The sequence below is a fragment of the Streptomyces sp. NPDC032822 genome, assembly GCF_055578825.1.
The window spans coordinates 1-57188 of sequence record NZ_JBVIOL010000029.1 but is presented as its reverse complement, the minus strand read 5'-3'; the positions used below and the strand labels follow the sequence as shown (position 1 = coordinate 57188).

At 71.1% G+C, this 57188-nt stretch carries 48 protein-coding genes and 1 pseudogene (1 of these 49 running past the window's edge); 29 read left to right on the top strand and 20 right to left on the bottom strand.

The window, feature by feature from the left end:
- Positions 1 to 288, top strand: the 3' portion of a protein-coding gene (locus ACZ5VD_RS41010) for a helix-turn-helix domain-containing protein (protein WP_217237494.1). The gene continues 93 nt to the left of window position 1, outside the view; 288 of the gene's 381 nt are visible here — the last part of the coding sequence; the start codon falls outside the window, past its left edge; the stop codon is at positions 286 to 288.
- Between the two features lie 397 nt (positions 289 to 685).
- The gene (locus ACZ5VD_RS41005; protein WP_468554406.1) at positions 686 to 964 is read left to right on the top strand and encodes a hypothetical protein; all 279 of its coding nucleotides are present in this window, start codon (positions 686 to 688) and stop codon (positions 962 to 964) included.
- Here ACZ5VD_RS41005 and ACZ5VD_RS41000 read toward each other — a convergent pair.
- The 3 genes from ACZ5VD_RS41000 to ACZ5VD_RS40990 all read right to left on the bottom strand — a co-directional run bounded on the left by ACZ5VD_RS41000 (position 912) and on the right by ACZ5VD_RS40990 (position 7590).
- A complete protein-coding gene (locus ACZ5VD_RS41000) occupies positions 912 to 1703 on the bottom strand; it encodes an SDR family NAD(P)-dependent oxidoreductase (protein WP_468685546.1) in 792 nt (263 codons plus the stop codon). The genes ACZ5VD_RS41005 and ACZ5VD_RS41000 overlap by 53 nt on opposite strands.
- A gap of 88 nt (positions 1704 to 1791) precedes the next feature.
- Entirely contained in the window at positions 1792 to 2616 is an 825-nt protein-coding gene (locus ACZ5VD_RS40995) for an Fpg/Nei family DNA glycosylase (RefSeq protein ID WP_468554404.1), read from the bottom strand.
- 129 nt (positions 2617 to 2745) lie between these two features.
- A complete protein-coding gene (locus ACZ5VD_RS40990) occupies positions 2746 to 7590 on the bottom strand; it encodes an ATP-dependent helicase (RefSeq protein ID WP_468685544.1) in 4845 nt (1614 codons plus the stop codon).
- A gap of 258 nt (positions 7591 to 7848) precedes the next feature.
- On the opposite strand from ACZ5VD_RS40990, the gene ACZ5VD_RS40985 reads away from it, so the two are divergent.
- Genes ACZ5VD_RS40985 through ACZ5VD_RS40975 form a run of 3 tightly spaced genes read left to right on the top strand, consistent with a single transcriptional unit; the run spans position 7849 to position 9751 of the window.
- Entirely contained in the window at positions 7849 to 8727 is an 879-nt protein-coding gene (locus tag ACZ5VD_RS40985; RefSeq protein ID WP_468554417.1) for an AraC family transcriptional regulator, read from the top strand.
- The gene (locus tag ACZ5VD_RS40980) at positions 8712 to 9446 is read left to right on the top strand and encodes an AzlC family ABC transporter permease (protein ID WP_468685543.1); all 735 of its coding nucleotides are present in this window, start codon (positions 8712 to 8714) and stop codon (positions 9444 to 9446) included. Before ACZ5VD_RS40985 ends, ACZ5VD_RS40980 begins: the two co-directional genes overlap by 16 nt.
- Positions 9443 to 9751: an AzlD domain-containing protein gene (locus ACZ5VD_RS40975; protein ID WP_468554401.1), complete on the top strand. Its 309-nt coding sequence runs from the start codon at positions 9443 to 9445 to the stop codon at positions 9749 to 9751. The genes ACZ5VD_RS40980 and ACZ5VD_RS40975 overlap by 4 nt, the downstream gene beginning before the upstream one ends.
- Positions 9752 to 9767: 16 nt before the next feature.
- On the opposite strand, the gene ACZ5VD_RS40970 is transcribed toward ACZ5VD_RS40975, so the two are convergent.
- A complete protein-coding gene (locus ACZ5VD_RS40970) occupies positions 9768 to 10712 on the bottom strand; it encodes a hypothetical protein (protein ID WP_468685541.1) in 945 nt (314 codons plus the stop codon).
- An 80-nt stretch (positions 10713 to 10792) separates the two neighbouring features.
- Between ACZ5VD_RS40970 and ACZ5VD_RS40965 the strand changes: the two genes are divergently transcribed.
- The 6 genes from ACZ5VD_RS40965 (at position 10793) to ACZ5VD_RS40940 (ending at position 18577) form a co-directional block, all read left to right on the top strand.
- Positions 10793 to 10987: a DUF3046 domain-containing protein gene (locus ACZ5VD_RS40965; protein ID WP_468554399.1), complete on the top strand. Its 195-nt coding sequence runs from the start codon at positions 10793 to 10795 to the stop codon at positions 10985 to 10987.
- Between the two features lie 60 nt (positions 10988 to 11047).
- A complete protein-coding gene (locus tag ACZ5VD_RS40960; protein WP_468685540.1) occupies positions 11048 to 12301 on the top strand; it encodes an AI-2E family transporter in 1254 nt (417 codons plus the stop codon).
- A gap of 371 nt (positions 12302 to 12672) precedes the next feature.
- Positions 12673 to 13800 (top strand): recombinase RecA, encoded by a 1128-nt coding sequence (gene recA, locus ACZ5VD_RS40955; RefSeq protein ID WP_468554397.1) that lies wholly within the window; start codon positions 12673 to 12675, stop codon positions 13798 to 13800.
- Positions 13801 to 13803: 3 nt separating this feature from the next.
- Entirely contained in the window at positions 13804 to 14694 is an 891-nt protein-coding gene (gene recX / locus ACZ5VD_RS40950; RefSeq protein WP_468554396.1) for a recombination regulator RecX, read from the top strand.
- Between the two features lie 428 nt (positions 14695 to 15122).
- On the top strand, positions 15123 to 15899 hold the full coding sequence (locus ACZ5VD_RS40945) for a winged helix-turn-helix domain-containing protein (RefSeq protein WP_468685539.1): 777 nt from the start codon (positions 15123 to 15125) through the stop codon (positions 15897 to 15899).
- Positions 15896 to 18577 carry an FtsX-like permease family protein gene (locus ACZ5VD_RS40940; RefSeq protein ID WP_468685537.1) on the top strand — a complete coding sequence of 894 codons (2682 nt, stop codon included), beginning with the start codon at positions 15896 to 15898 and terminating at the stop codon, positions 18575 to 18577. The genes ACZ5VD_RS40945 and ACZ5VD_RS40940 overlap by 4 nt, the downstream gene beginning before the upstream one ends.
- 324 nt (positions 18578 to 18901) lie before the next feature.
- Here ACZ5VD_RS40940 and ACZ5VD_RS40935 read toward each other — a convergent pair whose 3' ends face one another.
- The 8 genes from ACZ5VD_RS40935 to ACZ5VD_RS40900 form a co-directional block, all read right to left on the bottom strand.
- Positions 18902 to 19318 carry a rhodanese-like domain-containing protein gene (locus ACZ5VD_RS40935; RefSeq protein WP_468554416.1) on the bottom strand — a complete coding sequence of 139 codons (417 nt, stop codon included), beginning with the start codon at positions 19316 to 19318 and terminating at the stop codon, positions 18902 to 18904.
- 140 nt (positions 19319 to 19458) lie between these two features.
- Complete coding sequence (locus tag ACZ5VD_RS40930) at positions 19459 to 19995, bottom strand: cupin domain-containing protein (RefSeq protein WP_468685536.1); 537 nt, start codon at positions 19993 to 19995, stop codon at positions 19459 to 19461.
- An 81-nt stretch (positions 19996 to 20076) separates the two neighbouring features.
- Positions 20077 to 20148 carry a putative leader peptide gene (locus ACZ5VD_RS40925; protein ID WP_309544753.1) on the bottom strand — a complete coding sequence of 24 codons (72 nt, stop codon included), beginning with the start codon at positions 20146 to 20148 and terminating at the stop codon, positions 20077 to 20079.
- Between the two features lie 167 nt (positions 20149 to 20315).
- The gene (locus ACZ5VD_RS40920) at positions 20316 to 21944 is read right to left on the bottom strand and encodes an FAD-dependent monooxygenase (RefSeq protein WP_468685534.1); all 1629 of its coding nucleotides are present in this window, start codon (positions 21942 to 21944) and stop codon (positions 20316 to 20318) included.
- 177 nt (positions 21945 to 22121) lie between these two features.
- The gene (locus ACZ5VD_RS40915) at positions 22122 to 23039 is read right to left on the bottom strand and encodes an amino acid ABC transporter permease (protein ID WP_468554391.1); all 918 of its coding nucleotides are present in this window, start codon (positions 23037 to 23039) and stop codon (positions 22122 to 22124) included.
- Complete coding sequence (locus ACZ5VD_RS40910; protein ID WP_468554390.1) at positions 23036 to 23704, bottom strand: amino acid ABC transporter permease; 669 nt, start codon at positions 23702 to 23704, stop codon at positions 23036 to 23038. Before ACZ5VD_RS40910 ends, ACZ5VD_RS40915 begins: the two co-directional genes overlap by 4 nt.
- 75 nt (positions 23705 to 23779) lie before the next feature.
- Positions 23780 to 24625, bottom strand: a complete 846-nt coding sequence (locus ACZ5VD_RS40905) for a glutamate ABC transporter substrate-binding protein (RefSeq protein ID WP_468554389.1) — start codon at positions 24623 to 24625, stop codon at positions 23780 to 23782.
- 80 nt (positions 24626 to 24705) lie between these two features.
- The gene (locus tag ACZ5VD_RS40900) at positions 24706 to 25482 is read right to left on the bottom strand and encodes an amino acid ABC transporter ATP-binding protein (protein WP_468554388.1); all 777 of its coding nucleotides are present in this window, start codon (positions 25480 to 25482) and stop codon (positions 24706 to 24708) included.
- Positions 25483 to 25770: 288 nt separating this feature from the next.
- On the opposite strand from ACZ5VD_RS40900, the gene ACZ5VD_RS40895 reads away from it, so the two are divergent.
- Entirely contained in the window at positions 25771 to 26457 is a 687-nt protein-coding gene (locus tag ACZ5VD_RS40895; RefSeq protein WP_468554387.1) for a response regulator transcription factor, read from the top strand.
- Between the two features lie 9 nt (positions 26458 to 26466).
- The gene (locus ACZ5VD_RS40890; RefSeq protein ID WP_468554386.1) at positions 26467 to 27852 is read left to right on the top strand and encodes a sensor histidine kinase; all 1386 of its coding nucleotides are present in this window, start codon (positions 26467 to 26469) and stop codon (positions 27850 to 27852) included.
- Between the two features lie 163 nt (positions 27853 to 28015).
- Here ACZ5VD_RS40890 and ACZ5VD_RS40885 read toward each other — a convergent pair whose 3' ends face one another.
- Complete coding sequence (locus tag ACZ5VD_RS40885; RefSeq protein WP_468554385.1) at positions 28016 to 29005, bottom strand: TAXI family TRAP transporter solute-binding subunit; 990 nt, start codon at positions 29003 to 29005, stop codon at positions 28016 to 28018.
- A 187-nt stretch (positions 29006 to 29192) separates the two neighbouring features.
- Between ACZ5VD_RS40885 and ACZ5VD_RS40880 the strand changes: the two genes are divergently transcribed.
- Complete coding sequence (locus ACZ5VD_RS40880; protein WP_468554384.1) at positions 29193 to 29609, top strand: pyrophosphohydrolase domain-containing protein; 417 nt, start codon at positions 29193 to 29195, stop codon at positions 29607 to 29609.
- Between the two features lie 121 nt (positions 29610 to 29730).
- On the opposite strand, the gene ACZ5VD_RS40875 is transcribed toward ACZ5VD_RS40880, so the two are convergent.
- Positions 29731 to 30996: a cation:proton antiporter gene (locus tag ACZ5VD_RS40875; protein ID WP_468554383.1), complete on the bottom strand. Its 1266-nt coding sequence runs from the start codon at positions 30994 to 30996 to the stop codon at positions 29731 to 29733.
- Positions 30997 to 31000: 4 nt separating this feature from the next.
- The gene (locus ACZ5VD_RS40870) at positions 31001 to 31486 is read right to left on the bottom strand and encodes a cation:proton antiporter regulatory subunit (protein ID WP_468554382.1); all 486 of its coding nucleotides are present in this window, start codon (positions 31484 to 31486) and stop codon (positions 31001 to 31003) included.
- A gap of 290 nt (positions 31487 to 31776) precedes the next feature.
- On the opposite strand from ACZ5VD_RS40870, the gene ACZ5VD_RS40865 reads away from it, so the two are divergent.
- Positions 31777 to 32760 (top strand): sensor histidine kinase, encoded by a 984-nt coding sequence (locus ACZ5VD_RS40865; RefSeq protein ID WP_468554381.1) that lies wholly within the window; start codon positions 31777 to 31779, stop codon positions 32758 to 32760.
- Positions 32757 to 33428, top strand: a complete 672-nt coding sequence (locus tag ACZ5VD_RS40860; protein WP_468554380.1) for a response regulator — start codon at positions 32757 to 32759, stop codon at positions 33426 to 33428. The genes ACZ5VD_RS40865 and ACZ5VD_RS40860 overlap by 4 nt, the downstream gene beginning before the upstream one ends.
- An 80-nt stretch (positions 33429 to 33508) precedes the next feature.
- On the opposite strand, the pseudogene ACZ5VD_RS40855 reads toward ACZ5VD_RS40860, so the two are convergent.
- Positions 33509 to 34188 (bottom strand): annotated as a pseudogene (locus ACZ5VD_RS40855) (ATP-binding protein); the annotation flags it as partial.
- A 10-nt stretch (positions 34189 to 34198) separates the two neighbouring features.
- Between ACZ5VD_RS40855 and ACZ5VD_RS40850 the strand changes: the two are divergent.
- The 3 genes from ACZ5VD_RS40850 to ACZ5VD_RS40840 all read left to right on the top strand — a co-directional run bounded on the left by ACZ5VD_RS40850 (position 34199) and on the right by ACZ5VD_RS40840 (position 37280).
- Positions 34199 to 34777 carry an LLM class flavin-dependent oxidoreductase gene (locus ACZ5VD_RS40850; RefSeq protein ID WP_468685533.1) on the top strand — a complete coding sequence of 193 codons (579 nt, stop codon included), beginning with the start codon at positions 34199 to 34201 and terminating at the stop codon, positions 34775 to 34777.
- A gap of 68 nt (positions 34778 to 34845) precedes the next feature.
- The gene (gene miaB / locus ACZ5VD_RS40845; protein ID WP_468554379.1) at positions 34846 to 36360 is read left to right on the top strand and encodes a tRNA (N6-isopentenyl adenosine(37)-C2)-methylthiotransferase MiaB; all 1515 of its coding nucleotides are present in this window, start codon (positions 34846 to 34848) and stop codon (positions 36358 to 36360) included.
- Positions 36361 to 36566: 206 nt separating this feature from the next.
- The gene (locus tag ACZ5VD_RS40840; RefSeq protein ID WP_468685531.1) at positions 36567 to 37280 is read left to right on the top strand and encodes a class III extradiol dioxygenase subunit B-like domain-containing protein; all 714 of its coding nucleotides are present in this window, start codon (positions 36567 to 36569) and stop codon (positions 37278 to 37280) included.
- Positions 37281 to 37400: 120 nt separating this feature from the next.
- Here ACZ5VD_RS40840 and ACZ5VD_RS40835 read toward each other — a convergent pair whose 3' ends face one another.
- Positions 37401 to 37682 (bottom strand): antitoxin, encoded by a 282-nt coding sequence (locus ACZ5VD_RS40835; protein ID WP_468685530.1) that lies wholly within the window; start codon positions 37680 to 37682, stop codon positions 37401 to 37403.
- A 24-nt stretch (positions 37683 to 37706) separates the two neighbouring features.
- Positions 37707 to 38033 (bottom strand): hypothetical protein, encoded by a 327-nt coding sequence (locus tag ACZ5VD_RS40830; RefSeq protein WP_468685529.1) that lies wholly within the window; start codon positions 38031 to 38033, stop codon positions 37707 to 37709.
- A 183-nt stretch (positions 38034 to 38216) separates the two neighbouring features.
- Between ACZ5VD_RS40830 and miaA the strand changes: the two genes are divergently transcribed.
- From miaA to hflX, 6 genes are all read left to right on the top strand, one after another.
- On the top strand, positions 38217 to 39155 hold the full coding sequence (gene miaA / locus ACZ5VD_RS40825) for a tRNA (adenosine(37)-N6)-dimethylallyltransferase MiaA (RefSeq protein ID WP_468685527.1): 939 nt from the start codon (positions 38217 to 38219) through the stop codon (positions 39153 to 39155).
- 108 nt (positions 39156 to 39263) lie between these two features.
- The gene (locus ACZ5VD_RS40820) at positions 39264 to 39767 is read left to right on the top strand and encodes a hypothetical protein (RefSeq protein WP_468554415.1); all 504 of its coding nucleotides are present in this window, start codon (positions 39264 to 39266) and stop codon (positions 39765 to 39767) included.
- 131 nt (positions 39768 to 39898) lie between these two features.
- On the top strand, positions 39899 to 40768 hold the full coding sequence (gene dapF / locus ACZ5VD_RS40815) for a diaminopimelate epimerase (RefSeq protein ID WP_468554374.1): 870 nt from the start codon (positions 39899 to 39901) through the stop codon (positions 40766 to 40768).
- A 210-nt stretch (positions 40769 to 40978) separates the two neighbouring features.
- Positions 40979 to 43198, top strand: a complete 2220-nt coding sequence (locus ACZ5VD_RS40810) for a RelA/SpoT family protein (RefSeq protein ID WP_468685526.1) — start codon at positions 40979 to 40981, stop codon at positions 43196 to 43198.
- Positions 43199 to 43373: 175 nt separating this feature from the next.
- Complete coding sequence (locus ACZ5VD_RS40805; protein ID WP_468554372.1) at positions 43374 to 44918, top strand: M1 family metallopeptidase; 1545 nt, start codon at positions 43374 to 43376, stop codon at positions 44916 to 44918.
- 169 nt (positions 44919 to 45087) lie between these two features.
- Positions 45088 to 46581, top strand: coding sequence for a GTPase HflX (gene hflX / locus ACZ5VD_RS40800; RefSeq protein WP_468685524.1), 1494 nt, complete (start codon positions 45088 to 45090; stop codon positions 46579 to 46581).
- Between the two features lie 153 nt (positions 46582 to 46734).
- On the opposite strand, the gene ACZ5VD_RS40795 is transcribed toward hflX, so the two are convergent.
- Both ACZ5VD_RS40795 and ACZ5VD_RS40790 read right to left on the bottom strand, forming a co-directional pair.
- Positions 46735 to 47937: a trypsin-like serine peptidase gene (locus ACZ5VD_RS40795; RefSeq protein ID WP_468685523.1), complete on the bottom strand. Its 1203-nt coding sequence runs from the start codon at positions 47935 to 47937 to the stop codon at positions 46735 to 46737.
- 208 nt (positions 47938 to 48145) lie between these two features.
- A complete protein-coding gene (locus ACZ5VD_RS40790; RefSeq protein WP_468685521.1) occupies positions 48146 to 49369 on the bottom strand; it encodes a trypsin-like serine peptidase in 1224 nt (407 codons plus the stop codon).
- A 697-nt stretch (positions 49370 to 50066) separates the two neighbouring features.
- Here ACZ5VD_RS40790 and ACZ5VD_RS40785 point away from each other — a divergent pair.
- The 4 genes from ACZ5VD_RS40785 to ACZ5VD_RS40770 all read left to right on the top strand — a co-directional run bounded on the left by ACZ5VD_RS40785 (position 50067) and on the right by ACZ5VD_RS40770 (position 57017).
- A complete protein-coding gene (locus ACZ5VD_RS40785; protein ID WP_468685550.1) occupies positions 50067 to 51542 on the top strand; it encodes an aminotransferase class III-fold pyridoxal phosphate-dependent enzyme in 1476 nt (491 codons plus the stop codon).
- A gap of 170 nt (positions 51543 to 51712) precedes the next feature.
- Complete coding sequence (locus tag ACZ5VD_RS40780) at positions 51713 to 53704, top strand: IucA/IucC family protein (RefSeq protein WP_468685520.1); 1992 nt, start codon at positions 51713 to 51715, stop codon at positions 53702 to 53704.
- 164 nt (positions 53705 to 53868) lie between these two features.
- Positions 53869 to 54657, top strand: a complete 789-nt coding sequence (locus ACZ5VD_RS40775) for a GNAT family N-acetyltransferase (RefSeq protein ID WP_468685518.1) — start codon at positions 53869 to 53871, stop codon at positions 54655 to 54657.
- Between the two features lie 362 nt (positions 54658 to 55019).
- Positions 55020 to 57017, top strand: coding sequence for an ATP-dependent DNA helicase (locus tag ACZ5VD_RS40770; RefSeq protein ID WP_468685517.1), 1998 nt, complete (start codon positions 55020 to 55022; stop codon positions 57015 to 57017).
- Positions 57018 to 57188: the final 171 nt, after the last annotated feature.

Genomic DNA, 57188 nt, shown 5'->3' with positions numbered 1-57188 from the left:
GTCTCACTCGGCTATCTCTCCGAGGTGGAGCGGGGGCAGAAGGAGGCATCCTCCGAACTGCTGTCCGCCATCTGCGACGCGTTGGACGTACGGATGTCCGAGCTCATGCGGGAAGTGAGTGACGAACTCGCCCTCGCCGAGCTGGCCCAGTCCGCTGCGGCCACCCCCAGTGAGCCTGTACCGACGCCGGTTCGCCCGATGCTGGGTTCCGTCTCGGTGGCCGGTGTGCCACCGGAACGGGTGACGATCAAGGCGCCCGCCGAAGCGGTGAACGTCGTCGCCGCGTGAGACTCACGCGCGTGTGCCCGCGCTGACGTGCGCTGATCGCGTGCGGATGATGCTGCGGACGTACTGAAGACATGTGCAAGGCCCCGGCCGGGGCTGCTCCGGGGAGACCCGGAGGAGAGCGGTCGGGGTTTTTTTCGCGTGGTGCGGGGGCAGCGGTTTCTGCTCTGTGGTCCGTGGCCTGGTCGAATGCGGGGTTTGTGAGGTGCTTCGCGGGTTCGGGCGTCCGCGGTCCGTTTGCCGGTGTGATCGGTGGCGGTCATGGTGGAGCTGGGTTGTGCCACGTCTGAAGCGAGTGACGGGCGGTGCACCTGTGTGCCGCCGATGCGCCCTTCCTGTGGGTGAGGCGGCGACCTAGCGTCGGGGCGATCGGCGCTGATCGGGGCTGGAGGTGACGTCCATGGCGGGGCCGATAGTGCGCTGGGGGGCGGGTCTCGGTCTGGGGGCACTGTGGTGGTGGGCCGTGCTGCGGCTCGCGCTGGCACCGGGCGCTGGGGTGCTGGAAGGGGCCGTCGCGGCCGGGGGATGGGGGCTGAGCCTGCTTCCCGTGCACTGTGTGCCCAAGGGGCGGGCGGCGGGAGCCGTGGCCTCGGGGCGGTGGGTGGCGGCCTGGCGGACGGCACGGACTACCACGGCATCGCCACCCCACCGTTCGGACGCAGGATCTGGCCCGTTGTGAAGGACGAGGCGTCCGAGGCCAGGTAGAGGACGGCCTGTGCGACGTCCTCCGGTTCGCCCACCCGGCCCAGGGGGGACATCCGGGCCATCCGTGATTCCGTGTGTGCCTGTGCCTGTGCCTGTGCCTGTGCGTTGGCGGTGGTGGCGGCGGTGTGGTCGGTCATGGGGGTGCGGATCCAGCCCGGCGCGACCGCGTTGACCCGGATGCCGTGGCGGCCCACCTCGGTCGCCAGCGTCTTCGTCAGCTGGACGACGGCCGCCTTGGACGCGCCGTAGCAGAGCAGGCCCGGGCCGCCGGTGTCCACGGCGCCCGAGGCCATCGTGACGATGCTGCCGGGCGTGTGACGGGCGAGCATCAGGCGGGCGGCCTCCTGGCAGGCGTACAGCACTCCCTTGAAGTTGACGCTCAGTACCCGGTCGAGGTCCTCGTCCCGGGTCTCCAGGACCGGGCTGCTGTGCATGATGCCGGCGACGGCGGCCATCACGTCCAGGCGCTCGCAGGAAGCGACGGCCTCGTGGACCTGTCGGCGATCGGTGACGTCGAGGGTGTGGGTGTGGGCGGTACCGCCGGTGTCCTTGATGGCTCTCGCGGTCTCGTCCAGGCCGGGGGCGTCGAGATCGGCGCAGTGCACGACGGCGCCGACCGAGGCGAGCAGGACGGCCGAGGCGCGGCCGATGCCGCTGGCGGCGCCGGTGACGAACGCGGTCCGGCCGGTGAGGTCGTACGCCTTGAGGGGCATGAAGGGACGGTACGAGGGTTTCTGACGGCCCGTCAATTAGTTGTGCGCCGCTGTGTTCCGCCGTCTTCCACCGTGTTCTGTCGTGTGCTCAGCGCTGTCTTCCGCGGAGCGGGGTGGGGCGCGGCGTCGGGCCCTGTTGGCAGGTCGGGCACCAGTACGTGGGGCGTTCGCGGGAGCCGTCGCCCTGGTCGGCCATGCGGACGGCGGTGTGGCAGCGGAGGCAGGGGCGGGCCGCCCGGCCGTACACGAAGAGCTCCTGGCCTCGGCGGCCCGTCGTGGTGCGGACCGGGCGGTCGCGGTTGGCCTCCAGGAGCTTCTTCGCCAGCGCGGGCAGATGAGCGGCGCGGTCGGCGGGGAGGGCACCTGCGGGCAGCCAGGGAGTGACGCCGAGGAGGAAGCAGAGTTCGCTCTTGTAGACGTTGCCGATTCCGGCGAGGTTGCGCTGGTCGAGCAGGGCCTCGCCGAGTTGGCGGGCGGGGGTGGCGAGGAGGTTGGCCAGGGCCTGGTCCGGGTTCCAGTCCGGGCCCAGGAGGTCGGGGCCGAGGTGGCCGACGGCGCGGTGTTCGTCGGCGGTGCGCAGCAGTTCGAGTACGGGGAGGCGGTAGCCGACGGCTGTGCGGTCGGGGGTGCCGAGGACCACCCGGATCTGGTGGGCCGGGCCGCCGGTCCAGCGCTGGTGGGGTGCGTACACCTTCCAGGCGCCGTCCATGCGCAGGTGCGAGTGGAGGGTGAGGCCGCCCTCGATGTGGGCGAGGAGGTGTTTTCCGCGCGGGGTGACGTCCAGGACGGTACGGCCTGTGAGGTCGGCTGTGGCGTACTTCGGCACCCGGAGGTCGCTGCGGGTCAGCACCTGGCCTGCGAGGGCGGTGTGCAGCCGCTTCGCGGCCTGCCAGACGGTGTCACCTTCGGGCATGGGTCAAGGGTGGCATGGGGTGTGGACGGGGTGGCGTGGAGTGGGGTGATGTGACCTGGGTTTGGGCTGTCTGGGCTGAGACGGATGTGTGGGCTGTGTGGGCTGGGACCGCTGTGTGGGGTGTCGGGGTCATGCTCGGAGGCGCAGGCCGCGCGGGGTGGCGATGAAACCTGCTCCTTCCAGGAGGGTGCCGAAGGGGGACGTCAGGGCCGAGACGCCGTTGACGCGCTCCACGGTGACCGTGCCGAGGGAGCCGGCTTTGGCGGCCGTGGCCAGAGCCTGGGCCGCCGCTTGCAGGCGGGGGTCGTCGGTAGTCGTGTCGGACGGGTCGGAGTGCCAGGCCAGCAGTGTCTTGCCGCCCCGCTCCATGTACAGCGTCAGCTCGCCGTCTACGAGAACCACCAGGGAACCGGCCTTCCGGCCCGGCTTGTGACCGGCGTCGGTCGGAGGGTCCGGCCAGGGGAGGGCCGCGCCGTAGGCGTTCGCGGGGTCGGCGGCGGCGAGGACGACTGCTCGGGAGTCCGGGGCCGGCCGGCTGCGGTGGGGAGAGGCGGGGGACGCGTAGGGGCCGTAGGCGGGAGCGGTGCCGGGGTCGGTCGGTGGGATGTCGCGGGGGGAGGTCCATTCGCTCCGCATGGTGGGGGTGGGGGTGGGGGCGGGGAAGGGGGGCCAGTCGGTGTCGAAGCCGTCGTGCGTGCCGTTGCCCTGAGTCGGGGCCGGGGGTGTCTCGTTCCGGTCGCGGGCGGTGGCCACCGCGCGGAGGCGGTCGACCGCCCCGTCCATGGCGAACTGTGCGGCGCCGAGACCCTCCACCACATAGCCCCGTCGTGCCTGGCCGCTGTCCTCGAAGGCGGACAGGATGCGGTACACCGCCGAGAAGCCGCCCTCGACACCCTCCGCGGAGACGGCTCCCCTGGTCACCACGCCGTGTCGGTCGAGCAGGACGCGGGCCAGGGCGTGGGCGCGCACGGTGGGGTCCGTCTCGCGCCCCGGGAGCAGGGACCAGCGGCCGGCGACGGTCGGCGGGCCGGTGCGGGACGCGGGCCGGGCGGCGGCCGTGAGTGAGCCGTAGCGCCCGCGCGGGACGGTGCGCTTGGCGCGGTGGGCCGTGGAACCGGCCGTGCGGCCCGAGCCGAGGAGGGAGCGCATCGGGGTGAGCGTGTCGTTGGTGAGCCGTCCGGACCAGGCCAGGTCCCATACGGTGTCGGCCAGTTGGGGGTCGGTGGCCTCGGGGTGGGTGGTGGCGCGGACCTGGTCGGCGATCTGGCGGAAGAACAGGCCGTAGCCCCCGGAGAGGGCGTCCAGGACGGACTGGTGGAGCGCCGTCAGCTCCAGGGGGTGGGGCGGCGGGAGGAGCAGGGGAGCCGCGTCCGCCAGATACAGGGAGACCCAGCCGTCCTTGCCGGGGAGCGCTCCGGCGCCGGACCAGACGATCTCTCCCGCCGCGGTGAGTTCGTCCAGCATGGCGGGGGTGTAGTGCGCGACGCGGGACGGCAGGACGAGCTTCTCCAGAGCGGACGCCGGCACGGAGGCGCCCTGCAACTGTTCGACGGCACGCACCAGTCCGTCGATGCCCCGCAGGCCGTGCCCCTTGCCGATGTGCTGCCACTGGGGGAGGAACTGGGCGAGTGCGGGCGGCGGCACCGGTTCCAACTCGTGGCGCAGCGCGGCCAGGGAACGGCGGCGCAGGCGGCGCAGGACGGTCGCGTCACACCACTCCTGGCCGATCCCGGCCGGATGGAACTCGCCCTGTACGACCCGGCCCGTCGCCGCGAGCCGCTGGAGGGCGCCCTCGGTGACCGCCGCTCCCAGACCGAACCGGGCCGCCGCGGTGGCCGATGTGAACGGGCCGTGGGTGCGGGCGTAGCGGGCGAGCAGGTCGCCGAGCGGGTCCTTGACGGGTTCTGTGAACGCTTCCGGGACGCCCACCGGCAGTGCCGTGCCGAGCGCGTCGCGCAGGCGGCCCGCGTCCTCGATCGCCGCCCAGTGATCGGCGCCGGCGACCCGGACCCGGATGGCACGGCGGGCGCCGGCGAGTTCCCGCGCCCACTCCGGTTCGGCACCCCGCTCGGCCAACTCGGCCTCCGTGAGCGGGCCGAGCATGCGCAGCAGGTCGGCGATGCCCTCGGCGTCCTTGACGCGGCGGTCCTCGGTGCGCCACTGGAGTTCCTGCTCCAGTTCGGTCAGCACCTCGGCGTCGAGCAGTTCGCGCAGTTCCGCCTGGCCGAGGAGCTCGGCCAGCAGCCGCGAGTCCAGGGAGAGGGCGGCGGCGCGGCGCTCGGCGAGCGGTGAGTCTCCCTCGTACAGGAACTGGGCGACGTACCCGAAGAGGAGGGAGCGGGCGAAGGGGGAGGGCTCGGGGGTGGTGACCTCGACGAGCCGCACCTTGCGGGACTCCAGGTCACCCATCAGCTCTACCAGGCCGGGAACGTCGAAGACGTCCTGGAGGCATTCGCGGATCGCCTCCAGGACGATCGGGAACGAGCCGAACTCGCTCGCGACCTGGAGCAGTTGGGCCGCGCGCTGGCGTTGCTGCCACAGCGGGGTGCGCTTGCCGGGGCTGCGGCGGGGCAGCAGCAGCGCGCGGGCGGCGCACTCCCGGAAGCGGGAGGCGAACAGGGCGGAGCCGCCCACCTGGTCGGTGACCATCTGGTCGACCTCGCCCTTGTCGAAGACGACGTCCGCCGCGCCGACCGGTGCCTGGGCCGCGTCATACTCCGTGCCGATCCCGGTCGGCTCCTGGTCCAGCAGGTCCAGGCCCATGAGGTCGGCGTCGGGCAGGCGCAGGACGATGCCGTCGTCGGCGTGCATGACCTGGGCGTCCATGCCGTACCGCTCGGAGAGCTTGGCGCCCAGCGCCAGGGCCCACGGGGCGTGCACCTGGGCGCCGAAGGGGGAGTGCACGACGACCCGCCAGTCGCCCAGTTCGTCGCGGAAGCGTTCCACGACGATCGTGCGGTCGTCCGGGATGTGGCCGCAGGCCTCGCGCTGCTCGTCGAGGTAGGACAGGACGTTCGCCGCGGCCCAGCTGTCCAGGCCCGCGGCGAGGAGGCGGAGCCGGGCGTCCTCCTTGGGCAGCGAGCCGACCTCGCGGAGGAACGCCCCCACCGCGCGGCCCAGTTCGAGCGGGCGGCCCAGCTGGTCGCCCTTCCAGAAGGGGAGCCGGCCCGGGACGCCCGGTGCGGGGGAGACCAGGACGCGGTCGCGGGTGATGTCCTCGATGCGCCAGGAGCTGGTGCCGAGCGTGAAGACGTCGCCCACACGGGACTCGTAGACCATCTCCTCGTCCAACTCGCCGACCCGCCCGCCGCCCTTCTTGGGGTCGGATCCGGCGAGGAAGACCCCGAAGAGGCCGCGGTCGGGGATCGTCCCGCCGGAGGTGACGGCGAGGCGCTGGGCGCCGGGGCGGCCGGTGATCGTGCCGGCGACCCTGTCCCAGACCACGCGCGGACGCAGTTCCGCGAAGGCGTCGGACGGGTAGCGGCCGGCGAGCATGTCGAGGACGGCCGTGAACGCCGACTCCGGGAGCGACGCGAAGGGCGCGGCCCGGCGGACCGTGGCGAGCAGGTCGTCGAGCTGCCAGGTGTCCATCGAGGTCATCGCGACGATCTGCTGGGCAAGGACGTCCAGAGGGTTGGCGGGGACCCTGAGGGACTCGATGGAGCCGGTGCGCATGCGCTCGGTGACGACGGCCGCCTGCACCAGGTCGCCGCGGTACTTCGGGAAGACGACGCCGGTGGAGACCGCGCCGACCTGGTGGCCCGCACGGCCGACCCGCTGGAGGCCGGAGGCCACGGACGGGGGCGACTCGACCTGGATGACGAGATCGACCGCGCCCATGTCGATGCCCAGTTCCAGGCTGGACGTCGCCACCACGGCGGGCAGGCGGCCGGCCTTGAGGTCCTCCTCGACCAAGGCGCGCTGTTCCTTGGAGACCGAACCGTGGTGGGCCCGGGCGATGACGGGCGGGGCGCCCTGGGCGGCTCCCGAACCGCCCATCAGTTCCGCCGGGGAGTGGTGCTCGTCGAGGGGTTCGCCGGTGGCCCGCTCATAGGCGATCTCGTTGAGCCTGTTGCAGAGACGTTCCGCGAGGCGGCGGGAGTTGGCGAACACGATCGTCGAGCGGTGGGCCTGGACGAGGTCGGTGATGCGCTCCTCGACATGCGGCCAGATCGACGGGCGCTCCGCGGTCTCGCCGCCGTCGGCGACCGGGGAGCCACCCAGCTCGCCCAGGTCCTCGACCGGGACGACGACCGAGAGGTCGAACTCCTTGCCGGACTTCGGCTGGACGATCTCCACCTTGCGGTGCGGGGAGAGGTAGCGGGCGACCTCGTCGACCGGGCGGACCGTGGCCGAGAGGCCGATGCGGCGGGCCGGCTTCGGCAGGAGTTCGTCCAGACGCTCCAGGGAGAGGGCCAGATGGGCTCCACGCTTGGTGCCGGCGACCGCGTGTACCTCGTCCAGGATCACCGTCTCGATGCCGGTCAGCGCGTCGCGTGTGGCCGACGTCAGCATCAGGAACAGGGACTCCGGGGTGGTGATCAGGATGTCCGGGGGGCGGGTGGACAGGGCGCGGCGCTCGGCGGGGGGCGTGTCTCCGGAGCGGATGCCGACCCTGACCTCCGGCTCGGGCAGGCCGAGGCGGACGGACTCCTGGCGGATGCCGGTCAGGGGGCTGCGGAGGTTGCGCTCCACATCCACGGCGAGGGCCTTGAGCGGTGAGACGTACAGGACGCGACAGCGCTTCCTGGGGTCGGCGGGCGGGGGTGTGGAGGCCAGCTGGTCCAGGGCGGCCAGGAAGGCGGCCAGGGTCTTGCCGGAGCCGGTGGGGGCCACTACCAGGACGTCCGAGCCCTCTGCGATCGCCTGCCACGCGCCTGCCTGGGCGGCGGTGGGCGCGTCGAAGGCGCCCGCGAACCAGCCGCGGGTCGCGGGGGAGAAGGCTTTGAGTGCCTGGCTTGCGGAGCTGACCATGCATCCATCCTGCACCCGCGTACTGACAATGGGGTTGACCTGCGGGAACGTGCGGGTGCGGGTGCGGGTTGGGTGGGGACGGGTCGGGGGTGTCCGTCCTCGGAACGGCGCGGAGGCTGTTTCTCGATGAGGTGCCGGCGTTGGCCGCGCCGTCCGCTGCGGGCGGACACCCCCGCCCTGTCCCCTTGGCGCCGTGATCGGCTTTGCGGGGGAGGGGGGTAGCGGTCCTTGGTTGTTGTGGTGTCGGAAGATGAGGGCATGGCGCATTCGGGTGAGCGGGCTCGGCACTGGCGGTATGCCGCGTTGCCGGGGGTCGATCTGCTGCGGGCCCGGTACATCCGGAAGACGTTCGTGCGGCATACGCATGAGAACTTCGTCATCGCCGCCATCGCTGACGGGGTCGAGGTCTTTCATTGCCGGGGCGCCGATCAGTACGTCGGGGCGGGGGCGCTGGCCCTGGTCAATCCGGATACGGCCCATACGGGGCGGGCCGGTGTTCCCGACGGGTGGCGGTACGGGGCCGTGTACCCGTCGCCGGAGGTGGTGGCGGAGATCGCCGCTGAGACCACCTTGATCCGGGGGACGCCCGGGTTCGTCCGGCCGGCGCTGGAGGATCCGTACGCGGTGCTGTTGGTGCATCAGGTGCTGCGCGCCGCGGAGGAGGGGAACGCGCTGGCCGCCGACACTTTGCTGCGGGTCGCTGTCACGCGGTTGCTGCGGTTGAACGGTGGGGCGCTGCCGCGGCGGGACGTGCGGACCGCGGGGGCTCGGGTCGCGGCACGCGCGCGTGCCGTGCTGGAGGAGCGGATGGTCGAGCCGCCGACGCTGGAGCGACTGGCCGGTGACCTGGGGACCGGTCCGTTCGCCTTGTTGCGGGCGTTTCGGGACGAGTACGGGATGCCGCCGCACGCCTGGCTCACCGATGCGCGGGTCCGTCGGGCGCGGCGGCTGCTGGACGGTGGTACGACTCCGGCCGAGGCGGCCGTCGCGGTCGGGTTCACGGACCAGCCGCATCTGAATCGGCACTTCACCCGGATCGTGGGCGTGCCGCCGGGGGCGTACCGGCGCGAGCGCAAGAATGTACAAGACACGCAGGGGTCACCGCTTCTACCGTCCGACGTGTGGCAGAGCGGATAGATCTTGTGGAGACAGATGGTGGTGGAGCCAGGTCCGACTCCGCCGTGGTGCGCGACGCGCTCGGGGTCGGGGTCGCTGTCGGGCTGTCCGGGTTCGCCTTCGGGGTGACCTCGGCGGGGAGCGGGCTCACTCTGTGGCAGACCTGTGCGCTCAGTCTCCTGGTGTTCACAGGGGCGTCGCAGTTCGCGTTGGTCGGAGCGCTCGCGGCGGGCGGGAACCCGTTGACCGCGGCGGCCGGAGCCTTCTTCCTGGGCGTGCGCAACGCCTTCTACGGGTTGCGGCTGTCGCAGTTGCTGGCCCTCCCGCGCGCGGTGCGACCGTTCGCCGCTCAGTGGGTCATCGACGAGACGACGGCGGTGGCCCTGGCACAGCCGACGCGGCGCGGTGTACGGATCGGGTTCGCCGTGACGGGGCTCAGTCTGTACGTGCTGTGGAACCTCACCACGCTGCTCGGCGCGCTGGGGGCCGAGGCCATCGGGGACACCGCCGCCTGGGGGCTGGACGCCGCCGGGCCCGCCGTCTTCCTGGCGCTGCTCGCGCCCATGCTGAAGACCGCCGTCGAGCGGACGGTCGCCGGTGTCGCGGTCCTTCTGGGGCTCGGTCTGCTGCCGGTGCTGCCCGCCGGAGTGCCGGTTCTGGTGGCCGCGCTCGCGGCGCCGGTCGTGTTGTGGGCGGACGGTCGTCGCAGGGGTGACGACGGGCGAGGGGGAGACCGTTGAACACCTGGATCGCGATCGGTGCGACCGCTCTGGGGTGCTACGCCGTCAAGCTCGGCGGGCTCCTCGTGCCCGCCGGTGCTCTTGAGCGGCCTGTGGTCAGGCGGCTCGCCGCGCTGTTGCCGGTGGCTCTGCTGGCCGCGCTCACGGCTCAGCAGACCTTCGCCGACGGGCAGGCCCTGGTGCTGGACGCGAGGGCTGTGGGGCTCGCCGCGGCCGCCGTGGCGTTGGTTCTGCGTGCCCCCTTCCTGGTGGTCGTCGCGGCCGCTGTGCTGGTCACCGCAGGGGTGCGCGCCTTGGGCGGGTGAGCCGGCGTCGGGAGGGTCAGCTCGGGGTGCGGCCGTACGCCCGCAGGACGCGTAGCGCGTCGAGCGTCACCATGGGGCGTGCCTCCAGGGTGGTGCTCGGTGCCCACTGGGGCCGGCGCAGTGGCCAGCCTCCGTCCGGCTGCTGTGCGTCCGCGAGGAAGTCCAGGGAACGGCCCATCTCCTCGTCCGTGAACCACGCGCGCGCGAGGGACGTCGGTGTCCTCGCGTAGTCGTGCGGGAAGTGGTGCTCCCCGGGGGCGTAACCCGGCGCGACCGGGTAGGCGTCGAGACGGCCGGGGTCCAGCGCCGCGAGCCGGTGTTCGCGGACCAGACGGCCGAGGCGGTCGGCGACCGCCTCCGCGCGCGGGCGGTCGGGAGCGTGGTCCAGGAAGGTGACAGCGGCCTGGACCTCGTAGGGGTGCGAGCGCTCCAGGGACTCGATCGCGTGCCAGCAGAAGTCCGTGGCCCGGAACAGCCAGGCGTGCCACACCTCATTGCGGTGCAGGAGGCCCACCACCGGCCCGGTGGCGAGGAGTTCGCTCGGCGGGTCGTCCAGGACCGGGAGGAAGGGGGCCGCCGGGTAGCCGCGCCGGCTGGGACGGATCGCCGGCAGCGCGCCGTCCGGCGTGGTCACCGAGGTCAGATACCGGCACACCCGCTCGACCCGCTGCCCGCCGCAGCGCCCTACGGCGTCCAGGACGCGCAGGGCGTGACCGGTGTGCAGCGGCTGGCTGACCGGGCCCCGCAGATCGGGTTCCAGCGCGTGGCCGTACCCGCCGTCCTCGTTGCGGTAGGCGTCCAGTGCCGTCTCCACCGGGTCCGCACCGCCCTTCAGGAAGTGGTACGCGAAAAGGCGCTGCTCCAGCACGCGTGCGGTGAGCCAGACGAAGTGCTCGGCGCGTGCGAGCGGGGAGTGCGCCGGGGGCGTCGGGGGGAGTGGGGAAGCTCCTGTTTCGGCCATGCGTCAGACCGTAGGGCGGAAAGCGGTCTCGGCAAGCGGTCCCGGCTCAGGCCCACTCTCAGGGGCGGGATACTGGAGTCATGCGGTTGACGGTCTTCTGGGAGCGGATGACGGATCACTTCGGTCCGGGCTACGCCGACACGTTCGCGCACGACCACGTGATGGCGGAACTCGGCGGGCGCACGGTGCACGAGGCGCTGGACGCCGGCTGGGACGCCAAGGACGTGTGGCGGGTGGTCTGCACGGTCATGAACGTTCCGTGGGAGAAGCATTGATCGGTCACGAAGATCGCAGGATGGCATTGAGGTGTCCGTCGCGTGGGCGAGACTTGCACCGTGGCACCCACTGACGAGACCGGCCAGAACGCCCCGCACTCACCTCCGATCGGCACGACGCCGCCCAACCGGCCGCCTACCGCCGACGCTGCCGGGCCGAGCAGCCGTATGCCGCGCTGGCTGCCGCGCGCCATGGTGCTCGCGCTCGCCCTCATCGCCGTGTTCCAGCTGGGCAGTTGGGCCTTCCATCAGCTCACCGGCCTGTTGATCAACGTCCTCATCGCGTTCTTCCTGGCGCTGGCCATCGAACCCGCGGTGAGCTGGATGGCCTCGCGCGGACTGCGCAGAGGACTGGCGACCGCTCTCGTCTTTCTCGGCGTGATGATCGTGGCGGCGGGTTTCGTCACGCTGCTCGGGTCCATGCTGGCGGGCCAGATCATCAAGATCGTCGAGGATTTCCCCGAGTATCTCGACTCCGTCATCAACTGGATCAACGCGCACTTCCGCACCGAGCTGAGACGAGTGGACGTCCAGGAGGGACTGCTCCGCTCCGACTGGCTGCGCAACTACGTGCAGAACAGCGCCACCGGCGTCCTGGACGTGTCCGGGCAGGTGCTCGGCGGGCTCTTCCAGCTGCTGACGATCACGCTGTTCTCGTTCTACTTCGCCGCCGACGGGCCCCGGCTGCGCCGGGCGCTCTGCTCCGTCCTGCCGCCCGCGAAGCAGGCCGAGGTGCTGCGCGCATGGGAGATCGCCGTGAACAAGACCGGCGGCTACATCTACTCGCGCGGACTGATGGCGCTCATCTCCGGAGTCGCGCACTACATCCTGCTCCAGGCCCTGAGCGTGCCGTACGCGCCCGTACTCGCCGTGTGGGTGGGCCTGGTCTCCCAGTTCATCCCCACGATCGGCACGTATCTCGCGGGCGCCCTGCCCATGCTGATCGCCTTCACCGTCGATCCCTGGTACGCGCTGTGGGTGCTGATCTTCGTCGTGGTCTACCAGCAGTTCGAGAACTATGTGCTGCAGCCCAAGCTGACGTCGAAGACCGTCGACATCCATCCGGCGGTCGCCTTCGGCTCCGTCATCGCGGGCACCGCCCTCCTCGGCGCTGTGGGCGCGCTGATCGCCATCCCGGCGATCGCCACCCTGCAGGCCTTCCTCGGGGCGTACGTGAAGCGGTACGACGTCACGGACGACCCCCGGGTCCACGGGCACCGGGGGCGGGGAATGGGGGGCGGGCCGTTCACGCGCGTGCGTGCCCTGTGGGCGAAGCGACCGGTCGCGCAGGGCCGCTCCGACGACCCCTCCTGACCGCCGGACCCGGGTGTGCAGCGGTCGAGGCCGTCGGCGCCCGGGGTTCCGCGCCCGTGGTTCGGCACGGTTGGCGATGGGTTGCCCAGGGGCGGCCGGAGGACGTGGCCGCTCCTCGGCCCGTCGGTCCCCCGACGGGAGGACGCCCGGACGTAGTGTCGGAGGTGCCGCGTGGTGCGCTTGACACGAAAATCGAACATCCATTCTCATGGAGGCTCCGGCGAAGCTCTCGACGGGGCATTTCGACACGGTTTCGGTGAAGAAGTGCCCGGGTTATCCACAGGCCGGACGGGCGTCGGGGCGCATTGTCAGTGGCAGGCGTTAGCGTCTTTGACGTGAAGCGATCGACTCAAGCAAACCGGGTGGAACCCATGGCAGGAACCGACCGCGAGAAGGCCCTGGATGCCGCCCTCGCACAAATTGAACGGCAGTTCGGCAAGGGCGCGGTCATGCGCCTGGGCGAGCGGCCGAACGAACCCATCGAAGTCATCCCCACCGGGTCGACCGCACTCGACGTCGCCCTCGGCGTCGGCGGGCTGCCGCGCGGCCGAGTGGTGGAGGTGTACGGCCCGGAGTCCTCCGGCAAGACAACCCTGACCCTGCACGCGGTGGCGAACGCACAGCGGGCCGGCGGCCAGGTCGCGTTCGTGGACGCGGAGCACGCCCTCGACCCCGAGTACGCGAAGAAGCTCGGCGTCGACATCGACAACCTGATCCTGTCCCAGCCCGACAACGGCGAGCAGGCTCTGGAGATCGTGGACATGCTGGTCCGCTCCGGCGCCCTCGACCTGATCGTCATCGACTCCGTCGCGGCGCTCGTCCCGCGCGCGGAGATCGAGGGCGAGATGGGTGACAGCCACGTCGGTCTGCAGGCCCGTCTGATGAGCCAGGCGCTCCGCAAGATCACAGGCGCGCTCCACCAGTCCGGGACCACCGCGATCTTCATCAACCAGCTCCGCGAGAAGATCGGCGTCATGTTCGGCTCGCCGGAGACCACCACCGGTGGCCGGGCGCTGAAGTTCTATGCCTCGGTGCGACTCGACATCCGCCGCATCGAGACGCTGAAGGACGGCACGGACGCGGTCGGCAACCGCACCCGCGTCAAGGTCGTCAAGAACAAGGTCGCCCCGCCCTTCAAGCAGGCCGAGTTCGACATCCTCTACGGCCATGGCATCAGCCGCGAGGGCGGCCTGATCGACATGGGCGTGGAGAACGGCTTCGTCCGCAAGGCCGGCGCCTGGTACACGTACGAGGGCGACCAGCTCGGCCAGGGCAAGGAGAACGCGCGCAACTTCCTGAAGGACAACCCCGATCTGGCCAACGAGATCGAGAAGAAGATCCTGGAGAAGCTGGGCGTCGGAGTCCGCCCCGAGGCTCCGGCCGCCGAACCGGGCGCGGACGCGGCGGTCTCCACGGCCACGGACGACGCCGCGAAGACGGTGCCCGCTCCGGCGGCGGCCAAGGTCGCCAAGACCAAGGCCGTGGCGGCCAAGAGCTGATCCGTGACACGGCGAACCGACTGGGCCGAGTACGCCGCCCACCCGGACGCTCCGCGTGAGCGGGGCGGGAAGGGCGGGCGCTTCGCCGGCATGAGCGGTGACGGCACGGTCCATGACGTGGACGGGGAGTACGCCCGCACGACGTCGTACGGCACGAGGGGGTCGTACGACGACGAGCCGGGCGGTGGACGGGGGGCGGACGGGCTGTCGGGTGGGTCGGATGGCGACCCCTCGGCGTTCGGCGGCGAGGGGGCTGCCGGTGGCTTCCGCCGCAACGGTGGGGCACAGGGCTCGGGCGGTTCCCGCGGACGCCGTCGGCGTGGCCGCGCGGAGTCGTCCGGTGAGGACGGAGGCTCCCCTTTCTCGTCGAGGGCCGAGAAGGAGGAGTCCCCGAAGGACCCGGTCGAGCAGGCACGGGCGATCTGTCTGCGCCTGCTGACCGGGAACCCCCGCACGAGAAAGCAACTCGCGGACGCCCTGCGCAAGCGGGAGATCCCCGACGACGCCGCCGAGGAGGTGCTGTCACGGTTCGAGGAGGTCGGGCTGATCAACGACAGCGCGTTCGCGGAGGCCTGGGTGGAGTCCCGGCACCACGGACGAGGACTGGCCCGGCGTGCCCTCGTCCAGGAACTACGGACCAAGGGCATCGACCCCACACTCATCGACGAGGCCGTAGGCCAGCTCGACTCCGAGCAGGAGGAGGCGACCGCGCGTGACCTCGTCGCCCGCAAGCTGCGCTCCAGCCGGGGCCTCGACCGCGACAAACGGCTGCGCCGCCTCGCCGGAATGCTCGCACGCAAGGGATACCCCGAGGGCATGGCCCTACGGGTGGTCCGGCAGGCGCTGGAGGAGGAGGGCCAGGACGCGGAGTTCCTCGGGGACGAAGGGTTCTGAGCAGCGGTTCTGAGCAGTGCCAGTGCTTCTGACGCCGGGTTCTGGCGAGGGGGCTCTGCAGGGCGGGCGAGGATCGCGAGGCCGGGGCGGGGGAGGGGTACGGCAGTGTCGCTCGGTGAGTCGGGCACGGTGGACGCGCGGGGGCGCCCATCGCGTTCGGGAGCGGGGCGCGCTGCCGCCTTTCCGGAGACGTGGTCGAAGGTGATCCAGAGCGTGAGCGCGACTGCGCGACGGTGACGTGAACAACCGTCACGGATGGTTCTCCCCCGGCAGCGGTCGCCGGGAGGTGATTCGCGCTCGGCCCGGATGATGTGTTTCGTCGGCCCGTTCCTCGTCGGAATTCCAGGAGCGGGGTGGGGTTAACCCCCCACCACAGACGCCGGGGCACCGCAGTGCACACCATCCTGTGCACAGACGACTGTGTACACATGCAGCAGGAACCCGATGCACAGGCCTCGGCGCAGGCCCCGCACAGCCCCGTCGAACTCTCCGACCTGGCCGCACTGAAGGCCCTCGCCCACCCCCGCAGGCAGCGCATGCTGCAGCACCTGACGCTGAACGGCCCCGCGACCTCCGCCACGCTCGCCCGGGCACTGGGTCTGAACACCGGATCCACCAGCTACCACCTGCGGGAACTCGCGCGGCACGGTTTCGTCGAGGAGACGGAGCAGGACGCGGAGGAGAGCGCGGGCGCGGAGCCGGGTGCAGGGGCACACACGGGAGAGCCCAGGCGCCGGGCGGTCGGGCATGGCCGGGAGCGCTGGTGGCGGGCCGTTCCGGGAGACCGGCGCTTTCCGCCGCGCAGTCGGCAGAGCGCCGAGCTGCGGCAGGTCATGGACGAGCTGAACCATCATGCGTACGCCGCCGACCTGGAGCTCTTCGAGCGGCTGCAACGCGACACGACGGAAGCCGGGCCCTGGGCGGACGCCTTCCCCTACTCGCGCGGCACCATCCGGCTGACCTTGCCCGAACTCCTGGAGTTCTTCGAGGAGTACATCGCGCTCCTCAACCGCTACAAGCGACCCGAAGCCGAAACCCCGGCCGACGCACGCACGGTGCTCACCCGATTCCTCGCCTTCCCGGCCACGGCCCCGGTCCTCGCCTCCGCCCTCACCACCGAAGACGACATCGATGCCCCCGGCGATGCCGACCATGTCGATGGTCCGGGCGTCCCGCGCAACAGAAAAGAGGCCGACCTCTCATGATGCTGCGATACGCCCTTCGGACGGTCCGGGCCCGGAAAGCCGGTTTCCTCGGTGCCTTCCTCGCGTTGATGTGCGCGGCCGCCCTGGTCACCGCCTGCGGCACCCTGCTTGAGACGGGCCTGCGCGGCACGATCCGCACCGAGCGCTATGCCGCGACGCCCGTGGTGGTCTCCGCCGACCAGAACGTCCACCGGACGACCGTCACGCACAAGAAGGGCAAGACCAAGGTCAAGCACAAGGCGAAACCGATCGCCGAGCGCGCCTGGCTGCCGCTGAGCCTGGAGCGGACGATCGCCGACACTCCGGGTGTCGCCCGCGTGATCCCCGAACTGACCTTTCTCGCCCAGCCGTTGACATCCACTGGGACACCCGTCGGGACCGGCGGTCGGACCGCGTACGGGCACGCCTGGGACTCCGCCGCGCTGACGCCGTATCGGCTCACCGGTGGAACCGCCCCGAAGTCGGCCACCGACCTGGTCATCGACCGGGACCTCGCGGAGCGGGCCGGCCTTCGGCCCGGCGACCACCTCATCGCGCAGTCGACGCAGGCTCCGCGCAGTTACCGGATCACCGGTATCGCCGCCCCTGCCACGGACGTACGCCACCAGACGTCGCTGTTCTTCTCCGCGGGCGAGGCCCGCCGCCTCGCCGGGCACGACGGACAGGTCACCGCGTTCGGAGTGATCCCGACCGAGGGCGCCAACCCGGACCAGCTCCGTGAGGCCGTCACGAAGGCACTGCGCACCGACACCGACAGCGAGAACAACACCAACGGCGACACCGACGCACGTCGTGCGACGACTGCCTTCGCCACCGCTGGCTCCGCCGCGACCGCCTCGGGCGCCACCGTCTCCGGCGTCACTGCTACCGGCCCCACCGCCCACGGGGCCACCGCCCTCGTCACCGTCGGTGACGCACGCGGCCCCGTCGAGTTCCTCGATGCCGCCTCGGCGCGGACCAAGTTGGTCAGTATGGGTGGGGCGATGGGTGGGACCTCGCTGCTGGTGGCGATTCTCGTGGTCGTCGGGACGTTCGGCCTCTCCGTCCAGGAGCGCCACCGCGAACTCGCGTTGCTGCGCGCCATCGCCGCCACGTCCGGGCAGATCCGCAAGCTGCTCGGACGGGAAGCGGTGATCGTGGGCACGGTCGCAGGCTCACTGGGCGCGGTCGCCGGGCTGCCGCTGGGCGCCTGGCTGCACGGCAGGTTCGTCGACATGGGGGCCGTACCCGCGACGCTCCAACACACCGTCAGTGTCCTGCCCCTGTTCGCCGCTCTCCTCGTCACGGTCTTCGGCGCCTGGGCCGCGGCACGGATCGCCGCACGCCGGATCTCCCGGATCCGTCCGGCCGAGGCACTCGCCGAAGCCGAGACCGAGCGCGGTGGGCCCGCGTGGGGGCGCATCCTGGCCGGTCTGGTGTTGCTCGCCGGCGGAGTCGTCCTCGTCGTCGTGCTCGGTGGTCTGCGGACCGAACCCGCCTCAACGCCTGTGACCTTCCTCGCCGTTGTCGTTCTGTCCACCTCCGTCGCGCTGCTCGGGCCGCTCCTCGTCAAGGCGGCGGCCGCGCTGCTCGCCGGTCCGCTGCGTCTTACCGGGCACGGCGGGAAGCTCGCCACCACCAACGTTCGGGCCTACGCCGTCCGCATGGCCTCTGTAGTCACTCCCCTCACCCTGCTCATCGGCATGACCTGCACCGTCCTGTTCGTTCAGCCGACCCTCGGCGACGCGGCCCGTGCCCAGGTCCGTGAAGGCGTGCACGCCGACTGGGTCGCCGCTTCCCCGGGGCCGGGTGTTCCGGCCGAGGCCGCACGTCAGCTGCGTACGCACGGTGACGTCGTCACCGAGGTCGTCCGTACGACCGTCCGGGTCGGCCTCGACAAGTACGCGGCCCAGGGCGTCACTCCGGCCGGCCTCACCCGGACCTGGGACCCGGAGGTGACCGAGGGCTCGCTCGGCAAGCTCACCGAGCACACCGTCGCCGTAAGCGAACTGGCCGCGGACCAGAGGCACTTGAAGCCGGGCGGCACCCTGAAGCTGACGCTCGGCGACGGCACGCCCGCCACACTCACCGTCGTCGCCGTCTATGCCAGGGGTCTCGGTTTCGGAGACCTCACCTTCGCGCACGACCTTGTCGCGCGACACGTGGACAACCCGCTCTCCTCCTTCGTCCTCGTTGCCACGGACCGTACACAGACACAACTCGCGACTACGCTCCGTGAGTTCCCGGGCGTCCGTATTCTCGATCCGGCCGCCGCCGATTCGCTCCAGGCCGCACGGGAGCAGGCGAACGCCGAGGTCAACTACCTGGCCATGGGGCTGGTCCTGGCCTTCACCGCCATCGCCGTCGTCAACACGCTCGCCATGTCGGTCTCGGCACGTGTCCGGGAGTTCGCCCTGCTCCGCCTCGCGGGGGCGACCCGTCGCCAGGTGCTGCGGATGCTGCGTATCGAGGCGTTGTCGGTGCTGCTCCTCGGCACGGTCCTCGGCAGCGGCATCGCGCTGGCCGTCCTCACTGCGTTCAGCGTCGGCATGACGGGTCGTGCCGCGCCCACGGTCACCCCGCTGACGTACGTCTGTGTCGTCGCCGGTGCGGGCCTGCTCGCCCTCGTCGCCACCGCCGCACCCGGGCGGCTCGCGCTCCGGCCCTGCCCGGTCACCGCGGCCTCCGCCAAGGAGTAAGCGGCGCCCGGCAAGCCCGGCACCAGGGGCCCAGGAACGAGGCCCGCCAGGAGCCCGAGCAAGAGACGGTCAACGGCACGGACGAGAGCGCTGGCCGCGCGCAAGGACGGCTGTCTCGCGGCCACCGTGTCCCGCTCGGCCGCGGACATCGGCGAGTTGGCCGTGACCACACCCTCGCTTTGCCGTGCGACGAGAGGGTCGACGAGCTCGGCAACGCGCCGGCCCGGCCGCCGACCAGCGGCAACGGGGGCACGGCACCGCTGTACAGCCCGCCGGACGGCTGCTGACGCCCACTCAGGAGGGTTGTCCCGAGCGGGCGGACGCCTACGACGTCACCGGCAGCCCGGCCGCCTTCCAGGCCTGGAACCCTCCGACCAGGTCGGTGGCCCGTCGCAGCCCCAACCGGTGCAGGGAGGCGGCGGCCAGGCTGGAGGCGTACCCCTCGTTGCAGATCACCACGACGCGCAGGTCGTGGCTCGTGGCCTCGACGGCGCGGTGGCTGCCCTGCGGATCGAGACGCCACTCCAGTTCGTTGCGTTCGACGACGAGGGCGCCGGGGACCAGACCGTCCCGCTCGCGCAGGGCGGCGTAGCGGATGTCCACCAGCAGCGCGTCCCCGGCCAGAGCGGCGTCGTACGCCTCCTGTGCCTCGACCCGCTCGAAATCCCCGCGCACCCGCTCCAGCAACTCGTCGATACCGACCGGCTGTTCACGGACACTGTCCGGCTCCGCCCCACGTATCTCGGTCGACGCGCGTACCTCTCTTGTCGCCGGTCCGTCGTCGACGTGCGCGTCCGGTTCGTCGGCTGCCGTCCGGACGATGTCCGCCTCGTCCACGGCGGGCCTTCCGACGCGCCGGTCCGCCGACGTACGTACGTCGCTCACTGCCAGTCCTCCGGACGCTCCACCTGCTCCAGGCGCAGGACCGGCCCGCTGCGGCTGTAGCGGCGGATCTGCGGCAGCGGCGGGTAGTAGGCGTGGACGGAGATCGCGTGCTGTTCGGTGGACTCGTTGAGGACCTCGTGGACGTGGTGGCGGCCGAAGGCGCGGCCCTGTCCGGCGGGCAGCCGGCGCTTCCGGTCGACGCCCTCGCTCAGTTCCAGTGTCTTCCAGCCGTCGGCGGGCAGCCGGGCGGCGAGCGAGTGCTCCTTGAGTTCGCCGGTCGCGGTCACGAACGCGCCGACCGACTCGGCGTGGTCGTGCCAGCCGGTGCCGCTGCCGGGCGGCCAGCCGATCAGCCAGGCCTCGCTGCCCCCGGGCCCCTCCAGCCGCACCCAGGTCCGGCCCTCCGGGTCGAGGGGAAGCGAGTCGATCAGTTCCGCGTCGGCGGCCGTACGCCGTACGAAGTCGAGGAGGTCCGCCTGCGTGGGGGTGGCGACAGGGGAGACAGGGACAACAGGGGAGGGGGAGACAGACACGGGCACCGTCCTGATGAGCGTTCGCGAGGAGCGCGCGTCAACGCAGAAGCGGAGCGCGCCGAAGAAAAGAGGGGTGCGAGTTCAGCAGGACGGGCGACACACGCAGCCCGCATAACGGACGAGGTCCATATGGACCCTCCGCCACAGGCGCACACAGGTGTCGGTCACGATCCGGAGTACACCATGGCGGCCCGGACCGGTCAACTCACTGTCACTATGTGGACGCACAGTGACAGTGAGCACGGCACAGCGCAGTACAGAGCGGTGTTGTGCGGTGCGGTGCGGTGCGGTGCTGTGCGACAGCGCACGGCACCGTCACCTCATCGTGGGCCGGCGCCCGCCCCCGCTTGCGCCCCCGTCCGCACCGGTCCGCCCAGTGCCGCCTCGGCCGCCGCGTACAGGTCGGCCGGCCGGACCCCGGTCAGTGCCGCGACGAGGTGACCGTCGGGGCGTACCAGAAGGACCGTGTGCGGGGCCGCGCCCGGGTACTCCTCGGCGACGAGCAGTTCGGCGGGGTGCGGCAGCGCGGCCACCGCCGCCGCCAGTCGGGGCATGATCCCGGCGGTCACCCAGTGCTTGCGCTCCCACACGCCGGTGCCGGGCGCGATCAGGACGACGAGCAGCGCGCCGCGGCCGAGGCGGTCCCGCAGCCGTACGAAGGAGCCGTCCTCCGCCGTGACCCGCACATCGGTGACCGGCTCGCCGGGCGCGGTGTCGACCGGGGCCTCTCCTTCGAGGTGTCGGGGTGCGAGCGGTGAGTCGGCGTACGCCCCCGGCGCACCGAGCGGGCCGCGCCCCAAGTGACCGTCCGTGAGCAGTGCGTCGTGACCGCGCGCCGAGCCGGGGACGTACGCGCGCAGGTTCCCGCCGGCGCGCAGCAACGGCAGGGCCTGGTCGGCGGCGCGCAGCCGGGCGGCGACGACCGCGCGCCGCTCGGCCTGGTAGCTGTCGAGCAACGCCTCGTGCGGCCCGTGGTGCCAGGCCAGCGCCAGCTTCCAGGCGAGGTTGTCGGTGTCCTTGAGCCCCTCGTCGAGGCCCTGGGTGCCGAGCGCGCCGAGCAGGTGCGCCGCGTCCCCGGCGAGGAGGACCCGTCCGGCGCGCCAGCGGCGGGCCAGCCGGTGATGGACCGTGTGGACACCGGTGTCCAGGAGTTCGTACGGCGGTGTCGAGCCGCCGGTCCAGCCGGCCAGGGTCTCCCGGACCCGGGCCACCAGCAGTTCCGGCGTGACCAGGTCCTTGCCCGGCGGCAGTAGCCAGTCCAGGCGCCACACCCCGCCCGGCAGGGGGCGTCCGGTGATCTCGCCGGCCGAGGGGCCACTCGTGCGCCACGGCGGCATACGGTGCAGTAACGCCTGGTCGGGCCACGGGAGTTCGGTGCGCAGAGCGGCGACGGCGTGACGTTCCACCGCCGTACGGCCCGGGAAGCGGATGTCCTGGAGCTTGCGTACCGTCGAGCGCGGGCCGTCGCAGCCGACCAGGTAACTGCCGCGCCACCAGGTGCCCTTGGGGCCGCGGGTGTGGGCGGTGACGCCGGAGGTCTCCTGCTCGACGCGGTCGAGACGGCTCTCGACGGCGATCTTGACGAGACGCTCGCCGGAGAGGGCGGCGCGCAGGGCGCCGGTCAGCACGTGCTGGGCGATGTGCAGGGGGGCGGGGCCGCCGTCGTCCTCGGTCTCGGCGGTGCCCCCGAAGGTGACCTCGCGCATCACCTGCTTGCGCCGCATCGACCGCCATCCGGCCCAGTGGACGCCGGCCTCGGCGAGCGGCACGCCGGTCAGCCGCTCCATGAGGGCGGCGGTGTCCTCGCGCAGGACGGCCGTGCGCGCGAGGCGGGGTTCGTCCTTGCCCGGGCCCTCGTCCAGGACGACGGACGGTACCTCCTGTCGGGCCAGAGCCAGGGCGAGCGTGAGCCCGACGGGCCCCGCCCCGACGATGATCACCGGGTCCACGGCGCGGCGCCCCCTGCCCGCGGCGGTGTCCCGTGGGACATGGGTGAACAGGAAGTTTGAGCAGGGTGCACGATCACAGAACGTATGCAACCCATTGCCGGTGCTTGCGTCAAGTGACGGAGGGCAGTGGCGATCATGCCACTGCCCTCCGTGCCGTTCAGGTCATCTGACTGTTTGTCAGAAGCCTCCACCGCCGCCGGTGTTCTCACCGGTTCCGAAGGTGCCTCGCACCGCCGCGGGGTTGACCTCCACGGTGTCCTGGCCGAGCACCGCCCCCGTGCTCTTCTTGCTCCGCCGCAGCCTGCCCTCCAGCCAGCTCGCGAAGCTCGTCAGGATGAAGTTGACGACAATGTAGATGAGCGCGACCACGATGAAGCTCGGGATGACCGTGGCATAGAACGCGGCCAGCGTGCCGCGCGAGTTGAGCAGTTCGGTGAAGCCGATCATCACGCCGCCCAGCGCGGTGTCCTTCACGATGACGACCAGCTGGCTGACGATGGCCGGCAGCATCGTGGTGACCGCCTGCGGGAGCAGGATGCTGCCCATCGTCTGGCCCTTGCGCAGACCGATCGCCTGGGCCGCCTCCGTCTGCCCCTTGGGCAGGGCGAGGATGCCCGCGCGGACGATCTCGGCGAGGACCGAGGCGTTGTAGAGCACCAGACCCGTGACGACCGCGTACAGCGGACGGTCCTCGGTGCTGACGCCCGTGGAGCGGGCGTAGAGCTCGTTGGCGAACAGCATCAGCAGCAGGACCGGGATCGACCGGAAGAACTCGACCACCGCGCCGGCCGGGATGCGCACCCACCGGTGGTCGGACATCCGGGCGATGCCGAAGACGGCGCCCAGAGGGAGGGCGATGACCATCGCGAGCGCGGCGGCCTTCAGGGTGTTGGCGAGGCCTGGCAGCAGATACGTCGTCCAGGCCTCGGACTCGGTGAACGGCTTCCACAGGGCCCACCGCAGCTGGCCCTTGTCGTCCATCGTCTTGTAGACCCACCACAGGAACAGGGCGAGCAGGACGAAGAAGACCACCGAAAGGATCACATTGCGCCGCTTGGCCCGGGGGCCGGGGGCGTCGTAGAGGACCGAGGTCATCGCTTCACCGCCAGTCGCTTGCTCAGCCAGCCGAGGAGGAGGCCGGTGGGCAGGGTCAGGACCACGAACCCGAAGGCGAACACCACGCCGATGAGCAGGGTCTGGGCCTCGTTCTCGATCATTTCCTTCATCAGATACGCGGCCTCCGCCACGCCGATCGCGGCTGCCACGGTCGTGTTCTTGGTCAGCGCGATCAGCACGTTGGCCAGCGGGCCGATGACGGCACGGAAGGCCTGCGGCAGCACGATGAGGGTCAGGACCTGGGTGAAGTTCAGGCCGATGGCGCGAGCCGCCTCGGCCTGCCCGACATGCACGGTGTTGATGCCGGAGCGGATCGCCTCACAGACGAACGCCGCGGTGTACGCGACGAGACCGAGCACCGCCAGCCGGAAGCCCTGGGCCTTGAAGTCGTCGGGGGCGCCCATCGTCGCGCCGAAGATGTCGGCGAGACCGAGGGACGTGAAGACGATGATGACCGTCAAGGGGATGTTGCGGACGATGTTCACGTAGGCGGTGCCGAACCCGCGCATGAGCGGGACCGGACTGACCCGCATGGCGGCCAGCAGGGTGCCCCAGACCAGGGAGCCGAGGGCGGACAGGACGGTGAGTTGGACCGTCGTCCAGAACGCCCCTAGGACGTCATAACCTTCAAGAAAGTCGAACACGATTTCCCGCGCTTCCGGGTGTAGAGATGCCGAGGTGCGCCGCCCCGCCGGGCGGCGCACCGGTCAGGCGCTGCCTCAGCTGACGATGTCGCCGATCTTCGGCGCGGGCTCGTTCTTGTAGTTCGCCGGGCCGAAGTTGTCCTTGACCGCGGTCTCCCAGGCGCCGTCGCTGACCATCTTCTCGAGGGCGGTGTTGATCTTGTCGACGGTCGCGGTGTCGCCCTTCTTGACGCCGATGCCGTAGTTCTCGTTGCTGAGCTTCAGGCCCGTCAGCTTGAACTGGCCCTTGTACTGCTTCTGCGCCGCGAAGCCCGCGAGGATCGAGTCGTCGGTCGTCACCGCGTCCACGGCGCCGCTCTGCAGACCCGCGATGCACTCCGAGTAGGTGCCGTACTCCTTGAGCTGCGCCTTGGGGGCGATCTCGTCCTGGACGTTCTGCGCCGAGGTCGATCCGGTCACCGAGCACAGCTTCTTGCCGTTGAGGTCGGTGGCCTCGGTGATGTCCGAGCCGGACTTGACCAGCAGGTCCTGGTGGGCCAGCAGGTACGGGCCGGCGAAATCGACCTTGGCCTTGCGCTCGTCGGTGATCGAGTACGTGGCCGCGATGAACTTGACGTCGCCGCGGGCCAGCGCGCTCTCACGGTCGGCGCTCTTGGTCTCGACGAACTCGATCTTGTCGGGCGCGTAGCCGAGTTCCTTGGCCACGTACGTCGCCACGTCCACGTCGAAGCCCGAGAAGTCGCCGCCGGCTTCCTTCAGGCCCAGACCGGGCTGGTCGTACTTGATACCGATCTTGATCGTGCCGCCGCCGGAGGAGCCCGAGTCGGCGTCGCCGTCCCCGTCGTCGCCACCACAGGCCGTCGCGGTCAGGGCGAGGACGAGCGCGGCCGCGGTCGCGGCGGAGACCTTGCGGAGCTTCATGGTGAACATCCCTTGTGTCTGGTGAGGAGAATGCCGTCGTAGCGGGTGACGCAGCTCGTCGCGGACCGCGACGGGTGGAGTCAGTGGTGCAGGATCTTCGACAGGAAGTCCTTGGCGCGGTCGCTGCGCGGATTGCTGAAGAACTGGTCCGGCACAGCTTCTTCGACGATCTTGCCGTCGGCCATGAACACCACCCGGTTCGCGGCCGAACGGGCGAAGCCCATCTCGTGGGTGACGACGATCATGGTCATGCCGTCACGCGCGAGTTGCTGCATGACCTCCAGCACCTCGTTGATCATCTCCGGGTCGAGCGCCGACGTGGGCTCGTCGAAGAGCATGACCTTGGGGTCCATGGCCAGGGCGCGCGCGATGGCGACACGCTGCTGCTGGCCGCCGGAGAGCTGCGCGGGGTACTTGTCGGCCTGGCTGGCGACGCCCACCCGGTCGAGCAGCTGGCGGGCCTTCTCCTCGGCCACCTTCTTGTCGGCCTTGCGGACCTTGATCTGGCCCAGCATGACGTTTTCGAGCACCGTCTTGTGCGCGAACAGGTTGAAGGACTGGAAGACCATCCCCACGTCGGCGCGCAGCCGGGCCAGCGCCTTGCCCTCCGCGGGCAGCGGCTTGCCGTCGATGGTGATCGTGCCGGAGTCGATCGGCTCCAGGCGGTTGATGGCGCGGCACAGGGTGGACTTCCCGGACCCGGAGGGTCCGATGACCACGACGACCTCGCCGCGGGCGATCGTCAGATCGATGTCCTGGAGCACGTGCAACGCGCCGAAGTGCTTGTTGACGCTCTTCAGGACGACCAGTTCGCCGGTCGCGGCCACATCTTCCTTGGCCACCGATACTTCGGTCATCGCTTTAGGGCTCCGTCCTCCTCGGTTTCGGAGGACAGTAGTAACCACTCGCGACCAGCGTCATTACATCTGAGGGGAATCTGAGCATCACGATCCGATAGCAATCGGACACGTGTCGTAGCACTTGTGAGCTGGGCGCGTATCGGCCGGGTAACGGAAGGGGTGCGCAACCGGAACCCTCTTGACGCCGTCCTCATCCATCAGCGTGACTGCCACCTGTGCACGCGCGCGTGCACACGTTTTTGTACACATCCTGATCGTACGTCCGATGAACCGAAGGGGGACCGGATGAGACTGCTCCTCGTCGAGGACGACAACCATGTGGCAGCCGCCCTGTCCGCGGTCCTCGCGCGACACGGTTTCGACGTCACGCACGCCCGCAGCGGTGAGGAGGCCCTCCAGGCACTCGTCCCGGAGGTGGACGGCTTCGGGGTCGTCCTTCTCGACCTGGGCCTGCCCGACCAGGACGGATACGAGGTCTGCGGCAAGATCCGCAAACGCACCGCCACCCCGGTGATCATGGTCACCGCGCGCGCCGACGTCCGCTCCCGCATCCACGGCCTCAACCTGGGAGCCGACGACTACGTGGTGAAGCCGTACGACACCGGGGAGCTGCTCGCCCGTATCCACGCCGTCAGCCGGCGCACCGTCCACGAGGACGCTCCCGGCGCCGGCGAGACCGCGCTGCGCCTCGGCCCGGTCCACATCGAGCTGCCCACCCGTCAGGTCAGCGTGGACGGTTCGGTCGTCCAGCTGACCCGCAAGGAGTTCGACCTCCTCGCCCTGCTCGCCCAGCGGCCGGGTGTGGTCTTCCGCCGGGAACAGATCATCAGCGAGGTGTGGCGCACCAGCTGGGAGGGGACCGGGCGCACCCTGGAGGTGCACGTCGCCTCCCTGCGCGCCAAGCTGCGCATGCCGGCCCTCATCGAGACCGTACGCGGCGTGGGCTACCGGCTCGTCGCCCCGGGCGCGTAGCGGGGCCGGGTGCGCACACGTCTGCTCCCGCTGCTCATCGTCCTGATGGCGGCCGTGCTGCTCGCCCTGGGCATTCCGCTCGCCGCCAGCGTGGCCGCCGCCCAGCAGCAGAAGGTGGTCGTCGACCGGATCGACGACACGGCACGCTTCGCCGCCCTCGCCCAGTACGTCACCGCGCCGCCCGGCGAGTCGAGCGAGCGCAAGGACACCCTCGCCATCGAACTCGCCAGCTACTACGAGGTCTACGACATCAAGGCGGGCGTCTTCTACCGCAACCGCACCTTCATGGCGAAGGCACCGTCGACGTTCGCCCTTCCCAAGGAGGGCGAGGTCCGCGAGGCCTTCGACGAGGCGCTGCTCAGCAGGCGCAGCCACGACCCGAAGCAGGTCTGGCCCTGGCAGCGCAACCGGCTGGTCGTCGCCTCGCCGGTGATCCGGGACGGTGACGTCGTCGCGGTCGTCGTCACCGACTCGCCGACCGGGCAGATGCGTTCACGGATCCTGCACGGCTGGCTGGTCATCGGCGCGGGCGAGATCGCCGCGATGCTGCTCGCCGTCGGCGCGGCGCTCCGGCTGACCGGCTGGGTCCTCAGGCCGGTGCGCGTCCTCGACGCCACCACCCACGCCATTGCGAGCGGGGCCATGAAGTCCCGGGTCGCGGCCGCCGGAGGGCCGCCGGAACTCAGGCGCCTGGCCCGGTCGTTCAACGAGATGGCGGACAACGTCGAGGACGTCCTGGAGCAGCAGCGCGCCTTCGTCGCCGACGCCTCGCACCAGCTGCGCAACCCGCTCGCGGCGCTGATGCTGCGTATCGAGCTGCTCGGCTTCGAGCTCCCGGAGGGCAACCAGGAGATCGCCTCCGTCCAGGCCGAGGGCAAGCGCCTGGCGCAGGTGCTGGACGACCTGCTCGACCTGGCCCTGGCCGAGCACGCCGACGCGGACCTCAGGATCACCGACATCGGTGCCCTGACCGCCGAGCGCGTCGCGGCCTGGGCCCCGACCGCCGAGGCCAAGGGCGTACGGCTGGTGGGCACCTGCCCGCCCACCACCGCCTGGACCGACCCGATCACCCTCTCCAGCGCGCTGGACGCGGTGATCGACAACGCGGTGAAGTTCACACCGAAGGACGAGACCGTCGAGGTCGCGGTCGCCTTCGACGACGGCACCTCGACCGTCGTGGTCACGGACAACGGCCCGGGCCTGACCGACGAGGAACTCGCCCGCGTCGGCGACCGCTTCTGGCGCAGTGGCCGCCACCAGAACATCAAGGGCTCCGGCCTCGGCCTGTCCATCTCCCGTGCCCTGCTCGCCGCGGCCGGCGGCTCGATCACCTACGACCACCACGAACCACACGGCCTGAAGGTGACGGTCCGGGTCCCGCGATCGGGGACATGAGCTCGCCACGACGGCGTACGGCCGGGTACGGCGGCCGGAGGAGGTCCCCTGCGTCTTCGGGGCCGGGTGCGCGGATCGCGCGCGCTGAGGCTTCCCGCACCGGCCGAGGAGACGCTCGTACAGCGCCTGAGGGGTGCTTCCTACGACAACTTCCCTACGGTGCCTACGGCTTGACGGAACGGTAGTAGCGCTGGGCGCCCTTGTGCAGCGGCAGGGGGTCCGTGTAGATCGCCGTGCGTACGTCGACCAGCTGAGCGGAGTGCACGTCGGCGCCGATGCGGTCCCGGCTCTTGAGGACGGTCCGGGTCAGCCACTCGGTGAGCCTCGGGTCCACGTCCGCGCGTGTCATCAGCAGGTTGGACACCGCGATCGTCGCCACCGTGGCCCCCTTCTGGACCGAGGGGTAGGCGGACTCCGGCATGTTGGTGGCGCGGTAGTAGCGGGACGCGCCGCCCTGTTCGTGCAGTTTGGCGACGAGGTCGGCGCCGATCGGCACGAATCGGAAGTCGAAGGATCCGGCCAGCTTCTTGAGGCCGTCCGTCGGCAGTCCTCCCGACCAGAAGAACGCGTCTATCTCGTCCCCCTTCAGCCGGTCCGGGCCGGTGTCGATCCCGTCGGACAGCGGCGTGATGTCCTTCTGCGCGTCGATACCGGCTGCCTTGAGCACCCGGTTGGCGATCAGCCGCACACCCGAGTGGAGCCGGCCTATGGCGACGCGCTTTCCCTTCAGGTCCGCGACCGACCGGACGTCCGAGTCGCGGGGGACGACGAGCTGTACGTAGTCGTCGTACAGACGGGCGACACCGCGCAGCCGGTCCGCGCCCACGCCCTTGTACGTCGCCACGGCGTCGGCCGCCGCGATGGTGAAGTCGGCCTTGCCGGTCGCCACGCTCGTGACGTTCTCCTGAGAGCCGTCACTGGTCTCCAGCCGCACCGTCAGCTGCGGCATGTCCTTGTCGAGCTCGGTCTTCAGCAGCTCCCCGTACTTCTGGTAGACGCCGGCCTTCGTCCCCGTGCTGAACCTGATCGTGCCGCTCGGCGGGTCGTCGCCCAGGGGCAGCAGCCACCACAGCAGCAGCCCGAGGACGACGAAACCGGCGACCGCGCCCTGCAGGGCGCGGCGTCTGCCGACACGGGCGAACACTTGGGACATGCGGGCGATCCTGCCAGCCGGGGAGCGGTGCTGACCAGGGGCGGCCTGGCGAGGGCGGTGCCGAAGTGGCCCGGCCGCGGTCAGGGGCTCCCTCGGGACAGCCGCGCTACGGCTCCGGAGGGCGGTCGCCCGGTGGCGCCGTACTCTCACCGTCGGCGTTGTCGGAGGCGCTCGCTAGAGTCGGCGTATGAGCTCATCGCCCGTCGACCTGGTCCGTGAATTCCACCTCGCCGTCGGGCTCGCCGCCCGCGGTACGCCCACCGAGGTCTCGCCCGAACTGGCCGCCCACCGCGGGGATCTGCTCGCCGAGGAGGCCGCGGAGGTCGTCGAGGTCTCGGTCACCGGCCCGCTCGACAGGCTCGCGCACGAACTCGCCGACGTCGTGTACGTCGCGTACGGCACGGCCCTCGTCCACGGCATCGACCTCGACGCGGTGATCGCCGAGATCCATCGGTCCAACATGACCAAGCGGGGCCCAGACGGCCGCGTCGCCCGCCGCGAGGACGGCAAGGTCCTCAAGGGCGAGCACTACGAGGCGCCGGATGTGGCGGGGGCGCTGCGGCGGCAGGGGTGGCGGGCGGAGAGCCGGGCTGCCGGGGAGTGACGGAGGCGGACGATGGTGACGGGGCTTTATGGGACTGGTGAGGCTGGTGGGTGAATCGCCGCGCCCCTTGCTCCAGTCCGTCGCCCCGTCCCCGTCACCGTCGGCCAACGGTTCGGTCGGTTCAGTCGCGACCCACTGAAGCCCCTGCCCCGGTCCCGGCACCCGCTTCCGCCTCCGACCCCGCCTCGCCCGTCGCCCGTGACGAAGTCTCCCGGGCCTCCCGGCGCTCTCCGGCGCGGCGGGTCCACCAGGACGCCAGCGGTTCGGTGTAGCGCGCGGTGAGGGGGCCGAGGACGACCAGGATGAGGACGTACGCCGTGGCCAGGGGGCCGAGGGACGGTTCGATGCCGGCGCTCACGGCCAGCCCCGCGATGACGATCGAGAACTCGCCGCGGGCCACCAGCGCGCCACCGGTGCGCCAGCGGCCCTTGACGGAGATACCGGCTCGTCGGGCGGCCCAGTACCCGGTGGCGATCTTCGTCGCGGCGGTGAGGACGGCCAGCGCGAGGGCGGGCAGCAGCACGGGCGGGATGCTGGCCGGGTCGGTGTGCAGCCCGAAGAAGACGAAGAAGACGGCGGCGAACAGGTCACGCAGAGGGCTCAGCAGCGTGTGCGCGCCCTCCGCGACCTCCCCGGACAGCGCGATGCCGACCAGGAACGCGCCGACGGCCGCGGACACCTGGAGCTGCTGGGCGACGCCCGCCACCAGGATCGTCAGACCCAGCACGACCAGGAGCAGCTTCTCCGGGTCGTCGCTGGAGACGAACCGGGAGATCAGCCGTCCGTAGCGCACCGCCAGGAACAGGACGAGCCCGGCCGCGCCCAGCGCGATCGCCAGCGTCACGCTCCCGGCCATCAGCCCGGCACCGGCCACCAGCGCGGTGACGATGGGCAGGTAGACCGCCATCGCCAGATCCTCCAGGACGAGGACGCTGAGGATCACCGGCGTCTCCCGGTTACCCACCCGGCCCAGGTCGCCGAGCACCTTCGCGATCACGCCGGACGACGAGATCCAGGTGACGCCGGCCAGCACGACCGCGGCCACCGGGCCCCACCCGAGCAGCAGCGCCGCCGCCGCACCCGGCAGGGCGTTGAACGCGCAGTCGACGAGACCGGACGGATAGTGCGACTTGAGGTTGGTGACCAGGTCGCCGGCCGAGTACTCCAGGCCGAGCATCAACAGCAGCAGGATGACGCCGATCTCGGCGCCGGTCGCGACGAACTCCTCGCTCGCCCCGAGCGGCAGCAGCCCGCCCTCTCCGAAGGCCAGTCCGGCGAGCAGGTACAGCGGGATGGGGGAGAGCCGGAACCGGGCCGCGAACCGGCCCAGCAGGCCGAGGCCGAGGATGATGGAACCGAACTCGATCAACAGGACCGCAGAGTGCACCTGGTCACTCCCGCCCGAGTATCGCCGCGGCGGCGTCGACGCCCTCACGGGTGCCGATCACGATGAGGGTGTCCCCGCCGACGAGCCGGAAGTCCGGTGCCGGCGACGGAATCGCCTCCGCCCGCCGCAGCACCGCCACGATGGACGCCCCCGTGTCGGTCCGCATCCGGGTCTCGCCCAGCACCCGCCCGTTCCACCGCGAGGTGGCGGCGACCTCGATGCGCTCGGCGACCAGTCCCAGGTCCGTGGTGTAGAGCAGGCTCGCGCTGTGGTGGGACGGCTTCAGGGAGTCGATCAGCGCGCCCGCCTCGGCGCCGGTCAGCCGCAGCGACTGGGCACAGGAGTCGGGGTCGTCGGCCCGGTACACGCTCACCGTGCGCGCGCCGTCGCGGTGCGCCACCACGGACAGATGGCGGTCTTCCCGGGTGACGAGGTCGTACTGGACCCCGATACCCGGCAGCGGCGTCGCCTTCAGGCGTGGAGCAGACACGTTTCTTCCCCTTGTTCTTCAGAGTTCTTCAGATGGTCGGCGTTCAGGCGGCGATCGATCGGAGGTCGGCCGGTGATCGGTGATCGGTTGTCGATCGTTGATCAATGACCGGTGATCGTCGGTGATCGCGTTCGCCAAGTCCGCATGCTGCCACTGCCCCGTACGGTGACGATATGGGTGTCGTCACGGATATACGAGGCCGAAGGCGCGCGGCGAAGCTGGCGGAGACTGTGCCGCACCGGGGCACGCCGGGGTCGCACACGAGGACGGGAAGGGGCGCGAACAGGACCGTGTCGCTGTTCTGGCGGATCTTCTCGCTCAACGCCGTCGGCCTGGTCGTGGCCGCCGCGCTGCTGCTGGGCCCGGTCACCGTGTCGACGCCGGTGCTGCCGGGCGAGGCGGCGGCGGTCGTGGTGGGCCTCGCCGCGCTGCTCGTCGCCAACGCGCTCGTCCTGCGCATCGGCCTCACCCCACTCCAGCGGCTGGCCGGGGCCATGGCGACGGCCGACCTGCTGCGCCCCGGGGCCCGAGCGGCCGTCGCCGGCCCCGCGGAGACGGCCGCGCTGATCACCACGTACAACACGATGCTCGACCGGCTGGAGGCCGAACGCGCCACCGGCGCCGCCCGCGCGCTCTCCGCCCAGGAACGCGAGCGCCAGCGCCTCGCCCGCGAGCTCCACGACGAGGTCGGACAGACCCTCACCGCGGTCCTCCTCCAGCTCAAGCGGGTGGCCGACCGGGTGCCCGACGAGCTGCGCGAGGAAGTGAGCCAGGCGCAGGAGGCGACCCGCTCCGGCCTCGACGAGATCCGCCGCATCGCCCGCCGGCTGCGCCCCGGTGTCCTCGACGAACTCGGGCTGTCGAGCGCCCTGCGCTCCCTCGCGGCGGAGTTCACCACGCACGGACTGACCGTGCGCCATCACGTGCCCGGAGATCTGCCCCGGCTGACCGAGGAGTCCGAACTCGTGGTCTACCGCGTCGCCCAGGAGGGCCTCACCAACACCGCACGGCACTCCGCCGCCGACCGGGCGGAAGTCCGGCTGCGGCCGGTCCCGGACGGCGTCGAACTCCTCGTACGCGACAACGGCAAGGGCGTGGGCGGGGCACCCGAGGGCTCCGGCATCAGCGGCATGCGCGAACGTGCCCTCCTGGTAGGAGCCACGCTCTCCCTCGAACCCGCCCCGGGGCGGGGCACGGACCTGAGGCTGCGCGTTCCCGCCGCGACCACCGCCGCCGTCGTCGAGACCGTCGTCACGGGGGAGGTCCGCCGATGACGCCCCGGCCACCGCTGAAGTCCCCGATCCGGGTGCTGCTCGCCGACGACCACACGCTGGTGCGGAGAGGCGTGCGGCTCATCCTTGAGAATGAGCCGGACCTCACTGTCGTGGCCGAGGCCGGCGACGGGGCGGAGGCGGTCGAGCTGGCACGCGCGCGGGATGTCGATCTGGCGGTCCTGGACGTCGCGATGCCCCGGATGACCGGCCTCCAGGCGGCCCGCGAACTCTCCCGGCGCCTGCCGGAGCTGCGCATCCTCATCCTGACGATGTACGACAACGAGCAGTACTTCTTCGAGGCACTGAAGGCCGGCGCCGGAGGCTATGTCCTGAAGTCCGTCGCCGACCGTGACCTCGTCCAGGCGTGCCGGGCGGTCGTCCGCGACGAACCGTTCATCTACCCGGGCGCGGAACGAGCCCTCGTCCGCTCGTACCTGGAACGGTTGCACAGGGGCGACGGCCTGCCGGAGCGGGCCATCACCGAGCGCGAGGAGGAGATCCTCAAGCTCGTCGCCGAGGGCCACACCTCGAAGGAGATCGGTGAGCTTCTCTTCATCAGCGCCAAGACGGTCGAACGCCACCGCGCGAACCTGCTCCAGAAACTCGGCATGCGCGACCGCCTGGAACTGACCCGCTACGCGATCCGGGCCGGCCTCATCGACCCCTGACCCATCGATCGCCCCCTGACCCATCGATCGCCCCCTGACCCATCGATCGCCCCCTGAGCCCTCAGACGCCCCCTGAGCCCTCAGAGGAGGGCATCCCAGTTGCCGTCGAGTCCGGCCGCTTTCAGGAACATCAGCTCTGAGACGTCCGACGCGTCGGCGGACCGCTCGCCGGGGCCACCCGGCCCGCCGGACCCGTTCGCGCCGTCCGGGCCGGACAGGGGCTGTTCGGTCCAGATGCACTTCCCCGTCGGCGTGTAGCGCGCGCCCCATCGCCCGGAGAGTGCCGTGATCAGCTGAAGCCCCCGGCCGCCCTCGTCGGTCTCCGTCGCGCGGCGGATGCGGGGCATCGTCTGGCTGCCGTCGAAGACCTCGCAGGTCAGTTCGGTGCTGTACAGCAGGCGCAGACCGACCGGGCCCCTGGCGTGGCGGACGACGTTGCCCACGAGTTCGCTGGCGAGGAGTTCCGTGGTGGGGATCAGGTCGTCCAGGCCCCAGGCGGCGAGTTGCTCGCGGACGTGACGGCGGGCCTGCCCGGTGGCCTTCGGGTCCTCGGGCAGCACCCAGGACGCCATCCGGTCGGCGGGCAGGGAGTGCAGCCGGGCGACGAGGAACGCCGCGTCGTCGGGCGCTGGTGCCCGGTGGGCAGGAGACCGGCCGTCAGCGTGTCGCACAGGCGCTCAAGGTCCGCCGCGGTGGCGACCGCGCCGCCCCGGTGTGCCGTGCCCAGCATCCGGGCCAGCTCCGCCATGCCGCCCGCGATCGTCGCGCGCATGGCCGTGACGATCGACTCCATCGCCCCCGGACGCTTCGGCGTCGACATCGTCGCCGCCGGGCAGAGCGGCACCGGAATGAAGTTCGCCGCCGAGCACGCCGACTACAACTTCATCCTGGGCAGCGGCGTGAACATCCCGCTGGCCCTCGCGGACAGCACGGCCACGTTGGTGGACGCGGCCCGGGAGAGCGGCCGTGACGTGGGCGCCCTGTCCCTCTTCATGGTCATCGCGGACGAGACCGACGAGGCCGCCCGGGCGAAGTGGCAGGACTACCACGACAACGCCGACCTCGCGGCGCTCGCCTACATGGCGGGGGAGTCGGCCACGGACACGACCGCCGACGGCTCCTCCACCGCCCGCACCATCGTGCTGCCCGAGGGCGCCGTGAACTTCAACATGGGCACGCTCGTCGGCTCCTACGAGACCGTCGCCGAGATGCTCGACGAGATCGCCGGGGTTCCCGGCACCAAGGGGATCATGCTCGTGTTCGACGACTTCATCGAAGGGATCGAGAACTTCGGCACGCGCGTCCAGCCGCTCATGCGGTCCCGGTCGGACCGGTCGGCCGGGGCCTGAGCCTGCCGCGGTCCCTGGTTGTCCACAGGGCGACGGGAGCCACTCCCGGCACCGCCTACCCTTGTCACATGAGCAGCAGCGACCGGGGCCTGGCAGTGGGCGTGAAGACATACGAGGTGCGCACCTACGGGTGCCAGATGAACGTCCACGACTCCGAGCGATTGTCCGGCCTGCTCGAAGACGCCGGATACGTGCGTGCGCCCGAGGGCTCGGACGGCGACGCGGACGTCGTCGTCTTCAACACCTGCGCGGTGCGCGAGAACGCCGACAACCGGCTGTACGGCAATCTCGGCCGCCTCGCGCCGAGGAAGGTGAGCCGCCCCGGGATGCAGATCGCGGTCGGCGGGTGCCTCGCGCAGAAGGACCGCGACACCATCGTGAAGAGGGCGCCCTGGGTGGACGTCGTCTTCGGTACGCACAACATCGGCAAGCTGCCCGTTCTGCTGGAGCGCGCCCGCGTCCAGGAAGAGGCGCAGGTAGAGATCGCCGAGTCCCTCGAAGCCTTCCCCTCCACCCTGCCGACGCGGCGCGAGAGCGCGTACGCGGCCTGGGTCTCGATCTCCGTCGGCTGCAACAACACCTGCACGTTCTGCATCGTCCCGGCCCTGCGCGGCAAGGAGAAGGACCGCAGGACCGGCGACATCCTGGCCGAGATCGAAGCCCTGGTCTCCGAGGGCGTCTCCGAGATCACCCTGCTCGGCCAGAACGTCAACGCGTACGGCTCCGACATCGGCGACCGCGAGGCCTTCGGCAAGCTGCTGCGGGCCTGCGGCACGATCGACGGCCTGGAGCGCGTGCGCTTCACCTCCCCGCACCCGCGCGACTTCACCGACGACGTCATCGCGGCCATGGCCGAGACGCCGAACGTCATGCCGCAGCTCCACATGCCCATGCAGTCGGGCTCGGACACGGTCCTGAAGGCGATGCGCCGCTCCTACCGCCAGGACCGCTACCTCGGGATCATCGAGAAGGTGCGGGCCGCCATCCCGCACGCGGCGATCACCACCGACATCATCGTGGGCTTCCCCGGGGAGACCGAGGAGGACTTCGAGCAGACGCTGCACGCGGTGCGCGAGGCCCGGTTCGCGCAGGCCTTCACCTTCCAGTACTCCAAGCGCCCCGGCACCCCCGCCGCGACCATGGAGAACCAGATCCCCAAGGAGGTCGTCCAGGCGCGCTACGAGCGCCTGGTCGCCCTCCAGGAGGAGATCTCCTGGGAGGAGAACAAGACGCAGGTCGGCCGCACACTCGACCTCATGGTCGCCGAGGGCGAGGGTCGCAAGGACGGCGCCACCCACCGCCTCTCCGGCCGCGCCCCCGACAACCGCCTGGTCCACTTCACCAAGCCGGAGCAGGACGTCCGTCCCGGTGACGTGGTCACGGTCGAGATCACCTACGCCGCTCCGCACCACCTTCTCGCCGAGGGCCCGACGCTCGCCGTGCGCCCCACGCGCGCGGGCGACGCCTGGGAGAAGCGCACCGTCGAGAAGGCGGCCGAGCCGGCCGGCGTCCTGCTCGGCCTCCCGAAGGTCGGTGTCCCCGCCCCGCTCCCGGCGGTGACGGGCGGCTGCGGCAGCGACTGACACCACCTCGGGGGCGAGCCTGCCGTACGGGGGCGACGGCTCGGGGTGAGGGAACGGACGGAAGGGCGGCGCGAGCGCCGACAGCCGGGGTGAGGGCGGGAGCGGCCCGTCCCGCGCTCCGCGCGTGCGCGCCTCCAGCGGCCGCAGGGCCGTTCCGCCGCCCGTCGGCTCCCGTCCCGCCGCCGACCGGGGTTACCCTGCCGATCATGCTTGTCGCCGCCGCAGTGTGCCCCTGCCCGCCCCTGCTCGTGCCCGAGGTCGCCGCGGGTGCCGCCCCCGAACTGGACGCCGTGCGTGCCGCCTGTACAGACGGGCTCGGTGTCCTGGCAGCGGCCCGGCCCGACCTGCTGGTCGTCGTCGGACCGGCCGAGCGGAGCGGGCGCGGAACGCACCCGGAGGGCACACCCGGCTCGTTCCAGGGCTTCGGCGTGGACCTCGACGTACGCCTGGGCGCCGACCGGGGCACGGCGGCGGGGCGCCTGCTTCCGCCCTCGCTCGCGGTGGCCGCGTGGCTGCTGGAGCGGGCCGGGTGGGCGGACGCCCCGATCGAGGGACTGGGCGTGGGGGAACCGCTCGCGGCCGAGCGGTGTATCCAGGTCGGAGAGGAGATCGCCGCCCGGGCCGAGCGGGTGGCGCTGCTGGTGATGGGTGACGCCAGTGCCTGCCGCACGCTCAAGGCGCCGGGGTATCTCGACGAGCGGGCGGGACCCTTCGACGCGGAGATCGGGCGTGCACTGGGGTCGGCGGACGTGGCGGCGCTCAAGACGCTGGACGCGGACCTGGCGTACGAGCTGAAGGTCTCCGGCCGGGCGCCCTGGCAGCTGCTGGCCGGCGCGGCCGAGGGCGCGGACCTCGGCGGCACGCTCCTGTACGAGGACGCCCCCTACGGAGTGGGGTACGTGGTCGCGACCTGGTCGTGACCGGCGCGGCCGCAGGGCCGACCGTTCTTCCGGAAACCGCCCGCACCACCGAGCCGGTAAAACACGGCGGACGGCCGGAAGCCGTGTGCCCCGCGGCCGTCCGTCGGTGTGCCGTGTCGTTCAGGAAGCCGGCGGGGACGGCGGCGGGGAGGCCGGCGGCGGTGTGCCGGTGTCGCCACCCGTTCCCGTCTCGTCCTTGTGCGCCAGTCGGTCCATGGCGCCCTTGGCCTTGCCCGTCCCGGTCTCGATCTTGTCGCTGTACTTGCCCTTGGTCTTCTCGTCGACGACCTTCGCCGCCTTGTCGAGACCGTGTTGGATCTTGTCCCCGTGCTGTTGCGCGAGGCCGGAGACCTTGTCCTTGGCCGGGTTGAGTTTGGCTTTCAAATTGTCCAGGAGACCCATGGTCCACCTTCCCTCGCGGGGCAGTTACGTGCGGGCGCCCTCGTCGGCCTCGCGGTCGGCAGCCTCGTCGGCGGACTGCTGCTGGGGGATCTCGACGCTCTCGCCGGAGTCGGTGGTGTCCTCGGCGGCGGGTGCCACCGACTCCTCCACCGCGTCCTCGGCCCCGGCAACAGCCGTCACCTCGGACTCCGGCGTTCCGGTCTCGGTCTCGGCCTTGGCCTCGTCCGACCCCTTCGCCTCTGCCGCCTCCTGAGCCGCGGGCTCGGCCGTCGCCGTGCCCGCCTGCGTCTCGGCGGTCGACGCCTCCTCCGTGTCCTTCGACCTCCGGAGAAGTCGTGCGAAAACGCCCATATCCACTCCATACGTTACTCGTGCGGGCGAAATCCCGCGTCGTCCGGTGCGTCCGTCTGCGTCGCCCGGGCCGCCGCCCACGGGAACGGGCGGCGGAAAACCTCGCAACTGGCAACGACCTCGCGGGTGTGCCGTCACGTAACTCGTTCGAGGCGTGGTCGTGAGGTTTGCGAGACTGTGGCGGTGAGTAGCGCACCCCCCGCCCCCCGAGTCATCGCCGTCGTCGGACCGACCGCGGCAGGAAAGTCCGATCTGGGCGTCTTCCTGGCCCAGCGTCTCGGCGGCGAGGTCGTCAACGCCGACTCCATGCAGCTCTACCGAGGGATGGACATCGGCACCGCCAAGCTGACGCCCGAGGAGCGCGCCGACATCCCGCACCACCTGCTGGACATCTGGGACGTCACGGTCACCGCCTCCGTCGCCGAGTACCAGCGGTTGGCCCGCGCCCGGATCGACGCACTGCTCGCCGAGGGCCGCTGGCCGATCCTCGTCGGCGGTTCCGGCCTGTACGTCCGCGGGGCCGTCGACCACCTGGAGTTCCCCGGCACCGACCCCGAGGTCAGGGCCCGGCTGGAGGAGGAACTCACCCTGCGCGGCTCGGGGGCGCTGCACGCGCGCCTGGCCGCCGCCGACCCCGGGGCCGGACAGGCGATCCTGCCCAGCAACGGCCGTCGTATCGTCCGGGCCCTGGAGGTGATCGAGATCACCGGCAAACCCTTCACCGCCAACCTCCCCGGGCACGACTCGGTCTACGACACCCTGCAGATCGGCGTCGACGTGGCGCGGCCCGAGCTCGACGAACGCATCGCGCGCCGCGTCGACCGGATGTGGGACGCCGGGCTGGTCGAAGAGGTGCGCGCACTGGAGGCGAAGGGGTTGCGCGAGGGGCGTACGGCCTCGCGCGCCCTCGGCTACCAGCAGGTGCTCGCGGCGCTCACCGGGGAGTGCACTCTCGAAGACGCGCGGGCCGAGACCGTACGAGCCACCAAGCGCTTCGCGCGCCGTCAGGATTCATGGTTCAGGCGCGACCCGCGGGTGCACTGGTTGAGTGGGGCTGCGGCGGATCTCACAGAACTTCCGCAGCTCGCACTGGCGTTGGTCGAACGACCGGTCACAGCCTGATCACGTCATGGCATCGGGACGCTCCGGCCGTCATCCCGGCCTTCGGCGCCGTGCCATCATCGAGCTTCGATCGACCAAGTGGAGTCCGAGTTGGGAGGGCGCGTGGCGATGGAGGCCGGCCCTCGCGACACCGCACAAGGCACCGAGCCCCTCACCGCGGAAAGCGGTGAAGCGGAGCAGGATGCCGACCGTCTGAGCCCCGACGGGCCCGACGAGACGCAGGGCGGTGTGACCGCGGACGGCCCGGAGCCCGAGGAGATGTTCCCGGGCGGTCCGGAGGTCGAGGTCGAGCTGCGCCCGCAGCGCCGGATGCGCATCTGGCAGCTCGCGCCCATCGTGAGCCTGGCCGCGGTCGGCTCCCTGATGTTCGCCTTCCCCCTCGCCTTCGACTTCGGCGACAGCGGCGCCGTGATCGCGATGCTGGGGCTGCTGATCTGCTCCTGTGCGGCCGGCTGGGGCATGATGGCCGCCCGCCGCGTTGGTTACACGTGGCCCGGCCTGCCCCAGCGGGGCTCCGGGCGCCGTCCGGACTGGCGGGTCGTGATCGCGTACGCCGTCGTGCTCGCCGCGGTGGTCGTGCTCGCCGTATGGCGAGTCGCCCGACTGCGCTGACCTGGGCGGTCCGCCGGACCGGGGTCCACGCGCGCGTGGACCCGTCGGCCCCGACTCGGTACCCCTGGACCCGGCATCCCGTGGCTCCACGCACGTGTGGGCCTGTCGTACCCACCCCGTACGATCGAGGAATGAGCACGCGGATCGCCTTCCTCAAGGGACACGGCACCGAGAACGACTTCGTGATCGTCCCGGACCCCGAGAACGCCATCGACCTGCCACCGGCCGCCGTGGCCGCCCTGTGCGACCGCCGCGCGGGCATCGGCGGCGACGGCCTGCTGCACGTGGTGCGGTCCGCGGCGCACCCCGAGGCCGGGCACCTGGCGGCCGAGGCGGAGTGGTTCATGGACTACCGCAACGGCGACGGCTCGATCGCGGAGATGTGCGGCAACGGCGTCCGGGTGTTCGCCCGCTACCTCCAGCGCGCCGGGTACACCGGTGAGGGCGACCTCGCCGTGGCCACCCGCGGAGGCGTCAGGACCGTCCACATCGCGAAGGACGGCGACGTCACCGTCGGCATGGGCAGGGCACTGCTCCCCGAGGGCGAGGTCACCGTGAGCGTCGGCGCGCGCAGCTGGCCCGCTCGGAACGTGAACATGGGCAACCCGCACGCCGTCGCCTTCGTGGACGACCTCGCGCACGCCGGCAACCTGTACGCCCCGCCGCCCTTCAGCCCGGCCACCGCCTATCCGGACGGGGTGAACGTCGAGTTCGTGGTCGACCGGGGCCCCCGGCACGTCGCCCTGCGCGTGCACGAGCGCGGCTCCGGCGAGACCCGCTCGTGCGGCACGGGCGCGTGCGCCGTCGCCGTGGCCACCGCCCGCCGCGACGGCGCCGACCCGACCGTCACCGGGACCCCGGCCACCTACACCGTCGACGTGCCCGGCGGCACCCTGGTGATCACCGAGCGGCCCGACGGCGAGATCGAGATGACCGGCCCGGCGGTGATCGTCGCCGAGGGTGAGATCGACGCGGAGTGGCTGGAGAGTTCGGTTCGCTGAGCCGGTCGCGGCTCACGTGACGTGAAACCGTAAACCTATGCACCTTCGCTCGAATGGGTGATCCTTTTCACGCTCGGCGAGAGGCGGTCGGTCGTACGTGATGGGCTCGGTAGCATCAAGCACCGGCCCGGACGGGGGATCGATGCCATCCCCCGAGCCGTGTCCGCCCTGGGGCACCCCGTCCGCCGGTCCACGCAGCCGGAGGTGCGCATGAGTGCGGAGGCAACGAACCCCGCGAGCCCAGGCCCGGTGACAGCGGGCCCGGTGCTGCCGACCGTGCCCCGCCGGAAGGCCCGCCCCCGGATCGACCTGCGCCGCCTCGGCCGGGCCGCGCTGCTCGGTCCCACCGCCCGCGACCGGCTGCCCGACGCCATCGGCCACGTGGCCGAGGCCCATCGCGCCCACTATCCGGACGCCGCCCTCGAACCGCTGCGCCGCGCCTACGTGCTGGCCGAGTCCTCGCACCGCGGCCAGATGCGCAAGAGCGGTGAGCCGTACATCACACACCCGCTCGCCGTGACCCTGATCCTCGCCGAACTGGGCGCCGAGACGACGACCCTGACGGCGTCCCTGCTCCACGACACCGTCGAGGACACGGACGTGACACTGGATCAGGTCCGTGAGGAGTTCGGCGAGGAGGTGCGCTTCCTCGTCGACGGTGTGACCAAGCTGGAGAAGGTCGAGTACGGTGCCGCCGCCGAACCCGAGACCTTCCGCAAGATGCTCGTCGCCACCGGTAACGACGTCCGCGTCATGTCGATCAAACTCGCCGACCGGCTGCACAACATGCGCACCCTCGGAGTGATGCGCCCCGAGAAGCAGGTCCGCATCGCCAAGGTCACCCGGGACGTCCTCATCCCGCTCGCCGAACGGCTCGGTGTCCAGGCGCTCAAGACCGAGCTGGAGGACATGGTCTTCGCGATCCTCCACCCCGAGGAGTACAAGCACACCCGAGGGCTGATCGTCGACAACGCCTCCCGCGCGGACGACCCCCTCGCGGAGATGGCCGACGAGATGCGCACGGTCCTGCGGGACGCCGGCATCCCGGCCGAAGTCCTCATCCGGCCCCGGCACTTCGTCTCCGTGCACCGCGTGGCCCGCAAACGCGGCCGGCTGCGCGGCGCCGACTTCGGCCGTCTGCTGGTGCTGGTGAACGAGGACGCCGACTGTTACGGCGTACTCGGCGAACTGCACACCTGTATGACGCCCGTCGTCTCGGAGTTCAAGGACTTCATCGCCGTCCCCAAGTTCAACCTGTACCAGTCGCTGCACACCGCCCTGGCCCGCGAGGACGGCCAGGTCACCGAAGTCCTCATCCGCACCCACCAGATGCACAAGGTCGCCGAGGCCGGCGTCGTCGCCCTCGGCAATCCCTACGCTCCTCCTTCGGAGGAGCAGGCCGTCTCCAGCGACGGCGAGCGCGCCGACCCCACCCGGCCCGGCTGGCTCTCCCGCCTCCTCGAATGGCAGGAGGGCGCGTCCGACTCGGACACCTTCTGGTCGACCCTGCGCGAGGACCTCGCCCAGGACCGCGAGATCACCGTCTTCCGGCCCGACGGCGGCGCCCTCGGCCTGCCCGAGGGCGCGACCTGTGTGGACGCCGCGTACGAGCAGTACGGCGAGGACGCGCACGCGTGCATCGGCGCCCGCGTCAACGGCCGCCTGGCGACGCTGAGCACGGTCCTCAAGGACGGCGACACCGTCCAGCTCCTCATGGGCCAGGACCCCGCCTCCGAGCCCTCCAGAGAGTGGCTGGAGCACGCTCACACCCCCGCCGCGCGGATCGCCATCCAGCGGTGGCTCACGATGCATCCGGTGCCCGCGGAGACGCACGAAGGTGCCGCCGACCCGGCCTCCCGGTCCGCCGCCCCATCGCCCCGGCCCGCCACCGACACTCCCGCGTTCCGGCCCGCCGCCGAGGACGTGGCGGCGCGCTCCGCCCACGCGAACCCTGTGGCCACGCGCTTCCCCGACCGTCCCGCCGCCGGGAACGTCGTCGTGGATCAGCCCGGCGCGAGCGTACGGCTCGCGGGCTGCTGCACGCCCGTGACACCCGACGAGGTGATCGGCTTCCCGGTCCGCGGGGGAGCCGTGACCGTCCACCGTGTGGAGTGCGCGGCGGTGGCGCGCATGAAGAGCGCGGGGCGCGCGGAGGTCGCCGTGCGCTGGGGAGACACCGCGGGCTGCCGGGTCACCCTGTTCGCCGAATCGTTCGGCCGCCCGCATCTCCTCGCGGACCTCACGGAAGCGATGTCCTCGGAAGGGGCCGAGATCGTCTCCGCGATGGTCGAACCCCCGAGCCAGCAGCGGGTACGCCACACCTACACGGTCGAACTCCCCGACGCGGCCCACCTGCCCACCCTGATGCGGGCGATGCGGAACGTACCGGGCGTGTACGACGTGAGCCGGGCCCAGACGCCGGCGGGCTGAGAGCGCACGTAGCGAAGCCCCTCGTGGGGGCTCGGGACAGCCGCGGACACGACCGCACGCGCGCGTGGCCGTGCCGTCGCGTACCGCGCGCCCGTCGACCGGCCGAGCTACCCGTTCGAGTGGGCCGGTCGCGCGCCGCCGCCGCACCGCGCGCGCCCGCTGATAGCCGTGGTGCATGCTGCTCACCCCCCGCACCCCGGGTCCCCGGGCCCGCACCACGGCTTCCCCAGCCGGCACCACGGCACCCTGGGCCCGCCTCACGCCCTCCCGGCGCCGCAAGGCCGCCGCGCTCCTCGCCTCCGCCGTCTCCGTCTGCCTCCTCGCCGCGAGCGCCCCGGCCGCCCCGCTGGGCGTCGGCGACCGCCTCTTCCCGCACCTGGGCAACCCCGGCTACGACGTGGCGTCGTACGACCTCTCCTTCACCTATCCGGGCACCAACAGCAAGCCCCTCCAGGCGGTCACCACGATCGACGCCTGGACGACGACCTCCCTCGACCACGTGAACCTCGACTTCGCGCACGGCAAGGTCGACTCGGTCGAGGTCGACGGCGAGCCCGCGGCCTTCGCCGGAGCCGGCGAGGACCTGGTGGTCACACCGGAGAAGCCGCTGCCCGAGGGCAGTTGGATGCGCGTCACCGTCCGGCACACCAGTGACCCGGTGGCCGCCGAGAACCGGGACGGCGGCTGGGTGCGGACCGCGGACGGGCTCGCCATGGCCAACCAGGCCGACGCCGCCCACCTGGTGTTCCCGTGCAACGACCACCCCTCCGACAAGGCGATGTTCACCATCAGGGTCACCGCCCCCCAGGGCTACACGGCCGTCGCCAACGGTCTGCCGACCGGCGTGGAGCGGGCGGGCCGGGCCACGACGTGGACGTATCGGACCCAGCACCCCATGGCCACCGAGCTCGCCCAGGTCTCCATCGGCCGCTCCACCGTGGTGCGCCGCAGTGGTCCGCACGGCCTGCCCGTCCGGGACGTCGTGCCCACCAAGGACCGCGAGCGGCTGGAACCGTGGCTGAAGAAGACCCCCGACCAGATCAGCTGGATGGAGGGGAAGGTCGGACCGTACCCCTTCGAGACGTACGGCCTGCTCATGGCCCAGGCCGACACCGGCTTCGAACTGGAGACACAGACCCTCTCCCTCTTCGAGAGGGACCTGTTCACCGAGCCCGCCTACCCCAAGTGGTACGTCGAGTCGATCATGGTGCACGAGCTGGCCCACCAGTGGTTCGGGGACAGCGTCAGCCCGCGCACCTGGTCCGACCTGTGGCTGAACGAGGGGCACGCCACCTGGTACGAGGCCTTGTACGCGGAGGAGAAGGCGGACCGCCCCATGGAGGCGCGGATGAAGGCCGCGTACGGCGCCTCCGACCGCTGGCGCGCGGCCGGCGGACCGCCCGCCGCCCCCAAGCCCCCCAACCCCGGCCAGAAGATCAGCATCTTCCGGCCGAACGTCTACGACGGTGCCGCGCTGGCCCTCTACGCCCTCCGCCAGGAGATCGGCCGTCCCGCCTTCGAACGCCTGGAGAAGGCATGGGTGACCCGTCACCAGGACGGCGTCGCCACGACCGCGGACTTCGTCGCGCTCGCCGAGGAGATCTCCGGACGCGAACTCGGCACCTTCTTCGAGGGCTGGCTCTACGGCGTCAAGACCCCGCCGATGCCGGGCCACCCGGAGTGGAAGTCGGCCGCACCCCAGCGGGCGACCGGGCGATAACCCAGTGACGAGACGTGCCGTGCCGTGCGACCATCTTCAGGTCGGCGCGGCACGGGACACGGGAATCTCCCGGCGTACTCGTGCGTTGTGAGCAGTGACGGAACAGCTCAGAAGCTCCGCTGGGGCTCTGTCGCCGCCTTATCGCACTCCCCATCGACGTAAGGACCCAATGACCTCCTCTTCATCTTCTTCCCAGGACACACAGCGCCTCGCGCATGCCTATCCCGAGGGTCTTCGGGCCGATGCCCTGATGGAAGAGGACGTCGCCTGGAGCCACGAGATCGACGGGGAGCGGGACGGCGAGCAGTTCGACCGTTCCGACCGCGCGGCCCTGCGCCGCGTAGGGGGCCTCTCCACCGAACTCGAGGACGTCACCGAGGTCGAGTACCGCCAGCTTCGTCTGGAGCGGGTCGTCCTCGTCGGCGTCTGGACCTCGGGGACCGTACGGGACGCGGACAACTCCCTCGCGGAGCTCGCCGCCCTCGCGGAGACCGCCGGGGCACTCGTGCTCGACGGCGTGACCCAGCGCCGCGACAAGCCCGACGCGGCTACCTACATCGGTTCCGGCAAGGCCGACGAGCTGCGCGACATCGTGCTCGAAACGGGCGCGGACACCGTCATCTGCGACGGTGAGCTCAGCCCGGGCCAGCTCATCCACCTCGAAGACGTCGTCAAGGTCAAGGTCATCGACCGTACGGCCCTGATCCTGGACATCTTCGCCCAGCACGCGAAGTCCCGAGAGGGCAAGGCGCAGGTCGCGCTCGCGCAGATGCAGTACATGCTGCCGAGGCTGCGAGGCTGGGGTCAGTCCCTGTCCCGTCAGATGGGCGGTGGCAAGGGCGGCGGCCTCGCCACCCGTGGTCCCGGTGAGACCAAGATCGAGACGGACCGGCGTCGGATCCGCGAGAAGATGGCGAAGATGCGCCGGGAGATCGCGGACATGAAGACCGGCCGCGAGATCAAGCGCCAGGAACGCAAGCGCAACAAGGTGCCCTCGGTCGCCATCGCGGGCTACACCAACGCCGGCAAGTCCTCCCTGCTCAACCGCCTCACGGGCGCGGGAGTCCTGGTCGAGAACTCGCTGTTCGCGACCCTCGACCCGACCGTGCGCCGGGCCGAGACGCCGAGCGGCCGGCTGTACACGCTGGCGGACACCGTCGGCTTCGTCCGGCACCTGCCGCACCACCTGGTCGAGGCGTTCCGCTCCACCATGGAGGAGGTCGGCGAGTCCGACCTGATCCTGCACGTGGTGGACGGCTCGCATCCGAACCCGGAGGAGCAGCTGGCGGCCGTACGCGAGGTGATCAGGGACGTCGGAGCCACCGGTGTGTCCGAGATCGTCGTGATCAACAAGGCGGACGCGGCCGACCCGCTGACGCTCCAGCGGCTCATGCGGATCGAGAAGCGTTCCCTCGCGGTCTCGGCCCGTACCGGCCAGGGCATGGCCGAACTGCTTGCCCTGATCGACAACGAGCTGCCGCGGCCCTCGGTCGAGGTCGAGGCCCTCGTGCCGTACACGCACGGCAAGCTGGTCGCCCGCGCGCACGACGAGGGCGAGGTGATCTCCGAGGAACACACCCCGGAGGGCACCCTGCTCAAGGTGCGGGTGCACGAGGAACTGGCGGCGGATCTGGCACCGTACGTTCCGGCGCCGCTCGCGTGACGGCGTAAGGCCATGGCGCGTAACGCCACGGCGTGAGGCTGTGGTGTGAGGCCGTGGCACCTAGCAGGCCGAAGGCCCGTACCCCCGCTCATCGTGGGGGTACGGGCCTTCGGCCTGCCTGCGGAGCAGGCGCAGGAGCGGGGGTGGTGGAGGTCACCGACCGCCGTAGGTCTCGCTCATGGTCTTGTAGAGCGACTCGGCGTCCCGGCCGAGCTGTGGGCCCGCGAGCCAGGTGTTGTCGGTCGGGCCGATGGAGGTGTTCGAGACCAGCTGGGTCTTGCCGCCCACCACGCGGAACCAGCCGCCGCCGGACGAGCCGCCCGTCATGGTGCAGCCGATGCGGTACATCGTCGGCAGACCCGTGCCGACCGAGAGCCGGCCCGGCCGGTCGAGGCACTTGAACATCTGCAGCCCGTTGTACGGCGGTGCGGCCGGGTAGCCCCAGGCGCCCATCGAGGCGACCTCGGTCGCGGACGGGGCGGAGAAGTCGACATCCAGCGCGCCGGTGGTCTCCTCCAGGGACTTGGCGCCGGCCTCCGGCTTCACATGCAGCACCGCGTAGTCGTAGGCGGCACCCGCGCCGCCGGTCTCCGAACCGCCCTTGATCCACCCGTTCGAGGTAGAGGCCCAGTCGGCCCACCAGTTGCCGTAGGGCGCGATCTCCGAGGCCGTGGCGTTGCCGAGCTCCGCCTCGGACTTGCCGAGGTCGTTGTACGCCGGGACGAAGACGATGTTGCGGTACCAGCCGCCCTGACCGCCGGCGTGCACGCAGTGACCGGCCGTCCACACCAGGTTGGACTTCCCCGGGTGGTTGACGTCCTTGACGACCGTGCCGGAGCAGACCATCGGACCGTCGGGGGAGTCGAAGAAGATCTTGCCGACCGGGGCGGCGTTCTGGTGGTACGGCGTCTTCTCGGCCGTGGCCTCGACGGGTACCGGCTCCGGGTCGCTGACGCCCTGGTCGGCGGCGGCGTCCTTCGTCGAGACGGTCTTGTCGGCCTCCTTCGCGGACTGCATCCGCTCGGGCTTCCAGAGACCCTCGATCACCGGGTTGACGAAGTCCTTGGCCTCACTGAGCCACTTGTCCTTGTCCCAGTCCTTCCAGCCGCCGGCCGCCCAGGCGTCGACGTCGATGCCCTGTTCCTTGAGCTTGTCGGCGACACCGGCGGGGATCTTGACTTTGCCCGTGGTGGTCGGGGAGGCGGTGGCGCCGGGCTTGTCGCCCGCGCTCGCCTCGTCCGAGCCCTTGCAGGCGGTCGCGGTCAGCGCCAGGGCCGCGACGAGCCCGGTGGCGACGAAGAAGGTGTGGTGGCGTCGCCCGTGCCGTGATGCAGCGGGCGTACGTGTGGAACGCATGGTGCGGTTAACCCCCGTGAGAACTCGTACATGTCATGGACTGTCATGGGCTTGTCACATGGCAGGTCGATCCCTGTGGATCCTCCTTGAGGACGACACCCCACTATGCCCGTGGAGTTGAGGGTGAACGGCGGTGAGGCGGTGAAGGTTTTCCCTCGGCACCCCACCGCCGTCCGTCCTCGATGCGCCGTCCGGCCTCGGCGTACGGTCACTGGCCGGCGAACTTCTCGCTCACCGAGTCGTACACGCCCTTGGCCACCTCACCGAGGCGCGGGCCGGCCAGCCAACCCGAGGTCACCGGGCCGATCGAGGTGTTGGAGACCAGCGCGGGCTTGCCGTCCGAACCGGTCGCGACCCAGCCGCCGCCTGACGAACCACCCGTCATCGTGCAGCCGATGCGGTACATCGTCGGGTCCGAGACACTGATCGACAGCCGGCCGGGCTTGTCCTGGCACTGGAACATGGTCTGGCCGTCGAACGGCTCCGCGGCCGGGTAGCCGGTCGCCTCGATGGCGGCGACCTTCGTCACGGCCGGCGCCTTGAAGTTCACCGGCAGAGCCGAACCGACGGTCTCCTCCAGCGACTTGCCGCCGCTGCCCTCCTCCGGAGTCACATGGATGACGGCGAAGTCGTACGAGGCACCGTCACCGCCCGTCGCCCCGCCCTGCTCGATCCACTGGTCCGAGGTCTGCGCCCAGTCACCCCACCAGGCACCGTACGGAGCGACCTCTTCCTTGGCGGCGGTCTCCAACTGCGCGGTCGTCATGCCCTTGTTGTTGTACGACGGCACGAACGCGATGTTGCGGTACCAGCCGCCCTTCTTGCCGGCGTGCACGCAGTGGCCCGCCGTCCACACCAGGTTGGACTTCCCGGGGTGGGCCGGGTCCTGTACGACCGTCGCCGAACAGACCATCGTGCCCTCGGGGGAGTCGAAGAACACCTTGCCCGCCTCGGGCGCGTTGGCATGGTACGTAGGCGCGACGGCCTTGGCGTCCACGGGAGCGGGCTCCGGGTCGGTCACGCCCTGGTCGCCGGAGAGATCGCTGTCGTCGACGGCGTTCTCCGGGTCCTCGGCATCCCGCATCCGGTCCGGGTCCCAGAGCCCCTGGATGATCGGGTTGATGAACTCGTCGGCCTCGCGCAGCCAGTCGTCCTTGCTCCAGTCCTTCCAGGCGCCGTTCTTCCACTTGTCGAGATCGATCCCGCGCTCTTTGAGCTTGTCCTTGATGTCGTCCGGGATCGTGATCTTGTCGTCGCCCGCGGAGGTGGCGGAGGCGGAGGCCTCAGCGCCGGCCGTCTCGTCGCCCGAGTCGCAGGCGGTGGCGGTGAGTGCGAGTACCGAGGCGAGGGCGACGGCGGCCAGCACGGGGGAGGTTCTGCGGCGCGCGCTCCTTCCTCGACGGGTGGTGAAGGACGGCCGTATGGGTCGCATGGTCTGACTCCCCCTGAGGTGAACGAACTGGGTGCTGTGCCGTGAACTGCGGCGCGGGCGGCCCGACATGGATCCGCCTCCGGGCTGATCCGGACCGGCCCGAGCCGACACGGACCCGTCCGAATCGCTCCCGGTCGACACGGAGTGATCCGAGTCGATCCGGAGTGAATCGGTGAATCGGGTGGCTCGCGCGCCGAGCTCACGGGTGTGGGAACGGCATCACACACTATGCGCTCGCTGTGGGGGACTTCCGACAGGAGGGCAACGGTTCCGTCACGGCAAGGATCTTGAGGCAACCCGTAACCCGCTGAGCCGTCCGGGGTTGGTAGCCACAGGGGCGTACCGGAGGTGGTCGGGCCTGCGACGGTCGGTCCGGTCCAGGTGTCCGCGGTCCGAGTCGGTCGACCCGGCCGACGTGTCCGATTCCCACAGGTTGCGCGAGTCTTCGAGTGATCGCTCGCGGGGTTTCGTATGTCGGGTCGGGTGAGGACGCGAAAAACGGCTCGCCCCTGGACTGCGGGAGGGCGGGAAGCGTGGCTGTGAAGACGACTGCGGCCGGCGTGGTGGCGGGGGCCGGAACGGGGAGGCCGTGGTGACCGGAGCTGGTGAGACTGGGGTGGGCGCGCTCGATGAGGCCCTCGGGGGAGGCCTCGCGTTGGAGGTGCCCGGTGGGGCGCAGAGTGGGGCGCGCAGCGGGATGCGTGGCGCCGACATGGGGGTTCCGCGGCGTCAGCCGGTGCGTGAACCGGCGGCGCGTACCTACGCTCGCGCCCTGCCGATCGTGCCGGTGCGGGCCCGTGGGCTGACCATCGAGGGTGCGGACGGTCGCCGCTACCTGGACTGCACCTCGGGCGCCGGCACCCTGGCCCTCGGCCACAACCACCCCGTGGTCCTGGAGGCCATCCGCAAGGTCCTCGACTCGGGCGCCCCACTGCACGCCCTCGACCTCGCGACTCCCGTCAAGGACGCCTTCGTCGCGGAACTCCTGCGCACCCTCCCGCCCGGACTCGCCGAACGCGCACGGGTGCGGTTCTGCGGCCCGGCCGCCGGGGATGCCGTGGAGGCCGCGTTCCGGCTCGTCCGGTCGGCGACCGGACGCAGCGGCATGCTCGCCTTCACGACCAGCCGGCACGGGACGACCGCCGGGGCGTTCGAGGCTCCCGGCGAGACCGTCGATCCGCGGATCGTGCGCCTGCCCCATCCCCAGGACTACCGCTGCCCCTTCGGCGTCGGCGGTGCACGCGGCGCCGAACTCGCCGCCCGTTGGGCCGAGTCCGTCCTCGACACCACCAGGCCCCGGCTCTCACTGCCCGCCGGGATGATCCTCGAACCCGTCCAGAGCGAGGGCGGTGTGATTCCCGCGCCCGACGAGTGGATGCGGCGCATACGGCAGATCACGGCAGCCCGTTCCGTCCCGCTGATCGCCGACGAGATCCGGACCGGAGTCGGGCGCACGGGCGCCTTCTGGGCGGTGGACCACAGCGGCGTCACCCCCGACGTGATGATCCTCTCCCACGCCATCGGCGGCAGCCTTCCCCTGGCCGTCCTGGTCTACCGGGACGACCTCGATCCCGGAGAGCCCGGCGCCTTTGCCGACACCTTCCCCGGGAACCAACTGGCCATGGCCGCGGGCACGGCAACCCTGACCTACGTCCGTGAAAACCGCCTCGCGGAGCGGGCCGAAGCGATCGGCTCACGCATGCTGGGCCGACTTCGGGGACTTGAGCAGGAGTTCCCCATCGTCGGTGACGTCCGGGGCCGGGGCCTGATGGTCGGGATCGAACTGGTCGAGGTGGAGGGGGGATCCGGGTCGGCTGGGGTCGCGGCTGATGCTTCTGGGGCTCGGCGGACGACCGTGGCCGGGGCTGCGACCTCGGCCGGGGCCGCGAATCTGTTCGGCTTGGGGTACGTCGGTGGGGGTGACGGTGGTGCTGCCGGTGCCCTGGCCCGAGTCCCTCGTCCCGCCGCCCCAGAACTCGCCGCTGCCGTCCAACGGGAGTGCCTGCGCCGCGGCCTGATCGTCGAACTGGGCGGCCGCTACAGGAACGTTGTCCGGCTGCTCCCTCCGCTCACGATCACCGACGAGCAAGCGGACGCGGTGATGGACCGACTGACCGACGCGGTGGAGGCAGTGGCCCGTGACCACACGCCCGAAGGCCGAGTCCTCCCCTGAACACCTCTGACCTCCACTCCCAATCTGACCTCCATTCCAAACACTCGCCTCTTTGAACACCAGGACCCCGCACACGCCTCACCGCAGGACGAGGCCGACCTCGCCGTATCGCAGCACGAAGCCGACACCCGCCGGCCGCACGAGCCAGAACCACCCCGAGGACCACAGCCTTGAACACCACCCCCGCACCCGGCAGCCGTGCCCACCCCCACGTTCACGCAGGTGGAGAGGGGGTGGCCGTGGGGTCGGAAGAGAGGGTTCCGGCTCAGGGGAGGCGCCCTGCGACCGAGCGGCTGCGCGGCGGGGCCACCGCGGATCTCCTGGAGCACCCCGACCCGCATACGGCGGCCGACTCAGCGACCGTGGAGAACCTGCTCCGTTGCTGGGTACGCGAGACCAACCTCCCCGCCCCCGACAACGGGACCCTCCGCATCCCCCTGCCCGCCAGCGGCACGGCTCTCCTCGCCCCCGTCCTTTACTGGTCCCCGACAGGCTGGCACCGCTTCGGCCCGCCCTACTTCGCCGATACTCCCCCCGAGGCCCCACCGGCCGACGCGATCACCGTCGCCGCCCTGCTCACGCGCGAGTCACCAGCCGGACGGACCGCCACCGACAGCGCCCCCACGTTCGCACCCGCCCCCATGCCTCCCACTCCGCTCCAGGTGTCCGTTGCTGCCGACCCGATCAGCGCCGGTGCCGATCTCGTTGCCCGAGTCGCCGACTCCGTGCGCCGAACCGCCGTCTTCCTCTCCGAGCGACGGAAGCACCCCTCGGACGGGTCCGATCTCTTCCTCGCCGCCGAGCAGGCACTGGTGCTCGGACACCCGCTGCACCCCACCTCCAAGAGCCGCGAGGGTCTCTCGGAAGCCGAAACGCGGCTGTACTCACCCGAGCTGCGTGGTTCCTTCCCCCTGCGCTGGCTGGCCGTGGCCCCCTCCGTGACGGCCACGGACTCGGCCTGGACCGAGCGAGGCCGCCCGATCCCCGCGGCCCAACTGGTCGCCCGGCTCGCCGGAGCCGGACTGCCACTCCCCGACGGCCACACGGCCCTGCCCCTGCATCCCTGGCAACTGCACGAGATCCTCCACCTCCCCGAGACCGCGTCCCTGTTCGATGGGGGACTCCTCCAGGACCTGGGCACGCACGGACCCCCCTGGCACCCCACCTCCTCCCTGCGAACCGTCCACCGATCACACGCCACCGCCATGCTCAAACTGTCCCTGGGCCTGCGCATCACCAACTCCCGCCGTGTGAACCTCCGCAAGGAACTCCATCGCGGAGTAGAGGTCCACCGGTTGCTCCGCAGCGGCCTGTTCCAGCAGTGGCAGGCGGCCCACCCGGGGTTCGACATCGTCCGGGACCCTGCCTGGATCGCTGTCGACGGGCCGGACGGCAGCCCCGTCCCAGGGCTCGACGTGATGATCAGGCACAACCCCTTCAACCCCACCGACGACGTCTCCTGTATCGCCGGACTGGTCTCGCCCCGACCGCAGGTCCCACCGGGCACCGCCGAAGGCCGTCGGTACGCCGGCCGACCGGTCCTGCGGTCCCGGCTGGCCGAGGTCGTGACGCGCCTCGCCGGCCGGACCCGCCGTCCTCAGGGAGCCGTTGCCGTCGAGTGGTTCCTGCGCTACCTCGAACACGTCGTCCGCCCGGTGCTGTGGCTGGACGCGGAAGCGGGGATCGCGCTGGAAGCCCACCAGCAGAACACCTTGCTCCTGCTGGACGCCGACGGCTGGCCCGTCGGCGGTCGCTACCGGGACAACCAGGGCTACTACTTCCGGGAGTCCCGGCGCACGGAAATCGACCGGCGTCTGCCCGGCATCGGCGAACACAGCGACACCTTCGTCTGCGACGAGGTGACCGACGAGAGGTTCACGTACTACCTCGCGATCAACAACGTCCTCGGCCTCATCGGCGCCTTCGGCTCCCAACGTCTCGCTGACGAACGGCTTCTGCTCGCCGCCTTCCGCGGCTTCCTCGCCGACGTGGCCACGGGGCCGGCCCGTCTGCGCACGACACTCCCCACCCGACTCCTCGACTCACCCGTCCTGCGCTGCAAGGCCAACCTCCTCACCCGCCTGCAAGGCCTCGACGAACTCGTCGGACCGGTGGACACCCAGTCCGTCTACGTCACCATCGCCAACCCCCTTCACCACTGACCGAGTTCACGACCGAGTTTTGAGTGGCCCAGCCCCTGACCGAGGTCACTGACCGCAGCCGAAGCCCGCTTTCCTCCCCCTTCTTCTTCCCCTCCCCCTGACTCGGCCGTCGCCCTTCTCGCTGAGGAACGTGCGTCGTCCCCACTTCTGAGAGGAGCAGCACCGTGTCTCCACCCGAACCCGGTGCCACCTCAGGCACCGCCCACCTCGCCGTAGGCCTGAGCAGCGTGGACACACTGGAGCTGCGCCTGCCCCACGAACTCATCGTCCGGTGCCAGCGGGAGAGGGAGCGGGACCGGACCGACACCGAACTGGCCGCGCTGGCCCAAGACCGGACCGACAAGGCGCTGTCCGCCACCGACACCGCCACACCACCGGCCGACGACCTGCTCGACCGTGTCGCGGACTGGGGGCCGACCACCACCCCCGCGGGTGTGTTCCACCTCGTTCCCGTGTGTATCGACCTAGACCTTCCGCTGGTCAGCCGTTGGATGAACGACCCCGCTGTCGCAGCGTTCTGGGAGTTGGCCGGACCCCGGTCGGTCACGGAGGACTACCTGAGGGACCAACTCGCCGGCGACGGCCGCAGCCTTCCCTGCCTCGGCGTGCTGGACGGCGTGCCGATGAGCTACTGGGAGATCTATCGGGCAGATCTGGATCCGCTGGCCCGCCACTATCCCGCTCGACCTCACGACACAGGGATCCACCTACTGATCGGCGATGCAGCCGACCGGGGCAGGGGACTGGGCAGCGCTCTGTTGAGAGCCGTCGCCGATCTCGTACTCGACAAGCGGGTCGCCTGTACCCGTGTGATCGCGGAACCCGACCTTCGCAACATCGCCTCCATCGCCGCCTTTCTGAACGCGGGCTTCGTTCTCACCACCGAGGCCGGCCTGCCCACCAAGCAGGCCGCCCTCATGGTCCGAGACCGGCACCTTCGCCCTCTCCCGTGACGCCACGTCGCGGTGTCATCACTTTTGGTACACCGCCCACGCGGTTCCGGTTCCCACTCGGGCCACACGTATTTCCAGCCGAGCCGATCGCCCTTGTCTCCATGACCGATGCGGGCAGCGACAAGCCCGACTTCCCTCACCACCGGGCCCGGCCCGGATATCAGCGTGCCGCTCCCGAAAGAAACCGAAGCGATCCAGGCCCTGGGGCGAGTCGCCCTGAACGTAAATGTGCTGGCGCAGGCCGCAACCGATCCGGTCCGAACCGAAACGGTCCACATTGAGGAGTGCCCGGTCTTGATCCCACCCTTCGTCACCGCCTTGATCACCCGTTTGTCAGTGCCGGGCCGTAGGGTGGTCGCGCTATGACGAAGCCCTCACTCCCCGAACTCCTGCATGCTGCCGTCACTGCCGTTGGCGGCACGGAGCGCCCAGGCCAGGTGACCATGGCCGAAGCCGTCGCGGAAGCGATCGACGACGGCTCCCATCTCCTGGCCCAGGCCGGCACCGGCACCGGAAAGTCGCTGGGCTACCTCGTGCCCGCGCTCGCGCACGGGGAGCGCGTCGTCGTAGCGACCGCCACGCTCGCCCTGCAGCGACAGCTCGTGGAGCGGGACCTGCCACGCACGGTCGACGCGTTGCATCCGCTGCTGCGCCGCCGCCCCGAGTTCGCCATGCTCAAGGGCAGGTCGAACTACCTGTGTCTGCACCGCCTCCACGAGGGTGTCCCGCAGGACGAGGAAGAAGGCCTCTTCGACCAGTTCGAGGCGGCCGCGCCGACCAGCAAACTGGGCCAGGACCTGCTGCGCATGCGGGACTGGGCCGACGAGACCGAGACCGGTGACCGCGACGACCTCACGCCCGGCGTCTCCGACCGTGCCTGGGCCCAGATCTCCGTCTCGTCGCGGGAGTGCCTGGGTGCCTCGAAGTGCGCGTACGGTGCCGAGTGCTTCGCCGAGATGGCCCGCGAGCGCGCCAAGCTCTCCGAGGTCGTCGTCACCAATCACGCGCTGCTCGCCATCGACGCCATCGAGGGCGCCCCGGTCCTGCCGCAGCACGAAGTCCTGATCGTCGACGAGGCGCACGAACTGGTGTCCCGGGTCACCGGAGTCGCCACCGGTGAACTCACCCCGGGTCAGGTCAACCGCGCGGTGCGGCGCGCGGCCAAGCTCGTCAACGAGAAGGCCGCCGACCAGCTCCAGACCGCCGCCGAGGGCTTCGAGCGGCTGATGGAACTAGCGCTTCCCGGCCGCCTGGAGGAGATCCCGGAGGACCTCGGTTACGCGCTGATGGCCCTCCGCGACGCCTGCCGCACGGTGATCTCCGGGATCGGCGCCACCCGCGACAAGTCCGTCCAGGACGAGGACGCGGTCCGCAAGCAGGCGCTGGCCTCGGTGGAAAGCGTGCACGACGTGGCGGAGCGCATCACGAACGGCTCCGAGTGGGACGTCGTCTGGTACGAGCGCCACGACCGCTTCGGTGCCTCTCTGCGCGTCGCCCCCATGTCGGTCTCCGGTCTGCTGAGGGAGAAGCTGTTCGCGGACCGCTCGGTGGTCCTGACCTCGGCGACGCTGAAGCTGGGCGGCGATTTCAACGGGGTCGGTGCCTCCCTGGGCCTGGCCCCCGAGGGCACGGAGGGCGAGGACGTCCCGCAGTGGAAGGGTATCGACGTCGGCTCGCCCTTCGACTACCCCAAGCAGGGCATCCTGTACGTCGCGAAGCACCTGGCGCGACCCGCGCGGGACGGCGACCGTGGGGACATGCTCGACGAGCTCACCGAGCTGATTCAGTCGGCCGGTGGCCGCACCCTGGGCCTTTTCTCCTCGATGAGGGCCGCCCAGCTGGCCGCCGAGGAACTGCGCTCCCGTATCCCCGAGTTCCCGATCCTCCTCCAGGGCGAGGAGACCCTCGGTGAGCTGATCAAGAACTTCGCGGCCGATCCCAGGACGTGCCTCTTCGGGACGCTCTCCCTCTGGCAGGGCGTCGACGTCCCCGGCCCCAGCTGCCAGCTGGTCGTCATGGACAAGATCCCGTTCCCGAGGCCGGACGACCCGTTGATGAGCGCCCGCCAGAAGGCCGTGGAAGAGGCGGGGGGCAACGGCTTCATGGCGGTGGCCGCCACCCACGCGGCTCTGCTGATGGCTCAGGGCGCCGGCCGCCTCGTACGGGCTTCCGGGGACCGGGGCGTGGTTGCGGTACTGGACCAGCGCCTGGCGACGGCACGGTACGGGAGCTATCTGAAGGCCTCGCTGCCCGACTTCTGGTACACGACGGACCGAAACCAGGTCCGGAAGTCGCTGGCCGCGATCGATGCGATGGCGCAGAAGGCGGAATCGACGGAAGCGGAAGTCACCGCTGAGTGATCGGCGGAAGCCACGGCTGATCGGTCGAGCTGAACGATCGGGGGGGGGGGGGGGGGGGGGGGGGGGGGGGGGGGGGGGAGAAGAACCCCGGGCAAGGGGGTGGGGAACCCGCGTTGGGGGGCGGGGGGGAGCGAGGGGAAAAGCGAAAAAAAAAAAGAAGAGGGGGTGGGG

What these genes read in the sequence shown, in the direction of transcription:
- dapF (WP_468554374.1), top strand. Translation starts at nt 39,899, where the DNA reads ATGAGCACGCGGATCGCCTTCCTCAAGGGACACGGCACCGAGAACGAC.
- ACZ5VD_RS40795 (WP_468685523.1), bottom strand. Translation starts at nt 47,937, where the DNA reads ATGCGTTCCACACGTACGCCCGCTGCATCACGGCACGGGCGACGCCAC.
- ACZ5VD_RS40770 (WP_468685517.1), top strand. Translation starts at nt 55,020, where the DNA reads ATGACGAAGCCCTCACTCCCCGAACTCCTGCATGCTGCCGTCACTGCC.
- ACZ5VD_RS40985 (WP_468554417.1), top strand. Translation starts at nt 7,849, where the DNA reads ATGGCGCATTCGGGTGAGCGGGCTCGGCACTGGCGGTATGCCGCGTTG.
- recA (WP_468554397.1), top strand. Translation starts at nt 12,673, where the DNA reads ATGGCAGGAACCGACCGCGAGAAGGCCCTGGATGCCGCCCTCGCACAA.
- ACZ5VD_RS40840 (WP_468685531.1), top strand. Translation starts at nt 36,567, where the DNA reads ATGCTTGTCGCCGCCGCAGTGTGCCCCTGCCCGCCCCTGCTCGTGCCC.
- ACZ5VD_RS40940 (WP_468685537.1), top strand. Translation starts at nt 15,896, where the DNA reads ATGATGCTGCGATACGCCCTTCGGACGGTCCGGGCCCGGAAAGCCGGT.
- ACZ5VD_RS40945 (WP_468685539.1), top strand. Translation starts at nt 15,123, where the DNA reads ATGCAGCAGGAACCCGATGCACAGGCCTCGGCGCAGGCCCCGCACAGC.
- ACZ5VD_RS40835 (WP_468685530.1), bottom strand. Translation starts at nt 37,682, where the DNA reads ATGGGTCTCCTGGACAATTTGAAAGCCAAACTCAACCCGGCCAAGGAC.
- ACZ5VD_RS40785 (WP_468685550.1), top strand. Translation starts at nt 50,067, where the DNA reads ATGCGTGGCGCCGACATGGGGGTTCCGCGGCGTCAGCCGGTGCGTGAA.
- ACZ5VD_RS40905 (WP_468554389.1), bottom strand. Translation starts at nt 24,625, where the DNA reads ATGAAGCTCCGCAAGGTCTCCGCCGCGACCGCGGCCGCGCTCGTCCTC.
- ACZ5VD_RS40790 (WP_468685521.1), bottom strand. Translation starts at nt 49,369, where the DNA reads ATGCGACCCATACGGCCGTCCTTCACCACCCGTCGAGGAAGGAGCGCG.
- ACZ5VD_RS40860 (WP_468554380.1), top strand. Translation starts at nt 32,757, where the DNA reads ATGACGCCCCGGCCACCGCTGAAGTCCCCGATCCGGGTGCTGCTCGCC.
- ACZ5VD_RS40805 (WP_468554372.1), top strand. Translation starts at nt 43,374, where the DNA reads ATGCTGCTCACCCCCCGCACCCCGGGTCCCCGGGCCCGCACCACGGCT.
- ACZ5VD_RS40970 (WP_468685541.1), bottom strand. Translation starts at nt 10,712, where the DNA reads ATGGCCGAAACAGGAGCTTCCCCACTCCCCCCGACGCCCCCGGCGCAC.
- ACZ5VD_RS40880 (WP_468554384.1), top strand. Translation starts at nt 29,193, where the DNA reads ATGAGCTCATCGCCCGTCGACCTGGTCCGTGAATTCCACCTCGCCGTC.
- ACZ5VD_RS40820 (WP_468554415.1), top strand. Translation starts at nt 39,264, where the DNA reads ATGGAGGCCGGCCCTCGCGACACCGCACAAGGCACCGAGCCCCTCACC.
- ACZ5VD_RS40850 (WP_468685533.1), top strand. Translation starts at nt 34,199, where the DNA reads ATGGCCGTGACGATCGACTCCATCGCCCCCGGACGCTTCGGCGTCGAC.
- ACZ5VD_RS40885 (WP_468554385.1), bottom strand. Translation starts at nt 29,005, where the DNA reads ATGTCCCAAGTGTTCGCCCGTGTCGGCAGACGCCGCGCCCTGCAGGGC.
- ACZ5VD_RS40990 (WP_468685544.1), bottom strand. Translation starts at nt 7,590, where the DNA reads ATGGTCAGCTCCGCAAGCCAGGCACTCAAAGCCTTCTCCCCCGCGACC.
- ACZ5VD_RS40895 (WP_468554387.1), top strand. Translation starts at nt 25,771, where the DNA reads ATGAGACTGCTCCTCGTCGAGGACGACAACCATGTGGCAGCCGCCCTG.
- ACZ5VD_RS40965 (WP_468554399.1), top strand. Translation starts at nt 10,793, where the DNA reads ATGCGGTTGACGGTCTTCTGGGAGCGGATGACGGATCACTTCGGTCCG.
- ACZ5VD_RS40830 (WP_468685529.1), bottom strand. Translation starts at nt 38,033, where the DNA reads ATGGGCGTTTTCGCACGACTTCTCCGGAGGTCGAAGGACACGGAGGAG.
- miaB (WP_468554379.1), top strand. Translation starts at nt 34,846, where the DNA reads ATGAGCAGCAGCGACCGGGGCCTGGCAGTGGGCGTGAAGACATACGAG.
- ACZ5VD_RS40900 (WP_468554388.1), bottom strand. Translation starts at nt 25,482, where the DNA reads ATGACCGAAGTATCGGTGGCCAAGGAAGATGTGGCCGCGACCGGCGAA.
- ACZ5VD_RS41000 (WP_468685546.1), bottom strand. Translation starts at nt 1,703, where the DNA reads ATGCCCCTCAAGGCGTACGACCTCACCGGCCGGACCGCGTTCGTCACC.
- ACZ5VD_RS40810 (WP_468685526.1), top strand. Translation starts at nt 40,979, where the DNA reads ATGAGTGCGGAGGCAACGAACCCCGCGAGCCCAGGCCCGGTGACAGCG.
- ACZ5VD_RS41005 (WP_468554406.1), top strand. Translation starts at nt 686, where the DNA reads ATGGCGGGGCCGATAGTGCGCTGGGGGGCGGGTCTCGGTCTGGGGGCA.
- ACZ5VD_RS40995 (WP_468554404.1), bottom strand. Translation starts at nt 2,616, where the DNA reads ATGCCCGAAGGTGACACCGTCTGGCAGGCCGCGAAGCGGCTGCACACC.
- hflX (WP_468685524.1), top strand. Translation starts at nt 45,088, where the DNA reads ATGACCTCCTCTTCATCTTCTTCCCAGGACACACAGCGCCTCGCGCAT.
- ACZ5VD_RS40915 (WP_468554391.1), bottom strand. Translation starts at nt 23,039, where the DNA reads ATGACCTCGGTCCTCTACGACGCCCCCGGCCCCCGGGCCAAGCGGCGC.